Annotated in this window: 51 protein-coding genes, 1 tRNA gene and 2 rRNA genes (2 of these 54 only partly in view); 31 read left to right on the top strand and 23 right to left on the bottom strand. The window is 62.4% G+C overall.

What is annotated here, in order from left to right:
• The 5 genes from I6L37_RS07275 to I6L37_RS07255 all read left to right on the top strand — a co-directional run.
• Positions 1–692: the 3' portion of a mannitol-1-phosphate 5-dehydrogenase gene (locus I6L37_RS07275; protein WP_042025898.1), read on the top strand. It extends 457 nt beyond the left edge of the window; 692 of the gene's 1,149 nt are visible here — the last part of the coding sequence; its start codon lies beyond the left edge, outside the window; the stop codon is at positions 690–692.
• A gap of 116 nt (positions 693–808) precedes the next feature.
• Positions 809–1,330: an MltR family transcriptional regulator gene (locus tag I6L37_RS07270; RefSeq protein ID WP_042025899.1), complete on the top strand. Its 522-nt coding sequence runs from the start codon at positions 809–811 to the stop codon at positions 1,328–1,330.
• A gap of 171 nt (positions 1,331–1,501) precedes the next feature.
• Positions 1,502–3,289 carry a sodium:proton antiporter gene (locus I6L37_RS07265; protein ID WP_216993640.1) on the top strand — a complete coding sequence of 596 codons (1,788 nt, stop codon included), beginning with the start codon at positions 1,502–1,504 and terminating at the stop codon, positions 3,287–3,289.
• Entirely contained in the window at positions 3,286–3,864 is a 579-nt protein-coding gene (locus I6L37_RS07260) for a DNA-J related domain-containing protein (RefSeq protein ID WP_026457684.1), read from the top strand. Before I6L37_RS07265 ends, I6L37_RS07260 begins: the two co-directional genes overlap by 4 nt.
• 65 nt (positions 3,865–3,929) lie before the next feature.
• Entirely contained in the window at positions 3,930–4,178 is a 249-nt protein-coding gene (locus tag I6L37_RS07255) for a hypothetical protein (protein ID WP_026457683.1), read from the top strand.
• A 43-nt stretch (positions 4,179–4,221) separates the two neighbouring features.
• On the opposite strand, the gene I6L37_RS07250 is transcribed toward I6L37_RS07255, so the two are convergent.
• Both I6L37_RS07250 and zntB read right to left on the bottom strand, forming a co-directional pair.
• On the bottom strand, positions 4,222–4,740 hold the full coding sequence (locus tag I6L37_RS07250) for a mechanosensitive ion channel domain-containing protein (RefSeq protein ID WP_026457682.1): 519 nt from the start codon (positions 4,738–4,740) through the stop codon (positions 4,222–4,224).
• Positions 4,741–4,749: 9 nt separating this feature from the next.
• A complete protein-coding gene (gene zntB, locus I6L37_RS07245) occupies positions 4,750–5,715 on the bottom strand; it encodes a zinc transporter ZntB (protein WP_216993639.1) in 966 nt (321 codons plus the stop codon).
• Between the two features lie 118 nt (positions 5,716–5,833).
• On the opposite strand from zntB, the gene I6L37_RS07240 reads away from it, so the two are divergent.
• The 4 genes from I6L37_RS07240 to I6L37_RS07225 all read left to right on the top strand — a co-directional run bounded on the left by I6L37_RS07240 (position 5,834) and on the right by I6L37_RS07225 (position 7,872).
• Positions 5,834–6,286: a YaiI/YqxD family protein gene (locus I6L37_RS07240; RefSeq protein WP_026458268.1), complete on the top strand. Its 453-nt coding sequence runs from the start codon at positions 5,834–5,836 to the stop codon at positions 6,284–6,286.
• A gap of 120 nt (positions 6,287–6,406) precedes the next feature.
• Positions 6,407–6,676 carry a PepSY domain-containing protein gene (locus tag I6L37_RS07235; protein ID WP_216993638.1) on the top strand — a complete coding sequence of 90 codons (270 nt, stop codon included), beginning with the start codon at positions 6,407–6,409 and terminating at the stop codon, positions 6,674–6,676.
• 46 nt (positions 6,677–6,722) lie between these two features.
• Positions 6,723–7,283 (top strand): cytochrome b/b6 domain-containing protein, encoded by a 561-nt coding sequence (locus tag I6L37_RS07230; protein ID WP_042025905.1) that lies wholly within the window; start codon positions 6,723–6,725, stop codon positions 7,281–7,283.
• A gap of 88 nt (positions 7,284–7,371) precedes the next feature.
• Positions 7,372–7,872: a metal-dependent hydrolase gene (locus I6L37_RS07225; protein WP_216993637.1), complete on the top strand. Its 501-nt coding sequence runs from the start codon at positions 7,372–7,374 to the stop codon at positions 7,870–7,872.
• A 53-nt stretch (positions 7,873–7,925) separates the two neighbouring features.
• Here I6L37_RS07225 and I6L37_RS07220 read toward each other — a convergent pair whose 3' ends face one another.
• Entirely contained in the window at positions 7,926–9,131 is a 1,206-nt protein-coding gene (locus tag I6L37_RS07220; protein WP_216993636.1) for a NupC/NupG family nucleoside CNT transporter, read from the bottom strand.
• A gap of 506 nt (positions 9,132–9,637) precedes the next feature.
• Between I6L37_RS07220 and dbpA the strand changes: the two genes are divergently transcribed.
• Together dbpA and I6L37_RS07210 are read left to right on the top strand one after the other, a co-directional pair.
• The gene (gene dbpA / locus I6L37_RS07215) at positions 9,638–11,017 is read left to right on the top strand and encodes an ATP-dependent RNA helicase DbpA (RefSeq protein ID WP_026456946.1); all 1,380 of its coding nucleotides are present in this window, start codon (positions 9,638–9,640) and stop codon (positions 11,015–11,017) included.
• 74 nt (positions 11,018–11,091) lie between these two features.
• Positions 11,092–11,382 carry a YkgJ family cysteine cluster protein gene (locus I6L37_RS07210; RefSeq protein WP_026456947.1) on the top strand — a complete coding sequence of 97 codons (291 nt, stop codon included), beginning with the start codon at positions 11,092–11,094 and terminating at the stop codon, positions 11,380–11,382.
• Here I6L37_RS07210 and I6L37_RS07205 read toward each other — a convergent pair.
• Positions 11,379–11,771: a hypothetical protein gene (locus I6L37_RS07205; protein WP_216993635.1), complete on the bottom strand. Its 393-nt coding sequence runs from the start codon at positions 11,769–11,771 to the stop codon at positions 11,379–11,381. The genes I6L37_RS07210 and I6L37_RS07205 overlap by 4 nt on opposite strands.
• A 288-nt stretch (positions 11,772–12,059) precedes the next feature.
• Between I6L37_RS07205 and I6L37_RS07200 the strand changes: the two genes are divergently transcribed.
• Positions 12,060–13,457, top strand: a complete 1,398-nt coding sequence (locus I6L37_RS07200) for a PepSY domain-containing protein (protein WP_216993634.1) — start codon at positions 12,060–12,062, stop codon at positions 13,455–13,457.
• Between the two features lie 80 nt (positions 13,458–13,537).
• Here I6L37_RS07200 and I6L37_RS07195 read toward each other — a convergent pair whose 3' ends face one another.
• Entirely contained in the window at positions 13,538–13,756 is a 219-nt protein-coding gene (locus I6L37_RS07195) for a DUF6500 family protein (RefSeq protein ID WP_216993633.1), read from the bottom strand.
• Between the two features lie 105 nt (positions 13,757–13,861).
• Positions 13,862–14,767, bottom strand: coding sequence for a 1,4-dihydroxy-2-naphthoate polyprenyltransferase (locus I6L37_RS07190; protein WP_042072708.1), 906 nt, complete (start codon positions 14,765–14,767; stop codon positions 13,862–13,864).
• Positions 14,768–14,975: 208 nt separating this feature from the next.
• On the opposite strand from I6L37_RS07190, the gene I6L37_RS07185 reads away from it, so the two are divergent.
• From I6L37_RS07185 to I6L37_RS07150, 8 genes are all read left to right on the top strand, one after another.
• Positions 14,976–16,295 carry an isochorismate synthase MenF gene (locus I6L37_RS07185; RefSeq protein ID WP_216993632.1) on the top strand — a complete coding sequence of 440 codons (1,320 nt, stop codon included), beginning with the start codon at positions 14,976–14,978 and terminating at the stop codon, positions 16,293–16,295.
• Positions 16,296–16,329: 34 nt separating this feature from the next.
• On the top strand, positions 16,330–18,075 hold the full coding sequence (menD, locus tag I6L37_RS07180) for a 2-succinyl-5-enolpyruvyl-6-hydroxy-3-cyclohexene-1-carboxylic-acid synthase (RefSeq protein ID WP_216993631.1): 1,746 nt from the start codon (positions 16,330–16,332) through the stop codon (positions 18,073–18,075).
• Complete coding sequence (gene menH, locus I6L37_RS07175; protein WP_216993630.1) at positions 18,035–18,838, top strand: 2-succinyl-6-hydroxy-2,4-cyclohexadiene-1-carboxylate synthase; 804 nt, start codon at positions 18,035–18,037, stop codon at positions 18,836–18,838. Before menD ends, menH begins: the two co-directional genes overlap by 41 nt.
• Positions 18,839–18,937: 99 nt before the next feature.
• A complete protein-coding gene (gene menB / locus I6L37_RS07170) occupies positions 18,938–19,786 on the top strand; it encodes a 1,4-dihydroxy-2-naphthoyl-CoA synthase (RefSeq protein WP_197460131.1) in 849 nt (282 codons plus the stop codon).
• Positions 19,786–20,715 carry an o-succinylbenzoate synthase gene (menC, locus tag I6L37_RS07165; RefSeq protein WP_216993629.1) on the top strand — a complete coding sequence of 310 codons (930 nt, stop codon included), beginning with the start codon at positions 19,786–19,788 and terminating at the stop codon, positions 20,713–20,715. The genes menB and menC overlap by 1 nt, the downstream gene beginning before the upstream one ends.
• Positions 20,708–22,123: an AMP-binding protein gene (locus tag I6L37_RS07160; protein ID WP_216993628.1), complete on the top strand. Its 1,416-nt coding sequence runs from the start codon at positions 20,708–20,710 to the stop codon at positions 22,121–22,123. The genes menC and I6L37_RS07160 overlap by 8 nt, the downstream gene beginning before the upstream one ends.
• 216 nt (positions 22,124–22,339) lie before the next feature.
• On the top strand, positions 22,340–25,090 hold the full coding sequence (locus tag I6L37_RS07155) for a collagenase (protein ID WP_216993627.1): 2,751 nt from the start codon (positions 22,340–22,342) through the stop codon (positions 25,088–25,090).
• A 171-nt stretch (positions 25,091–25,261) separates the two neighbouring features.
• The gene (locus I6L37_RS07150) at positions 25,262–26,116 is read left to right on the top strand and encodes a vancomycin high temperature exclusion protein (RefSeq protein ID WP_216993626.1); all 855 of its coding nucleotides are present in this window, start codon (positions 25,262–25,264) and stop codon (positions 26,114–26,116) included.
• 59 nt (positions 26,117–26,175) lie between these two features.
• Here the strand turns inward: I6L37_RS07150 and I6L37_RS07145 are convergent, their stop codons facing one another.
• Both I6L37_RS07145 and I6L37_RS07140 read right to left on the bottom strand, forming a co-directional pair.
• Complete coding sequence (locus tag I6L37_RS07145) at positions 26,176–28,224, bottom strand: tRNA(Met) cytidine acetyltransferase TmcA (protein ID WP_216993625.1); 2,049 nt, start codon at positions 28,222–28,224, stop codon at positions 26,176–26,178.
• Positions 28,221–28,535 carry an HlyU family transcriptional regulator gene (locus I6L37_RS07140; protein ID WP_216993624.1) on the bottom strand — a complete coding sequence of 105 codons (315 nt, stop codon included), beginning with the start codon at positions 28,533–28,535 and terminating at the stop codon, positions 28,221–28,223. Before I6L37_RS07140 ends, I6L37_RS07145 begins: the two co-directional genes overlap by 4 nt.
• 137 nt (positions 28,536–28,672) lie before the next feature.
• Between I6L37_RS07140 and I6L37_RS07135 the strand changes: the two genes are divergently transcribed.
• The 3 genes from I6L37_RS07135 (at position 28,673) to I6L37_RS07125 (ending at position 30,113) form a co-directional block, all read left to right on the top strand.
• Positions 28,673–28,879, top strand: coding sequence for a bacterioferritin-associated ferredoxin (locus I6L37_RS07135; protein WP_216993623.1), 207 nt, complete (start codon positions 28,673–28,675; stop codon positions 28,877–28,879).
• Between the two features lie 132 nt (positions 28,880–29,011).
• Positions 29,012–29,488: a bacterioferritin gene (gene bfr / locus I6L37_RS07130; protein WP_042025922.1), complete on the top strand. Its 477-nt coding sequence runs from the start codon at positions 29,012–29,014 to the stop codon at positions 29,486–29,488.
• A 166-nt stretch (positions 29,489–29,654) separates the two neighbouring features.
• Positions 29,655–30,113: a methylglyoxal synthase gene (locus I6L37_RS07125; RefSeq protein WP_216993622.1), complete on the top strand. Its 459-nt coding sequence runs from the start codon at positions 29,655–29,657 to the stop codon at positions 30,111–30,113.
• Positions 30,114–30,180: 67 nt separating this feature from the next.
• On the opposite strand, the gene I6L37_RS07120 is transcribed toward I6L37_RS07125, so the two are convergent.
• Entirely contained in the window at positions 30,181–31,332 is a 1,152-nt protein-coding gene (locus tag I6L37_RS07120) for an iron-containing alcohol dehydrogenase (RefSeq protein WP_216993621.1), read from the bottom strand.
• 161 nt (positions 31,333–31,493) lie between these two features.
• On the bottom strand, positions 31,494–31,946 hold the full coding sequence (locus I6L37_RS07115; RefSeq protein WP_201979830.1) for a hypothetical protein: 453 nt from the start codon (positions 31,944–31,946) through the stop codon (positions 31,494–31,496).
• Positions 31,947–32,397: 451 nt separating this feature from the next.
• Here I6L37_RS07115 and I6L37_RS07110 point away from each other — a divergent pair, with 451 nt between their 5' ends.
• Positions 32,398–33,870 carry a C69 family dipeptidase gene (locus I6L37_RS07110; protein ID WP_216993620.1) on the top strand — a complete coding sequence of 491 codons (1,473 nt, stop codon included), beginning with the start codon at positions 32,398–32,400 and terminating at the stop codon, positions 33,868–33,870.
• Between the two features lie 65 nt (positions 33,871–33,935).
• On the opposite strand, the gene I6L37_RS07105 is transcribed toward I6L37_RS07110, so the two are convergent.
• The 3 genes from I6L37_RS07105 to I6L37_RS07095 are packed head-to-tail and all read right to left on the bottom strand — an operon-like array spanning position 33,936 to position 35,502.
• A complete protein-coding gene (locus I6L37_RS07105; RefSeq protein ID WP_216993619.1) occupies positions 33,936–34,682 on the bottom strand; it encodes an SDR family oxidoreductase in 747 nt (248 codons plus the stop codon).
• Positions 34,683–34,724: 42 nt separating this feature from the next.
• A complete protein-coding gene (locus I6L37_RS07100) occupies positions 34,725–34,970 on the bottom strand; it encodes a DUF3624 domain-containing protein (RefSeq protein ID WP_042025928.1) in 246 nt (81 codons plus the stop codon).
• The gene (locus I6L37_RS07095) at positions 34,957–35,502 is read right to left on the bottom strand and encodes a GNAT family N-acetyltransferase (protein WP_216993618.1); all 546 of its coding nucleotides are present in this window, start codon (positions 35,500–35,502) and stop codon (positions 34,957–34,959) included. Before I6L37_RS07095 ends, I6L37_RS07100 begins: the two co-directional genes overlap by 14 nt.
• Before the next feature lie 185 nt (positions 35,503–35,687).
• Between I6L37_RS07095 and I6L37_RS07090 the strand changes: the two genes are divergently transcribed.
• A complete protein-coding gene (locus I6L37_RS07090; protein ID WP_216993617.1) occupies positions 35,688–37,130 on the top strand; it encodes a RimK family protein in 1,443 nt (480 codons plus the stop codon).
• A 63-nt stretch (positions 37,131–37,193) separates the two neighbouring features.
• On the opposite strand, the gene I6L37_RS07085 is transcribed toward I6L37_RS07090, so the two are convergent.
• Both I6L37_RS07085 and I6L37_RS07080 read right to left on the bottom strand, forming a co-directional pair.
• Entirely contained in the window at positions 37,194–38,822 is a 1,629-nt protein-coding gene (locus I6L37_RS07085; protein WP_216993616.1) for an alpha-amylase family glycosyl hydrolase, read from the bottom strand.
• A gap of 261 nt (positions 38,823–39,083) precedes the next feature.
• The gene (locus tag I6L37_RS07080) at positions 39,084–39,341 is read right to left on the bottom strand and encodes a DUF2442 domain-containing protein (RefSeq protein WP_216993615.1); all 258 of its coding nucleotides are present in this window, start codon (positions 39,339–39,341) and stop codon (positions 39,084–39,086) included.
• Between the two features lie 257 nt (positions 39,342–39,598).
• On the opposite strand from I6L37_RS07080, the gene I6L37_RS07075 reads away from it, so the two are divergent.
• The gene (locus I6L37_RS07075) at positions 39,599–41,563 is read left to right on the top strand and encodes an LTA synthase family protein (RefSeq protein ID WP_216993614.1); all 1,965 of its coding nucleotides are present in this window, start codon (positions 39,599–39,601) and stop codon (positions 41,561–41,563) included.
• A gap of 61 nt (positions 41,564–41,624) precedes the next feature.
• Here the strand turns inward: I6L37_RS07075 and I6L37_RS07070 are convergent, their stop codons facing one another.
• Positions 41,625–42,095 (bottom strand): Lrp/AsnC family transcriptional regulator, encoded by a 471-nt coding sequence (locus I6L37_RS07070; protein ID WP_026456350.1) that lies wholly within the window; start codon positions 42,093–42,095, stop codon positions 41,625–41,627.
• Positions 42,096–42,230: 135 nt separating this feature from the next.
• Here I6L37_RS07070 and I6L37_RS07065 point away from each other — a divergent pair, with 135 nt between their 5' ends.
• On the top strand, positions 42,231–42,746 hold the full coding sequence (locus I6L37_RS07065; RefSeq protein WP_042072699.1) for a cyclin-dependent kinase inhibitor 3 family protein: 516 nt from the start codon (positions 42,231–42,233) through the stop codon (positions 42,744–42,746).
• Here the strand turns inward: I6L37_RS07065 and metA are convergent, their stop codons facing one another.
• Positions 42,747–43,697: a homoserine O-succinyltransferase gene (gene metA, locus I6L37_RS07060; RefSeq protein ID WP_042072700.1), complete on the bottom strand. Its 951-nt coding sequence runs from the start codon at positions 43,695–43,697 to the stop codon at positions 42,747–42,749. It lies immediately after the preceding gene.
• A gap of 144 nt (positions 43,698–43,841) precedes the next feature.
• On the opposite strand from metA, the gene I6L37_RS07055 reads away from it, so the two are divergent.
• The 4 genes from I6L37_RS07055 to yidA all read left to right on the top strand — a co-directional run bounded on the left by I6L37_RS07055 (position 43,842) and on the right by yidA (position 49,136).
• Positions 43,842–45,080 carry an HD-GYP domain-containing protein gene (locus tag I6L37_RS07055; RefSeq protein ID WP_061476312.1) on the top strand — a complete coding sequence of 413 codons (1,239 nt, stop codon included), beginning with the start codon at positions 43,842–43,844 and terminating at the stop codon, positions 45,078–45,080.
• Positions 45,081–45,131: 51 nt separating this feature from the next.
• Entirely contained in the window at positions 45,132–46,295 is a 1,164-nt protein-coding gene (locus tag I6L37_RS07050; protein ID WP_216993613.1) for a CinA family nicotinamide mononucleotide deamidase-related protein, read from the top strand.
• 254 nt (positions 46,296–46,549) lie between these two features.
• A complete protein-coding gene (locus I6L37_RS07045) occupies positions 46,550–48,217 on the top strand; it encodes a DUF342 domain-containing protein (RefSeq protein ID WP_367948780.1) in 1,668 nt (555 codons plus the stop codon).
• Between the two features lie 109 nt (positions 48,218–48,326).
• Positions 48,327–49,136: a sugar-phosphatase gene (gene yidA, locus I6L37_RS07040; protein ID WP_216993612.1), complete on the top strand. Its 810-nt coding sequence runs from the start codon at positions 48,327–48,329 to the stop codon at positions 49,134–49,136.
• Positions 49,137–49,233: 97 nt separating this feature from the next.
• Here the strand turns inward: yidA and I6L37_RS07035 are convergent, their stop codons facing one another.
• The 6 genes from I6L37_RS07035 to I6L37_RS07010 all read right to left on the bottom strand — a co-directional run.
• Positions 49,234–52,269: a transglycosylase domain-containing protein gene (locus I6L37_RS07035; protein ID WP_216993611.1), complete on the bottom strand. Its 3,036-nt coding sequence runs from the start codon at positions 52,267–52,269 to the stop codon at positions 49,234–49,236.
• A gap of 25 nt (positions 52,270–52,294) precedes the next feature.
• A protein-coding gene (locus I6L37_RS07030) for an IS3-like element ISAs22 family transposase (RefSeq protein WP_088821966.1) occupies positions 52,295–53,382 on the bottom strand; the annotation gives its coding sequence in 2 pieces (ribosomal slippage) (positions 52,295–53,130 and positions 53,130–53,382; 1,089 coding nt in all).
• A 341-nt stretch (positions 53,383–53,723) separates the two neighbouring features.
• Positions 53,724–54,041 carry a PTS system regulator TmaR gene (gene tmaR, locus I6L37_RS07025; protein ID WP_026458211.1) on the bottom strand — a complete coding sequence of 106 codons (318 nt, stop codon included), beginning with the start codon at positions 54,039–54,041 and terminating at the stop codon, positions 53,724–53,726.
• Positions 54,042–54,439: 398 nt separating this feature from the next.
• Positions 54,440–54,516: transfer RNA gene (locus I6L37_RS07020), tRNA-Asp, on the bottom strand.
• 97 nt (positions 54,517–54,613) lie between these two features.
• A 5S ribosomal RNA gene (gene rrf, locus I6L37_RS07015) occupies positions 54,614–54,728 on the bottom strand.
• A gap of 108 nt (positions 54,729–54,836) precedes the next feature.
• Positions 54,837–57,049, bottom strand: a 23S ribosomal RNA gene (locus I6L37_RS07010); it runs 676 nt beyond the window's last position.

The following is a 57,049-nucleotide window of genomic DNA, read 5'->3' as shown; positions in this document are numbered from 1 at the left end:
TCGACTCGGCGGTGGATCGCATAGTCCCGCCCACGGCCGCGGCCAACGACGATCCACTGGAGGTAACGGTGGAGAGCTTCAGCGAGTGGATCGTCGACCAGACCCAGTTCAAGGGCGAGCTGCCCCAGGTAGCAGGCATGGAGCCCACCGACAACCTGATGGCCTTTGTCGAGCGCAAGCTGTTCACCCTCAATACCGGCCACATCGTCACCGCCTACCTCGGCAAACTCAGGGGCTATCGCACCGTGCGCGAGGCGATCGAGGATCCGGTGATCCGCAGCAAGGTGCGCCGCGCCATGGAGGAGAGCGGTGCCGTGCTGGTGAAACGCTACGGCTTCGACCCACGTCTGCACGCCGCCTATATCGAAAAGATCCTGGCCCGTTTTGCCAACCCCTATCTGGTGGACGAGATCGACCGGGTTGGCCGTCAGCCGCTGCGCAAGCTGGCGGCAGGGGACAGGCTGGTGAAGCCACTGCTCGGCACCCTGGAGTACGGCCTGCCCAATGATCACCTGCAGGAGGGGATCGCCGCGGCGCTGCACTATCGCAACGCCGATGATCCCCAGGCGGTGGAATTGCAGACCCTGCTGGCGGATCTGGGCCCGGCCAGGGCACTGGCCCGGGTGACCGGGCTGGAGGCCGACAGTGAGATAGTGGGCACCATCGTCGCCCGTTACGAGAGCATGAAGTGATCGGAGGGGCGCTCGCTGTGATCACAAGCCATTGAAGGATCGGCCAATCCGCCCCATATGACAGCAACCGGGAGAGAGGCCTTCTCTCTCCCAAGTCAGCAGGACCCAATGAAGTTATGACCACACACCAGGAAGATGAAGTACTGGAACGACTAAACGAGCAGGATGGCCCCCGCGGCTTCTTTCTCGAAGCCGTCACCATCCTGGAAGAAGCGGTCGACTCCCTGATGCGACAAGCCTTTCGTCAGGAGGAGTACGCCGTCAAATACGCCATCGAACCCTTGCTCAACCAGAGCGGCCCCCTCGGTCAGCTGGAGGTACGGCTCAAGCTCATCTTTGCCCTCGGCCTCATCTCCCTCGAGCGTTATCAAGATCTTGAAGCCTATCTGAAGTTCCGCGATTTTCTGGTGCGCGACCCCAAGGACTACCGATTCTGCGACAAACCGGTTCGTGATCTGCTCGAGCGCCTGCACGGCATCAACTCCGGCAGCATGCTCTCCCAGGAGCCCCCCGCCGACGAAGCGGATTGGCCCTTCTACCAGATGCAACTCAACCGACTCGATCAGATGGTGCGCTCCGCACTGGTGCTGGCGATCGCAGACTGCGTCAACGAGCTCCACAAGGAAAGCCCCATCTAATCAGGCCCTGCGGCCCGAGCCAGGCGACAAGGAGTCGCCCTCCCTTTTTCCGGCACCTTCCATTGCCGTTTTCTCCCTGCCATCGTCGCTGTTCCTCACTCTACGGGGTGTCAATCCGACCATGAACCCCACTACACTAGCTCCAGGTCCATTTCCTGAATCGAGGTCTTCATGATCGCTCTCTCCCTGGCTGGCATCGCTCTGGTCTCAGTGCTGGCCCAATGGCTGGCCTGGTCACTGCGGGTGCCTGCCATCCTGTTTTTGCTGCTGACCGGCCTCACGCTGGGGCCGGTCAGCGGCCTGCTCGACCCGGATGCCCTGCTCGGGGATCTGCTATTCCCGCTGGTATCGCTGTCGGTCGCCATCATCTTGTTCGAGGGGGCGTTGACCCTGCACCTGAAGGAGCTCAAGGGGATCGGCAAGGTGGTACGCAACCTCTGCTCCACCGGCATGCTGGTGAGCTTCGCCGTCATCGGCAGCGCCGGTTACTTCCTGCTGGGACTGGACTGGCGGGTCGCCATGGTGCTCGGCGCCGTGCTGGTGGTAACGGGGCCGACCGTGATCGCCCCCATGCTCAACGTGATCCGCCCCACCCGAGAGGTGGACCGAATCCTGCGTTGGGAGGGGATCGTCATCGACCCCATCGGCGCCCTGTTTGCGGTGCTGGTGTTCGAGGCGGTGCGCCTCGGCAGCCAGGGGGATCTGGTCAGCCACACCCTGCTGGCCCTGGCCAAGACGGTGGGCATAGGCACCCTGACCGGCGTGGCGGCAGGCTGGTTCACCACCCTGCTCATGCGCAAGGACTGGCTGCCGGTCACCTTGCACAAGTTCGGTGTGCTGGCGCTGGTGCTGATCACCTTCACCTTCTCCGACTGGCTCAGCCACGAATCCGGCCTGCTGGCGGTGACCGTGTTCGGCATCTGGCTCGCCAATCAGGAGGGGCTGGATCTGGAAGAGGTGCTGGCCTTCAAGGAGGACCTCGCCGTCATCCTCATCTCCAGCCTGTTCATCCTGCTGGCGGCCCGCCTCGATTTGGCCCAGCTCTGGCAGCTCGGCCCCATGGTGCTGGCGCTGCTGTGCGTGGTGCAATTCATCGCCCGCCCGCTCTGCATCCTGGTCTCGACCTGGGGGTCGGATCTCTCCTGGCGCGCGCGGGCCCTGCTCGGCTGGATCGCACCGCGCGGCATAGTGGCGGCGGCGGTCAGCGCCTCCTTTGCCATCAGCCTGCATGAAGCCGGCATCCCGGATGCGGACAAGCTGGTGCCCCTGGTGTTTGCGGTGATCATCTCCACCGTGGTGCTGCAGAGCCTCACCTCGGCACCGCTGGCGGAGCTGCTCCAGATGCGCCAAAGCGCCCCCAACACCCTGCTCATCATAGGTGCCAACTCGGTGGCGCGGGCCATCGGCAAGGCGCTGGCGGATCAGGGGGTGCCGGTTCAGCTCTGCGACCCTGCCTGGGAGTTCTGCCGCCAGGCGCGCATGAGCAACCTGCCCTGCTACTTCGGCAATCCCCAGTCGGAACATGCCGAGCTGCACCTGCCCCTCACCAGCATCAGCAACGTGCTGGCCCTCTCCCCCAACCGCCACAACAACGCCCTCGGGGTGCTGCATTTTGCCCACCTCTACGGGGAGGAGAGAGTCTACTCCCTGCGCTCCAGCGAACAGCACGGCAAGGCGAACCGGGAGAGCGCCACCTTCCGCGCCCGCCAGAACCTGTTCGGGTCCGAGGTCACCTACGCCCGCCTGAGCAGCCTGCTGAGCCGGGGCGGCCAGATCAAGGGGACCCGCCTGAGCGAGGCGTTCGACTGGGCGCAATATCAGGAGGCCAACCCGGGCGCCATCCCGCTATTCGTGCTGGATGCCAAGGGGGCGCCCCAGATAGTGACGGGACCGGTCAGTCCGGATGCCGGTGAGTTGCTGATCGCCCTGCAACCGCCAAAAGAGGCCGTCTTGCCGTGAGCACCGGCACGCCTTCAGGCAACCCGCTGCTCGCTCCCCTGCTGGCACTGCTGCAACAGGCGAGCGGCAGCTACAAGGTGCACGAATTGCTGGCAGAACTGCGCCGGCAGGGGGACATCCCCACCCTGGCCGAGGATGAGCAACTGCAGCTGTTTCGGGTCAACTTCCTCATCATGAACGCCCTCTACCAGCTGCAGGAGGAGCTTTATGAGGAGGGATGGTGGCTGGTGATCAGCACCCTGGATATCCGGCTGGAGGCTCGTGCTGGCAAGTCGACGGATGAAAAGACAATGGCGCACAACCACTCTCTTCGCGACTACTACTGCGACTGGCAGGTGTTCTGGCAGACCGACCGGGAGGAGGTAGAGGCACTGCTCAACCGCTTCTGGCAGGGCTTGGATGGCGAGGAGAACCGGCGGGAAGCGCTGGCCCTGTTCGGGCTTGCGGCCGATGCGACCCGGGAAACCATTCGCCAGCGCTGGCGGGTACTGGCACTGCGCCACCACCCGGATCGGGGCGGGGATGCAGAGGCCTTCATGCGCATCCGCTGGGCCTGGGAGTGCCTGCGAGGGTGAGCCCTTTGCGGCTCTTTGGTGCCGGACATAAACTGAAGAGGGATATTCCTCCACAGGAGCGCATCATGACCGTCAGTGAACTTCGCAAGCTCTATCAGCAACAGACCCTGCAAGAGGCCGAGATCCTGCACGATATTGCCATTCCCGGCTGGATCATCGAGTTTCGCGGCAAGGATGGCACCCTGTTCGAGCTGACTGACACCCTGGGTTGCCCCATCAGCTTCGGCACGGTCGAACAGGCCCGCGAGCATGTCCACCTGGTGGCGGACTGCCCGGTGCAGGTAGAACACCTCTACCGCTTCTTCGAGCGCTGAGCGCCCCACCACCAGCAAGAAGGCTCCTTAAAGGAGCCTTTTTTCATTCCGGTTGCAGCGGTTCCGGCTCCTTGCCCTCCAGTCGCCTGACCGGTTTTTGCAGGATCAGGTTGGCGGGATAGGTGACCAGATCGCCGTTGTCATCGCGCACCCGCACATAGAAGAGACCTATCTCGGTGATGACGCCGGTGACGGAGTCATCCTTGTCGAGGATGCGGATCCGGTCGCCAATCCGGTAGGGGAAGGCGAAGAAGATGGTGATGCTGGCGGTGATATTGGAGAGGATCGACCACTGGGCCACCATGGCCACCCCCAGCACGGCGAAGAAGGAGGAGGCCAGCACCACCAGCCGGGAGAAGTCGAGCCCCCACACCCCGGCCAGGATCAGCAAGGTGGCGCACCCTTGCAGGAAGTGGAACACATGGGCCACGTAGATGACCCGGTTCTCGCTTACCTGCTTGGTCTGGGCCAGCGCCAGCAGACTCTTGCGAATGATCCGCCGCAGCAGGGCATGGGCCAGCAACAGCAGCAGGGTGAGGCCGATGGATTGCCACATGGTCAGGTTCATGGGTCACCACCAGCGTTTGTGCTTGAGCCAGACCGCCAGCCCGACGGCCAGCGCGGTCAGGGAACCGCAGAAAATCCAGAAGGCGGTCGGGCTGTCAGCCCCCGGGATCCCCCCCAGGTTGATGCCGAACAGGCCGGTCAGGAAACTGGCGGGCAAAAACAGCAGCGCCATCACCGACATCTGGTAGGCGCGGCGGTTGGTCGCCTCCGCCATCAGGTTGTTGATCTCGTCCGCCAGCACGGCGGTACGCGCCACCCCGGCATCGAGATCGTCGAGCCAGCGCCGCAACCGATCGGCGATGTCGAGCAGGCGGCGCCTGTCATCCTCGTCCAGCCAGCTGATCTTCTCGTTGGCCAGGCGCGCTACCAGATCCCGCTGGGGGGAGAGGTAGCGACGGATCATGATGAGCTGCTTGCGGATCAGCGCCAGCCGGCCGTTGGCGGGCAGGTCCCGGGTCAACACCTGCTCCTCCAGATCGAGGATCTGGTCGTGCAACTCCTCGACAAACTCCCCAGCCCGATCGGTCAGAGCATCACACACTTCCACCAGCCAGTCGGCCGGGGTGTCGGCGCCGCCCCCCAGCTTGAGCTGGTTGAACACGTCCTGCTCTGACAGCAGCGGCCGGCGGCGGCTACTGATGATGAGACCCGGGGTGATGAAGATGCGCAGGGCCACCATCTCCTCTGGCCTGTGATCCTTGTTGTGATTGATGCCGCGCAGGATCAGCAGCACCGTCTCCCCCATCCGCACCAGCTTGGGGCGGTTGCTCTGGCCGAGCAGGGATTCGCGCGCCGCATCGCTCAGCAGCGGGGTCTGCAACAGCCAGCGTGCCGCCTCCGGATTGCCGTAATCCAGATGCAACCAGCCGGGTTCCTCCGCCGGCACCTCGCTGCCTGCCGCAAGAGGGGTCATGCCCCCCTTGCCATCCAGGGTCAGGGCATAAATCACATCACTGGGCACCCGATCCATCTCTTCTCCTCGCTGATTCAATCGCTGGGGCCCAGCTTACACCAAAGGCTGCCCCGACTCAGCCCGCCCCTGTGATACCATGCCTGCTCGCGTTTTTTTGACCACAGGAAACCACGCCATGCCGATCTGGGTTGATGCCGATGCCTGCCCCATTCCCATCAAGGAGATCCTCTACCGCGCCGCCCACCGTGCCCAGGTGGTGACCACTCTGGTGGCCAATCAGGGGCTGCGGGTCCCCCCCTCCCCCTTCATCAAGACCCAGCAGGTGGAGAAGGGATTCGACGTGGCGGATCATGTCATCGCCCAGCAGGTACAACCCGGCGATCTGGTGATAACGGGGGACATCCCCCTCGCCTCCTGGGTGATCGAGGCCGGCGGCGAGGCGCTCAATCCCCGCGGCGAGATCTACACCCGCGAGACCATCAAGGCGCGGCTCGGCATGCGCAACTTCATGGAGGAGCTGCGCTCGGCCGGGGTCCAGACCGGCGGCCCGGCCCCCCTCAACGCCGCCGACAAGCAGCGTTTCGCCAACGCCCTCGACAAGTGGCTGATCCGCGGCAAGCTGGGGTGACCCTGGCACTCTGCCCCGCTGCCTGCAAAAAAGCCCTCCGCCCGTTTCGCGCTTAATTCTTTCTTAAGCCTCACGAACTAGCCTTGTGGATGTTTGACTGACATCCACAAGGAGCCCGTGATGAAATTCTCCCCCCTGTTGTTGCTGATCCCCCTGTTCAGTGCCGCCGCCCTGGCCGAACCCCAGTGTACCCAGACCGACAAGGCCAGCTGGCTGAGCGAGGCCGATGCCCAGCCGCAGATCAAGGCGATGGGTTACGAGATCAAGAAGTTCAAGGTCACCGACACCAACTGCTACGAGATCTACGGTTGGGACAAGGAGAAGCGCCGGGTAGAGATCTACTTTGACCCGACCGATCTCAAGAAGGTGAAAGAAGAGATCGACAACTGACGTCCCGACGGGCCGCACCCCGCGGCCCTCTCTATGGAGCCTTGCCATGACCAACTGGACTGAAACCCGGGTCTGGGACCCCGTCATCAGGGTATTTCACTGGCTGACGGTCACCCTCTGTCTGCTCAACTTCTTCGTGCTGGAAGAGGGCAGCCGCAACCACAGATATGTCGGCTATGCCCTGGGTGCCCTGCTGCTGATCCGGCTGTTGTGGGGGCTGGTCGGCTCCTACTATGCCCGCTTCGGCCAGTGGTGGCCCACCCCGGCCAGGGTGCGCGCCTATTTGCGCCAGCTGCTGCAAGGGCGCCATCCCTATTACCTCGGGCACAATCCGGTTGGCGCCCTGATGATCTGGCTGCTGCTGCTGTCGCTGCTCGGCACTATCGTCACCGGCTGGCTCACTACCTGGGATGCTTTCTGGGGCGAGGATTGGCTGGAGGAGCTGCACGGCGTCATCGCCAACACCCTGATGGCGGCGGTGGGCGTCCATGCCGCCGTGGTGATCCTGACCGATCGCCTCACCCGCAGCGATCTGCTGCGGGCCATGGTGCTTGGCAAAAAACGGGTGCCCCTTCACGTCCAGGTGGAAGATCCGCGCAACGAGTGACCGGGCCTGCCTGCCGGCCCCGGTTTTTTGCTGCAATCCCCGGTGACACTGGTAAGATGCGCCGCCGTTTCTCCACGCCGTGACAACCATGACCGCCCAAGGGCACCTGCTGTTTTCCGTTACCTGCACCCTGCTCGCCCACAAATTCCAGCTCACCCCGGCCCTGGCCGATGCCAGCCTGTGGCACGCCATTCCCGCGGCACTGGCCAGCGCCCTGCTGCCGGATCTCGATCACCCCAAATCTGTGCTGGGACAGCGGCTGCCGTGGATCTCGAAACCGCTATCCCGGCTGTTCGGTCATCGCGGCTTCACCCACAGTCTGCTGGCGGTGGCTGTTGCCATCTGGGGGCTGAACCAGAGCCTGCTCCCCGATACCCTGCCGGTTGGTGTCAAGGATGCCCTGATCGTCGGCTATCTCAGCCATCTGCTGGGGGACTGGCTCACCCCGGCCGGTATTCCGCTGCTGTGGCCCGGCAAGCGGCGCTACCGGTTGCCGGGCTGGCCCCTTAAAAGTGGCGGCGCCCTCGAGACCGGTTTTTGCACCCTCACCCTGCTGGTGGCGGGTTGGTGGTGCGGCTGGCGCCTATGAAAAAGCCCCCGGCCGAAAAGCCGGGGGCCTGACAATCGCAAGGCAGCGAATGATCAGATCATGATGCCTGCGATCACGGCGGAGAGCAAGCTCACCAGGGTGGAGCCGTAGACCAGCTTGAGGCCGAAGCGGGAGACCATGTTGCCCTTCTCTTCGTTCAGCGCTTTCACCGCACCGGCGATGATGCCGATGGAGCTGAAGTTGGCGAACGAGACCATGAAGATGGAGAGGATGCCGACGGTGCGTGGCGAGAGATCGGCGGCGATCTTGCCCAGATCCATCATGGCCACGAACTCGTTGGTCACCAGCTTGGTCGCCATGATGGAGCCCGCCTGCAGCGCTTCACTGCCCGGGATGCCCAGGATCCAGGCGATGGGGTAAAAGATGTAGCCCATGACGTGCTGGAAGTTGACGCCAAACGCCATCTCGAACAGGTAGTTGATGAGGGCGATCAGGGCGATGAAGCCCACCAGCATGGCCCCGACGATGACCGCCACGGTGAAACCGGCCATGATGTACTCCCCCAGCATCTCGAAGAAGTTCTCCTTCTTCGGGGTGTGGTGCTCGTCCCCCTCGGCCAGCGCCTTGGCGTCGGTCACCGTGTTGTCCGGCTCGTAGGGGTTGATGAGGGACAACACCACGAAGGTGCTGAACATGTTGAGCACCAGAGCGGCCACCACGTAACGCGGCTCGATCAGCTGCATGTAGGCGCCGACGATGGACATGGAGACGGTGGACATGGCGGTCGCCGCCAGGGTGTACATCTGCTTCTCGTTGAGGTGCGGCAGTATCTTCTTGAGCGCGATGAAGTTTTCAGACTGGCCAACAATCATGGCGCTAATGGCGTTGAAGGATTCCAGCTTGCCCATGCCGTTGATTTTGGCCAGCACGGTACCGATGCCGCGAATGACCAGCGGCAGCAGACGGATGTACTGCAGGATGCCGATCAGCACGGAGATGAAAACGATGGGCATCAGCACCATCAGGAAGAAGGAGAAAGCCCCCTCGTTGACCAGGCCGCCAAACACGAAGTCGGTTCCCTGTTTGGCAAACTCCATCAGCTTGGTGAAGCCGGCAGCAAAGCCTCCTACCACTGCCAGACCCACTTCCGAGTTCAGCATGAACCAGGCCAGCGCCAGCTCGACCACCAGCAGCTGGATGATGTAGCGCACCTTGATCTGTTTCCTGTTGTGGCGGTTGACCAGCAGCGAGAGCGCAAGGACCATCACGAGTCCGAGCACGAAGTGAAGATATTCCATACCTGTAGCACCTGGGTGAATTGTAATTTTCGACCGGCGCCATCATAGAGATTCGTATATTTAAAAATCAGAGAATCATCACACTCCCACTCAATAAGCGGGAGCTTGCTATGGTAAAAACGTTTTTAAATTAATCTCTAATAAACCATTTTTAACGCTTTGAGTAAAAAACATCAAAATTGAACAAATTCAATGCGATAAATTATTAATCAGATAACATTAATTGACCTTTGATATTTTTAACCCTGTTTAAACAGGCGCCGAAACATTCCTTTATTTAAACAAGACATCAGCAAAACGTTTATCTTATATAACCAAACACCTTTTATTTAATTTCTTCGCAGCTGCCGTTGGCTTGCCATCAAACTCTGGCAGATAAACCAATGACCCCGCCAACAGCCCCTCGGTCAACCGTTCAAATTTCCGCCACATCGGACGCCGCATTCTGGTATGATGCGCCCCCTTGCGCGCCGCGCACCCCGTTTTCCGTGAAATAGAGTCCTTTTGTGAACAACAGCGAATTTAGCAGCCTGAACCTCCCCTCCGCCCTGCAAGAGAACCTCGCCAGCCTGGGTTATCTGCAGATGACCCCGATCCAGGCCCAGAGCCTGCCTCTGGTGCTCGATGGCAAAGACTTGATCGCCAAGGCAAAAACCGGCAGCGGCAAAACCGCTGCCTTCGGTCTCGGCCTGCTGGCCAGCCTCGACGTCAACCGGCTCGAGGTGCAGGCACTGGTGCTCTGCCCGACCCGCGAACTGGCGGATCAGGTGGCCACCGAGATCCGCCGCCTGGCCCGCACCCTGCCAAACGTCAAGCTGGTGACCCTGTGCGGCGGCACCCCGACCGCACCGCAGTCGGCCACCCTGGGCTTTGGTGCCCACATCGCCGTCGGCACCCCGGGCCGGGTGCTCAAGCATCTGGAACAGGGCACCCTCGATCTGGATTGCCTCAAGACGCTGGTGCTGGACGAGGCGGATCGCATGCTGGACATGGGCTTTGGCGAAGACATCAACCGGGTCATCGGTTATGCGCCGCGGGATCGCCAGACCCTGCTCTTCTCCGCCACCTATCCGGAGGGGATCGCCCAGATGAGTCGTGGCGTGCAGCGCAACCCGGTCGAGGTGAGCGTGGAGTCCCTGCATCAGGAGAGCGCCATCGAACAGAAGCTCTATGAAGTGCCGGCCGGCCAGCGTCTCGACGCCCTCACCTGGCTGCTGAGCCACTATCAACCGGCCTCCTGCGTGGTGTTCTGCAACACCAAGCGAGCCTGTAACGATGTGGCCGACCACCTGGCCGCCAAGGGCTTCTCGGCCTTGGCGCTGAACGGCGATCTGGAGCAGCGCGAACGGGATCAGGTGCTGGTGCGCTTTGCCAACGGCAGCGCAACCATACTGGTGGCCACCGACGTGGCGGCCCGTGGCCTCGACATCAAGGAGCTGGGCGCCGTCATCAACTATGAGCTCACCTATGACCCCGAGGTGCATGTGCACCGCATCGGTCGCACCGGTCGCGCCGGTCAGCAGGGTCTGGCCCTGAGCCTCTATCAGCCGAACGAAGCGCAGCGCGTCAACCTCATCGAGGAGTACCAGCAGGCACCGCTGCCACAGGGCGATCTCGATGCCATCGGCCGCACTATCAAGCCGCTTGCGCCCCAGATGGTGACTCTATCCATCGACGCGGGTCGCAAGACCAAGGTGCGGGCCGGGGATATCCTGGGCGCCCTGACCGGCGAGGGTGGCATTGCCGGGGCAGATGTGGGCAAGATCCAGATCGCCGAGCAGTACTCCTACGTCGCGGTCAAGCAGAGCGTGGCCAAGGCGGCGCTCAAGCGGCTGCAGGAAGGCAAGATCAAGGGACGCAGCTACCGCGCCCGCAAACTGGGCTAAGCCCGACGAGCACAGGCGCCGGCATGGCGCCTGTTTCATTTTCACCAAGGTCGCAAGACGACAAGACAGAGACCATGACCCGGACAACTGAGCCACAGATAAGCTGCCAGAACTGCGAAGCCTGCTGCTGCCGCCTGGAAGTAATGCTGCTGACCGACACAGGGGTGCCGGACCGCTACATCGAAGAGCGGGAGGGCGAAGTGCCCGTGATGCAGCGCTTGGACGATGGCTGGTGCGCGGCGCTCGATCGCAACACCATGATGTGCCGCATCTACGATGTGCGCCCCCTGATCTGCCGCGAATTCGAGATGGGCGAACCCGACTGCATCGACGAACGGGACAAGTGGTTTATCAAACTCGGTTAAGAAGGTGAGCGGGCCAGCTGCACCTCGAGCCAGGTGATGGCCGCCTGCTCGCACTCGCAGTAATGCACCGCCTTGAAGGGCACACCGGCGAAGACCTGATCGGCCAGATAACGCTTGAAGCCTCCCGACAACACCACCGCCAGATACTGGCAACCGCTGCCGGCGCACCAGTCAAACTGGCGATGAAAGCGGTGCAGCACTTCGGGGCCGGCCGCCTCGAACTCGGTGATAACCTCAACTATGCCCCAGGGGCCGCCTTGCAGTTCCGCCAGCGCATCGCGGAAGCGGGCCTCGTAGGCCATGGCGCCCGCCAGATTGAAGGCACCACTCGGGCGGCAGATCAGCATCTGCCCCCTGCGTTCCATTGCAAACTTGCCGTGCGGCTGCATTCCGTTCCTCCCTGACCGGCGCCACTCCAGTGGCTGTTGCTATAAGATAATGATTTACATCAAAAAATCTACAGCATCGAAAACACCATCCGGTTCCCATACTGCCACAGCCCCCATGGCGCCCCCTTGCTTCCACTCATTATGATCTTTATCAACAATCTCTTTTCATTTCATCCAAGGGTCCGACCAGAGATGTGGCATTGCCGTTAACAAAACGTTGCTGTTATCATCCGCGGCCATAAAACACTCCACCAGCAGGAATGTTGGTCATCGACATAAGGACACGAGATGAAAAACAGGGATGCCCATTACTACCAACGGATCTGGCGCTGGCACTTTTATGCCGGCCTGTTTGTCGCCCCCTTCCTGATCCTGCTCTCCCTGACCGGCATCATCTATCTGTTCAAGCCTCAGCTCGACAACCTGATGTACCCCGAGCTGATGAAGGTGACCCCGACGGCCCAGACCCTAAGCGCCGATGAGCTGCTGACCAGGGCGATGGCTGCCATGCCGGATGCCAGCCTGCGCAAATACCTGCCGCCGGCAAGCCCGGATGCCAGCGCCCAGCTCATCGTCATGCAACAGGGCCAGGAGCTGACCCTGTTCATGGATCCCGCCAGCGGCGACCTGCTCGGCACCATGGACAACAAGTGGAACCTTCAGGCGGTGGCGCGCGCCCTGCACGCCGATCTGCTGCTTGGCACCACGGGTGATAGGCTGATCGAGCTGGCCGCTGGCTGGGGGCTGGTGCTGCTCATCAGCGGCCTCTATCTCTGGTGGCCACGCAAGGGACCGGGCATGGGCGGCATCCTCTGGCCCAGAATGCACCAGCGTGGCCGCCTCTGGTGGCGTGACCTGCACGCCGTGGTCGGCTTCTGGGGTGCCGGCTTCCTGCTGCTGTTGCTGCTGAGCGGCATGACCTGGACCGGTTTCTGGGGCGATCAGTTTGCCAATGTGTGGAACCGCTTCCCCGCCGCCATGTGGAACCAGGTGCCCAAATCGGCCCCCCTTGCCCGCAGCCTCAACCAGGCGCATGAGCAGACAGTGCCCTGGGCGGTGGAAAATACCCCCATGCCGGACTCCCGGATGGCGGAAGAGGGCCATGATCACGGCGCCATGGACCATGGCAGTACCCACGACGGCGTGGTGATGGCCAGCCGGCGCATCCCGCTGCAACAGGTGGTGGAGATTGCCCGCGAGCGCGGGGTCAGCCCGGGTTACAGCATCACGCCGCCGGCGGGGGATAGCGGTGTCTTCACCATCGCCCTGTTTGCCGACGACCCGCGCAACGATGCCACCCTGCACATCGATCAATACAGCGGCAAGGTGCTGGCCGACGTGCGCTGGCAGGATTACGGCCCGGTGGCCAAGACGGTGGAGACCGGCGTCATGCTGCACATGGGCAAGCTCTATGGCTGGCCTCACCAGCTCGCCATGCTGCTCATCTGCCTGATGGTGCTGGCCAGCGCGGTGAGCGGCCTGTGGATCTGGTGGTGCCGTCGCCCGCAGGGCCGCCTGGCAGCCCCTCCGCTGCCCGCCAGCCTCCCCCCCATGCGTGGCGCCATCGCCCTGCTGATCCTCCTCGGCATCTGCTTCCCGCTGGTGGGCGCCTCCATGGTCGCCATCTGGCTGCTGGACAGCCTGATCTTCTCCCGCCGCGCACCAAAACTGGCGGAGATAGGCTAGGCCCCACTCTCACGACCGAATGACAACGCCATTCAATAGCAAGGGCTCCCGATGGGGAGCCCTTGCTGCTTCAATTCGGCCTATTTCATCGCCTCGACCAGCCGGAGGATCTTGCTGGCCTTTTCGAAGTGATCGAGCCTGTGGGTCTGGATCCACCAGGTCGCCGCCTCCATCAACAACTCGGGATCCTCATTCTTGTTGGCGAAGAAGGCATAGAAGGAGAGCCCGACTGCCTCCCCCTTTTGTACAATTTTCTGCTGGCAGACCTGGATGATTTTCTCTCTGAGTGAGTCGCGCATGGCGGCTTTCCCTGCTTGGTGGGTGGCATGCAAGGCAGCATACCTCAGCCAGCAAAAAGGGCCCCCGTCCGGGAGCCCTTTTTCATTGCCAAAACGGGTCGCGACTCAGGAGAGCGCCAGCCCGATGGAGAGCAACAGGCTGTAGAGGAAGGCGCTGATGGCGGTCTTCTTGAGGGCGCCTGTCAGCACCTCGCCATCGAAACTCTCTCGCAGTGTCCTGGCCGCATCGGTCAGTGGCTTCATGGCCGGCAGGAAGATCCAGGGCCAGAAGCTGGCAGGCTGGGTCAGGATGAAGAGCACGGTCGCCAGCACGGCAGATCCCAGCAGCACCCAGTGATAGGCGATGGCGCGATTGCGACCGAGGCGCACCGCCAGGGTGATCTTGCCGCTGGCGGCATCGGTTTCGATGTCGCGCACGTTGTTGATGTTGAGCACGGCGGTAGCCAGCAGGCCACAGGCGGCCGCGGGCAGCAGCAGATCCCACTGCAGGGTCTTGGTAAAGAGGTAGTAGGAGCCGAGCACCCCCAGCAGGCCGAAGAAGAGGAACACCGAGATATCGCCGAAACCGCGATAACCGTAAGGAGTCTTGCCCACCGTGTAGGTCACCGCAGCGACGATGGCCGCCCCACCCAGCACCACGAACGCCAGGATCTGCAGCCACTGGCCGCCGAAGGCGCAGCCCAGCAGCAACAGGCCGCTCGCCACCGCCGCCAGCGCGGTCAGCGCCATCGCCACGCACATCTGCTTGCGGGTGATGAGGCCGGATACCACGGCCCGCTGGGGACCGATCCGCTCGCCATTGTCGGCACCGGAGACCGCATCGCCGTAGTCGTTGGCCAGATTGGAGAGGATCTGCAGCAGGATGGCGGTCAGCAGGGAGAGCGCCATGATGGTGCCGTCGAAGGCGCCGCGGCTGGCAGCCAGCCCGGAACCCAGGAGAATGGACGAGCAGGCGAGCGGCAATGTTCGCAAACGAGCCGCCAGCAACCATGTAGATAAGGTATTTGTCATATTGTGATGGCCAAACAATCGGATATTGATCGTGTTAAGGGTTATCGAACCGGATTTGGGTATACTGGGCCCCGGAAGTGAAGCTCCCTCGGGCGATTTACATGGACGAATGGGCAGATAATATATAGGAAATCATCGCCCTTTGGCATAAACCTACGGCATCCTGCTACGGGATCGGTCGTTACTACCCGGTTCAGACACTACATCCATGTTGGCTCAGACCCATATCAAGCAACAACTGGACGCCCTGCGTCACAACAACGTCAGCGGCTTCGTACGACTGCGCGTAGGGATCGAGGTTCGATCCTTCCTGGGCTGGCTCGCGGCGCAGACTCTCTACCCCCGCATCTATTGGCACGCCCGTGGCCAGGATCGCCCCGAGTATGTTGCCCTGGGCGCCATCCACGAGCTGACCGAGCCCGATGCCATCCGCCAGGTCTGCACCAACACCAGCCAGTATCATGACGACAGCCCCCGCTACTATGGCGGCGTGGCGTTCGATCCGGCCCAGCCGGGTTGGCAAGGGTTTGGCGCCTGCCGCTTCGTGCTGCCCCGCATCGAGCTGGTGCGCCGCGGCGAGTGTGTCAGCCTCTGCCTCAACCTCTGGCTGACCAAAGAGAACCTCGAGTCCGAGCTGGCCGCCGCCGAAGCCGCCCTCGACGCCCTGCAGCCGGAGGCGCCCCTGGCCCAGCTGCAAAAGCAGCGCTGGCAGCGTCAGGATTGCCCTGAGCCGGCCCAGTGGCAACGCCTGGTGGAGCAAGTCACCTCCCCCGCATTTCAGGCCCACACCCCCAAGGTGGTGCTCTCCCGCGAGAGCGTGCTGACCAGCCATCGGGGCGGCGAGGATGTCTGCCCCTGGGTCATGCTCAACCAGTGGATCGGCCATGCCCAGGACTGCTTCCACTTCGGCTTCCAGTTTTCCCCCGAGCAGGCCTTTATCGCCTGCTCCCCCGAGCGCCTTTACCGACGCGAGGATCGCCACCTCTTTAGCGAGGCGCTGGCAGGTACCATCCGCCGTTCCGGCGACGAAGCGACCGATGCCGCCCTGGCCGCCGAGCTGCTGGCCGACAGCAAGAACCGGCTGGAGAATCGGCTGGTGCATGCCGATATCCTGAGCCGCTTGGCCCAGCTGGCCCACGACGCCACCCTGACCGAGCCACGCATCCTGAAGCTGCGCCTGCTGCAGCACCTCAAGTGCGACATCGAGGCCGAGCTCAAGCCCGGTGTCTGTGACTGGCAGTTGCTCGAAGCCCTGCACCCGACCCCTGCGGTGGGTGGCGCCCCGCGCGAAGCGGCGCTGGCCTTCATCCGCGAAAACGAACCCTACGAGCGCGGCTGGTATGCCGGGGCCTGCGGCATGCTGAGCCGGGAGACTTCGGAGTTTGCCGTCGCCATTCGCAGCGCCCGCATCCAGCCTGGCAGCGTCACCCTGTTTGCCGGCGCCGGCATAGTGGCGGGTTCCGAGCCCGCCGCCGAGTGGGCCGAGCTCGACAACAAGATCGCCAATGTGCTCTCCCTGCTGGGATAGCCGTTCATCCTCTTTCCAACCCGCGAGAGCGCTTATGTCCGCCAGTGAAGTGTTTGCGAGCACCGTCTTTCCCACTCAGCACGCCACCTTCAACCATGTCTGGTCCTCCCTGCTGCTGGAGGAGCTTTATCGCCTCGGGGTGCGCGATATCGCGCTGGCCCCGGGTTCGCGCAGCGCCCCGCTCACCATGGCCGCCGCCGCCCACTCCGGGTTTCGCCGCCATCTGCATTTCGACGAGCGGGGCCTGGGCTTCATGGCGCTGGGACTGGCCAAGGGCAGCAACCGGCCGGTAGCTGTGATCATGACGTCGGGCACCGCGGTCGCCAACCTCTGGCCCGCGGTGGCCGAGGCCCAGCTCACCGGCGCGTCGCTCATCATTCTCTCCGCCGACCGCCCCCACGAGCTCATCGACAACGGCGCCAACCAGGCCATCGACCAGCAGGGGATCTTCGGCCACTACCCCGTTTTTCAGCAGAGTCTGCCAAGCCCCACTCCTACCATCCCCGCCGCCTTCGTACTGAGCTCGGTGGATCAGGCGCTGGCGCAGCAGGCGCGCACGCCGGGGGTGGTACACATCAACTGCATGTATCCCGAGCCCCTCTACCCCGGCGACCAGTATCAGGATTTTGCCGCCTATCTCGCCCCCCTCGGCGACTGGCTCACTTCGGGTCGCCCCTGGAGCCCCTGGCAGCTGGGTGAGCAGAGCTGCCCACCCCAGCCCGACTGGAGCGAGATGCAAGGCAGGCGCGGCGTCATCGTCGCCGGGCGGATCACCTACCCCGACCAGGCACAGGCGGTGGTAGAGCTGGCCGAGCGCCTCGGTTGGCCCCTGCTGGCGGATATCCAGAGCCAGATCCGCTTCGATGCTCGCAACCTCATCCACATGGATTTGGCGCTCAACGATCCCGGCTTCGTCGCCGAACTGGGGCGCGCCGAGGTCTTGCTGCAATTTGGCGCCCGTCTGGTCTCCAAGCGCCTCGGCCAGTTTATCAAGAGCCACCCTTGGCTGGATTACTGGCTGGTGGATCCACAGCCGGCCCGGCTCGACCCCGACTACCGGCTGCGCAACCGCCTGCTGTGCAGCGCCAGCGCCTTCGTGGCGACTCATCCGGTCGCAGCCACGGCGACTCCCTGGCACCGGCTGGACGCCCTGCAACAGAAGGCGAGTCGACAGATCGTCGCCGCCTGCGAGCGCTTCTCCGAATTGGGGGTATGCCATCGCCTCAATCGACTGATCCGCGGTCAGCTGTTTGTCGGCAACAGCATGCCGGCCCGGCTGATGGATATGCTGGGCATTCCAGGCCAGGGACCGAGCCGGGTGATGACCAACCGCGGCGCCTCCGGCATCGATGGCCTCATTGCCACCGCCTACGGCTTCGCGCAATCGGTCGAGCAGGGCAGCGCCGAGCCCACCACCCTGCTGCTCGGGGATCTCAGCGCCCTGCACGATCTCAACAGCCTGGCCCTGCTTGGCAAGGCCAGCCGACCGCTGGTGGTGATCCTGCTCAACAACGATGGCGGCAGCATCTTTCGCATGCTGCCGGTGCCCACCGAAGGGGAGCTGCTGGAGAGCTACTACCGGCTGCCCCATGGCCTGTGCTTCGAGCATGCCGCCGCCATGTTCGGCCTCGCCTATCGTGCGCCGGACAGCCTGGCCGAGTTCGAGCAGGCCTATACCGAGGCGCTTGGTGACGGCGTCACCCTGATCGAGATCCGGGTGCCGAGCGAGCAGGTGGCCGATGATCTCAAGGCGCTGGGGGCCGCCATCCGTGGCGCCTGAACAGCCCCAACGGCCGCACACCCTGGTGCTGCTGCACGGCCTGCTGGGGGATGCCGCTGACTGGCAGCCGGTGATCGATCGCCTGCCCGCCATCCGCTGCGTGGCCCTCGACCTGCCGGGCCACGGCCGCAACCACGCGGTGCGGGTGAACGGCTTTGACGAGGCCCATCGCTGGCTCTGTGACGAGCTGGCCGCGCGAAATATCGAGCACTATCTGCTGGCGGGCTATTCCCTCGGCGGACGCCTCGCCTTCTATCACGCCAGCCGCTCCCCGAATGGTTTGCAGGCCCTGCTGCTGGAGAACTGCCATCCCGGTCTGCCTGCTGCCGAGCGGGCCGCCCGCATCGCCCACGACGAGGGGTGGGCACAACGCTTCGAGCGCGAGCCGCTTGCCGACGTGTTGGCGGACTGGTACCGGCAGGGGGTCTTTGCCGATCTGGACGAAACGGCCCGTGCCCGCCAGATCGCCCGTCGCCTCGGCAACCGGGGTGGCGCCATCGCCACCATGCTGCGCGCCACCTCGCTGGGGCAACAGCCCGATCTCGCCCCCTGGCTGGCAAAGGCCGAATTGCCGGTCACCTATGTGAGCGGCAAGCGGGATCAGAAATTCCACCACCTGGCTTGCCAGCTGGCGAGTCAGCATCGCAAAATCAACCACTTGGTACTGGATGGCGGCCACAACCTGCACGCCAGCCAGCCCGAGATCTTTGCCCGGTTCCTTGCGAAGTGGGTCAACCAACCAGAAGAGAAGAGTCATGATTGAAGCAATGACGGAAGCGGAACTGTACGCACCTGTCCAGCAGGCCGTGATTGCTCCATTTTCGCTCGAACAGACTAGAAGGAAAAAACCATGATTGAGGCAATGACGGAAGCGGAACTGTACGCACCTGTCGAGTGGCGCGATTGCTCCGCCGGTTACGAGGACATCCTCTATCACAAGTCCGGCGATGGCATTGCCAAGATCACCATCAACCGCCCCCAGGTACGCAACGCCTTCCGCCCCCGCACCGTGAAAGAGATGCTGCAGGCGCTGGCTGATGCCCGCTATGACGATCAGGTCGGCACCATCATCCTGACCGGCTTCGGCGAGAAGGCCTTCTGCGCCGGTGGCGACCAGAAGATCCGCGGCGACTACGGTGGCTACCGCGACGACGAGGGGACTCATCACCTCAACGTGCTCGACTTCCAGCGCGACATCCGCACCTGCCCGAAACCCGTGGTGGCCATGGTGGCCGGCTACGCCGTCGGCGGCGGCCATGTGCTGCACATGATGTGTGATCTGACCATCGCTGCGGACAACGCCATGTTCGGCCAGACCGGTCCGAAAGTGGGCTCCTTCGACGGCGGCTGGGGTGCCTCCTATATGGCGCGCATCGTCGGCCAGAAGAAAGCTCGCGAGATCTGGTTCCTGTGCCGTCTGTATGACGCCAAGCAGGCCCTCGACATGGGACTGGTCAATACCGTGGTACCGGTCGCCGAGCTGGAGCGTGAAACCGTGCGCTGGTGCCGCGAGATGCTGCAACATAGCCCGATGGCTTTGCGCTGCCTGAAAGCCGCGCTGAACGCCGACTGCGATGGCCAGGCGGGCTTGCAGGAGCTGGCGGGCAATGCCACCATGCTGTTCTACATGACCGAAGAGGGTCAGGAAGGGCGCAATGCCTTCAACGAAAAGCGCCGCCCCGACTTCTCCAAATACAAGCGGAACCCCTGATGACACTCGCCCTCTATCGCTACCGACTGCCTTTTACCCAGCCCCTGACCTTTCACGGCAAGGTGGAGGTGGCGCGCGAGGGCTTGCTGGTCCGCATTGACGACGGCTGGGGGGAGATAGCCCCCCTGCCCGGTTTCTCCAAAGAGACCCTGGCCGAGGCACACGCCGAGGCCATCGCCTGTCTGGAACAACTGGCCGCGGGGCAACCCATAGCCCCGCGCCTGCCTTCGGTGCAATTTGGCTTTGACTGTGCTCGCCGGGTCTGGCCCGCACAGACGGCCCCCCTGCCCGAACCCTATCCCCTTATTCAGGGCTCCCCCCAGGAGTTGCTGAAACACTGGAAAGAGTGGCTCCATCGCACTCCCAACAAAGCCAAGCTCAAGGTGGCCCGCTATCCCATGCGGGACGAGCTGGCACTGATCCGGCTGCTGTGCGACCGCATTCCGACCCTCAAGCTGGTGCTGGATGCCAACCAGGGCTGGACCCGCGAGGAGGCCTGGACCTTCTGCGGCCATCTGGACCCGAACCGGATCGAGTATCTGGAAGACCCCTGTGCCGATTTCGCCGACATCGCTTTTGTCGCCAACCGCACCGGCATGCCGGTGGCGCTGGACGAGCTGCTGGCCCAGGGCAAGCCATGGGAGCCCATCCCGCAGCTGCGCGCCCTGGTGCTCAAGCCCATGCTGCTCGGCTCGCTGGCCCACTGCGAGGCGCTGATCAACCGCGCCCGCGAGCTGCGGCTCAAGGTGATCATCTCCTCCTGCTTCGAATCCGGCCTTGGCCTGAACCAACTGTTCCACCTCGCCGGAGAGTGGGCCCCGGAGCAGGCCCCCGGGCTGGATACCCGTCGCTGGATGGCGGCGGATCTGTTAAACGAAGCCGGGGAGCCGGACACCGGCGCCCTGGAGACCCTGTTTTACCGTGACTGATTTCCCCGCTCCAATCCAGGAGACTTGCCCGGTACGCCACTGGGCCAGGCTCGCCCCCCATCGCATCGCCATCCACGCCGACACCCCGCTGAGCTACCGGACGCTCGATCTGCGCCTCAACAGCCTGTGCGACCAGCTCGCCCGGGCCGGGCTCACCCGCGGGGATCATCTGGCCGCCGTGGTGCGCGGCGCGCTGGAGGATGTGCTGCTGGCCTGGGCCTGCGTGCGCAGCGGTATCGTGTTCTGTCCGCTCAACCCCGCCTTTCCGCTCACCCGACAAGTCGAACTGGCCGGCCGCCTCGACGCCCGGGCCTTCTGGTCAGCGGGCGACATGCCGAGCGGTGACTGGCAGGCGCTGCGGCTCGATTTCAGCCGCGAGCTGGCAACAGGTTATGATGAGTGGCCGCTTGAGCCAACCCAGCTCAACAACATGATCCTCACCTCGGGCTCCAGCGGCACACCGAAAGCCGTGGTGCACCGGCTGGCCAACCATCTGGCCTCGGCACGGGGCTCCGCAGCCCTCATCCCCCTCGACGAAGAGTGTGGCTGGCTGCTCTCCCTGCCGCTGTTTCATGTCGGCGGCTACGCCATCCTGTTTCGGGTCTTTCTGGCGGGAGCCGCCCTGGTGCTGGACGATCGCAGCCGCCCCCTCGAGGCGCGGCTCGAGCGCCAGCCCATCACCCACCTGTCCCTGGTGCCGACCCAGCTCTGGCGCCTGCTGGCCCGGGGCTTCGATCCTGCGCGCACCCGTCTGCGCGAGCTGCTGCTCGGCGGCGCCGCCATCCCGCAGCCGCTGGTCGAACGCCTCACCGCCATGGGGCTCACCCCCAAGGTGAGTTACGGCCTCTCCGAGATGGGCAGCCAGGTCTGTACCGCCCTGCCCACCCGGGCGGGGATGGTGGGCCGCCCGCTGCCGGGGCGGGAGTTGTGCATCAAGGGACAGGAGATCTGCGTGCGCGGTGCCACCCTGTTTGCCGGTTACTACCGTGATGGCGCGCTGGAGCTGCCCCTCGACGAAGAGGGCTGGTTTCACACCCGGGACAAGGGGCACCTCACCCCGAACGGCGAGCTGGTGGTGGAGGGACGACTCGACAACCTCTTCATCTCGGGCGGGGAGAACATCCAGCCCGAAACCATAGAGCAGCGGCTGGTGGATCACCCCGCCATCGCCCAGGCACTGGTGGTGCCGGTGCCGAACGATGAGTGGGGGCAGCGCCCCGCTGCCTTTATCGACTGGCACGGAGAACCCGTTCCCCATGCCGAACTGACCGCCTGGATCAGGGCCTCCCTGCCCGGCTTTATGGTGCCGGATCACTGGCTGCCCTGGCCCGATCTCGGCGGCAACCTGAAGCCCTCCCGTCAGCATCTGGCCCACGCAGCCCGGAACCACGTGGGAGACAGGATATAAAATGTGATATATGTCACATTCCATGTTTTTACTCATCGTTCAAAAAAGCCGCATGTGAGTCTTTACTTTCAATCAAGCCCCGTCCGAGTCACAAACTGGCGTCTGATATAAATTTTATCTATTTTTCAGTGTGTTAATTTACAGTTGATATCCTTTTGGGGCCTAGTAGATTGCCCTCCCTTCACCACGTAGACAATAAAAAACGAAGGGATAACAATGACTCGTTCAGGCTCAAGGTGGTGGCTGCTGGCCACCCCGCTGCTTGTTGCCGCCCAGGCACAGGCCGACTACTCCCCCACCGACTGGCAAGACTACCGGCTGACCGGTGAATCAAACCGCCAGCTCGCCCCCCGCGTCACCGAGGTGACCTACGAACTCAAGGCACGCGACGCAGGTGCCCCCTATCAGCAACTCAGGGTCTATCGTCGCTTCGACTGGCAGGGAAACGATCTCGCCTCGCTGGCTGAAAATCACTGCAGCGAGCCCAAATTGCGGGTCGAGGCGGGCTGGCAAATCCGCTATCTCAGCTGCGAGCAGCGGGTGCCGGCCGGCAAGGCGGTGCCCGCCACCAGCTACGACTACGGCTATGGCCTCAAGGAGGGGCGCTGGGAACAGCTGGCCGGTACGCCGACCGCCTCCCGCACGGATCGCTTCCCCCTGCCCGACCCCGTCTTGCTGGGTCATACCGAGCAGGAGCTGGATCGCTGCGAACTGAACGCCCAAGGGCGCTGCGCCGAGCCCGAGTGGCACTATCAGCCGCAGGATTGGCAACAGTTGGAAGTGAAGGAGGAGACCCCGAGTGAGCGGGATGGCCGACTGGAGCAGGTATTCTTCCGCTTGCAGCCCGTCCCCGGCAGCCTGGCGGCCAGCCAGGTCAGCGAGCTGCACGTCTGGCGCAGCTATCGCTGGCAACTGGAGCAGGCCGCCGCCATCCAGCAGGAGTGTGACGAGCCCATGGAGCGCCAGGAGGGGGAGAACACCGTTCGCTACCGCCTCTGCCGCCAGGTCATTCCGGCCGGCAGCGAGGTGATGGTGACCCTGAAAGACACTGGCTATCAGAACCCGGTCAGCGGCCGTGAGTGGCAACCCCTGCCGGAGACCGACGAGTGGCAGGAGAGCCGGGTGATACAGCGCCCCATCGTACTGGCCAGCAAGGAGGAGCTACTGGCGTGCCACCGCCCCAGCGGCCGTCCCTGCGGCGAGCCGGATCAGCCCGACACGACGCTGCTGGATGCCGACGCGGCGCAGCTGGTCACCGATGTCAGCGGCCAGAACAGTCCCGCCTGGCAGGCCGATTATGGCCACGACGACGCCAAGCTGATGGCGGTGGTGCGCGGCATGCGCGCCCTGCTGGCCGCCAACCAGCCGACCCACCCGGCCATGGACAAGCTGCTCTACTATGTGCGCGCCCACAACTACCATGATGGTGTGCGCCGGGAGAGCGATCAGGTAGCCCGGGAACTCGCGGCCGTGATGATGGCGCTGCTCGATCACCCCCTGCTGCTCACCGCCGAACCGCAGGATCAGGCCGGTACCGTGCTGGAGGCCTGGAGCGTCGCCGCCCAGGGACAGCTGGAGCAAAGCGCGTTTCGCCAGAGCGCCGGCCCCATGCTGTCCCAGCTCAACCGGGCACTCGCCTACGCGGCGCAGCATGCCGCCTTGATCAACGGCCACAAGCCCTGGGCTGACGGCATCTTCGAGCTGCTCAACCTGATCGACCAGAGCGCCAACGCCGGCCAGCAGGCCGATTTCAGCGCCACCTTCATGGCACAGGAGCCCTCCCTGCGCCAGAGCCTGCGCCAGCTCGGCATGAGCGAGCTGTCACTCTGGAAGCAGCGTGACGGGTCGCGGGATCTGTTTGTCTTCAACAACATCCTCGACGCCCACAGCCGCCTCTACCGGATGATGAGCTACAGCCAACCGGACGAGGCGGCCCGCTATCGCCAACTGCTGGACCGCGATGTCATCGCCATCATGCGCCACCACGGCCTGATCCCGGGCGGCCCCCACCCGGCTTCGTTGCTGGAGGATGTCTCCCTGACCCTCTCCAGCTACTACCTAACCTACACGGATCGCACCAGCGAGGCTTGCATCAGCGGTGACTTCGCCGGCCTCTGCACCCCCATCCGGATGGAGGACATACTGCCATTCGAACACACCTGCTCACCCACCCTGCGCCTGCGGGCCCAGGATCTGACCCTGGCCCAGGCCGAGGAGATCTGCCGCGAGCTGGGGGCGGAGGAGCAGCAGTTCCACCAGCAGATGGAGACAGGCTGGCAACCGGTGGCCGACGATCACAACGAGACCCTCGAGCTGGTGATCTTCGATTCCTCCGCCGACTGGAATCGCTACGGCGGCGCCCTGTTCGGGGTCTCCACCGACAATGGCGGCATCTATATCGAAGGGGATCCGGCTCGTCCGGGCAACCAAGCCCGCTTCTTCGCCTACGAGGCGGAGTGGAAGCGCCCCGCCTTCCAGGTGTGGAACCTGCGCCACGAATACGTCCACTATCTGGATGCCCGCTTCAACCAGTACGGCAGCTTCGGCCAGTACCCTCTCAACCGCACCACCTGGTGGGCGGAGGGGCTGGCGGAGTACATCGCCCACGGCCAGTGCTTCGCCCGCGGTCTGGACAATGTGGCTGGCCGCCCCGCCGACCGGCAGCCGACCCTGGGGGAGATCCTCCACCTCGATTACGATCAGGGCGGCGACATGGTCTACTCCTGGTCCTATACCGTTCACCGCTTCCTGAACGACACCGGTCGCAACGCCAGTTGGCTGGCCCTGGCGCAGGCCCTGCGCAACCCGGATCGCCAGCAGGCCTTGAGTGACTTCGAGGGGGAGATGGATCGACTGATCGCCAGCGACAGTGCCGCTTATCAGACCTGGCTGAACAGGGAACTGCTGCCCTGGTGGCAGGCCAACAAGGAGTCCGACGCCTGCAAGGGGAATGACTCCGCGCACTGATTCATTTGATACACAAGGGGACAGCCATGGCTGCCCCCTTTTTTATCCTCTCCCGCTGCGACAAGCCCTGCCCCAGCCAGACAGCCCCTTGCTATCAAGTCTGACGCCCGCCCCCGAGTTGTAATAGAATGCCGAAAACCACTTCAACTTCAGACCCGAATCGCACCGCGCATGAAGAAGTTTGCCAAGATCCTCCTCGCCTCCCTGCTGTTGCTGCTGGCGCTGATTGCCTCGCTGCTGGCCTATGGCGAGTGGATCGTCTCCGACACCCGCCAATACACCTATGACGAGGTGAGCGAGGTGCCATACAACCCGGTAGCCGTGGTGCTGGGCACCTCCAAATACCTTGCAGGTGGCGGCCCCAACCACTACTTCAAGTACCGCATCAAGGCCGCGGCCGAGCTCTACAACAACGCCAAGGTGGATTACATCCTGGTCTCCGGCGACAACGCCACCTTGCAATACAACGAACCGCGCCAGATGCGCCGCGCCCTGATCAAGGCGGGCATCCCGGCAGCTGCCATCTACATGGACTTCGCCGGATTCCGCACGCTGGATTCCGTGGTACGGGCCAAGGAGGTGTTCGGCCAGGAGCGCTTCACCGTGGTTTCCCAGGGCTTTCACAATGAGCGAGCCATCTTCATCGCCCACCACTTCGGCATCAACGCCATCGGCTTCAACGCCGAAGATCCCAGCGCCTATCAGGGGATCCGCACCCGGATCCGGGAGGTGTTTGCCAGGGTGATGGGGCTGCTCGACCTCTACGTGCTGGACAAGGGACCCAAGTTTCTGGGCGACCCGGTTCCCATCGGTCTGCCCGTCCCCTGCGAGCCCCTGAGCACCCTGGGTACCCGGCATCCCTGCATCAAGCAGCCCAAACCGGCGGTCACACCACCGGTGAAGCAGCAAGAATCCGAACCAGCCGTTACGCCACCGGAGAAACCGCAAGAAACCGAGCCGGCCGTCGCGCCACCGGTAGAGCAGCAAGCGCCTGAGTCTGCGACCAGCGCCGCCATGGCCACCTGATATGACAAACGACCCGCCAATTGGCGGGTCGTTTTCGTTGAAGGGGATGTTGCCAACGGTTACAGCAGACTGGCCAGCAGGGCACGCAGCGCCTTGATGAGCGCAGGCTTGCCCGCCAGTTGCAGCCGGCCGGCCAGGCGGGTCCAGTCTGCATATTGCCAGATGGTGGCGATCAGCAGATGGCGCTCGTCGGCCGTTAGCGGCGCGAGCCGGTCAATATTGCCCGCCAGCCAGCGCTGCAGGCTGGGTTGGCACAGCTCGAACGGCTTGTGATGGTGGGCAAAACAGGCCAGCTCATCGCACACGAACGCATCCTGCTCACCCGAGACAGGCTCACAGTCCTGCACACACAGCCACACCAGCTCGGGGTCCAGCGCTTTCAGCTCCCCCGCCAACAGGGTCGGCAACTGGGCCACGAAACGCCGTCGCCACAGGGCCAGCTCGGGCTCATGCTCCGCCTTGAGTGCCTTGAGCAGCAGAGCGGCGTGGCTGCCGCTGGCGGTATCCCGCTGCAGCCCGATGCGCAGCGCCACCAGCCCCGCCTTGCGCCAGAACGGCAGCAGATCGGCGCTGGCCGAGAAGGCGGAGCCGAGGTAGTCGAGACCCGCCTGGCGGTAGTGAACCTCCAGTTGGCCAAGCAAGTGCGAGCCGAGACCATGGCGATGCAGCTCGGGGTGGATGGCGATGCGCATCACCCTGGCGTAGCTGCGCTCCCCAGCCGTCTTGCACCCCGCGTGGGCCAGCAATGACTGGGGCAACAGATGACCGCGCGGTCGCCGCCGGCCGGCCCAGATCGCCTCCGCCAGCTCGGGTTCTATCTGGCCCTCCCGCGCTACCAAAGCCACCCCGAGCAGGCTCTGCGCCTCTTCCAGCAGGTGGATGTCGAGGCTTGGGCTCTCCAGCAGGGCTCTGAGATCACTTGGCGTGGTCTGGTAGTGGGCCAGCACCAGCAGACCGAATACCTGGTTGAGCAGCGTTTCGTCCTTTGCCAACACGCCTTGTGCGATCATCCGCCAGCGCGGGTGGGTCGGCGGCAAGGGAGCTGCCACCTCGGCGTTGAGGCCGAGCAGGCGAAACACCAGCGGCTCCAGCGGATCCCTGGCACTCCAGCGGATCGGCGAGGCCAGGTGAATTTCCTGCCAATCCGGCGTCTCCCTGTCCAGCACCCGCTTGAAGCGCAGATGAAAGCCACGCCCCGTCCCCTCGTAACCGTGCTCCGTGGTGGCGAAGACGATGCGGCTGTGTCGGGCCAGCATGGCCTCCAGCAGAGGGGTCGGGATGGCGGCAGCTTCGTCCACCAGCAGCAGATCGGGCTGCAGCCCTTCCTGTACCAGCCGATCCGGCGAGCAATACGCAAGGCCCGCCAGCTTCTCCACCGTGGTGCCAAGCCCGCAGGCTGCGTGGTCAAGCAGGGTGGCGACCGTCCCCTGGGAGGGGGCCGTCACCACTATCTGCAGGTCGGGCTGGTCACGCAGCAATTCGGCGGCGGCGATCCCCAACAGGCTGCTCTTGCCACGGCCACGGTCGGCGCTCAGCACCAACGGACGACGACGATGGCCGTGCAGCACCTTGTGGATGGCGGGCAGGGCAAGGGCCTGATCGTCGCTCAAGGGGCGATCGGGCCCCAGCGGCTGCCAGGGCACGCCGTCGACCGGGGGCAGCAAAGAGAGCGCCGGATCCCCTTCCAGCAACCGCACCAGCCGGGCGATAAAGCCGTGCCCCGCCTGCGCGGCCTCTTCGGGCCGGGCCACCAGCCGCACCCGATCCGGGTCCGGGTAGCCGGGCCATTGCGCCCTCGGCGGAGTCAGCAACAGCAGCAGACCGCCAGCGCGCAGGGTACCTGCCAACGCCCCGAAGGCGTCGGGGTGAAAGCCGCTGAAGGCGTTGAGCACCAGGGTGTCGCACTCCTGCCCGAGTCGCTGCAACGCCTTGGCTGCCGGCAGGGGGTTATGACAGGCAGGCCCCTCCCCGAGCCAAAAGACAGCCTCGCCGAGCAGGGCATCGGCACGGGCAATGCAGTCGGCCTGCTCCCCTTCCAGCCAGATCAGCCGCCGCTCACCGGTACGGGCCAGGCATTGGCGCAGGGCGTCTGCCTCTGATGGAGTCATGATGCGGTGCTATCGCCCGGTTTGACCCTGGGTTCGAACATGCGATCCCCCATCTGGTCGATGAAGGTGTGGGCCTTCTGCACCATGAAGCGCTCAGCATCGGCCGGGTTGGCAAACAGATCGGAGCGGATGAAGCGGTGAGTCAGCAGGGTGCCGTCCACTTCTTTGGTGATGCGCCCAGCCAACCGGTACTGGCCCCCCTCCGCCATGGGCTCGGGGTAGATAAGATAACCGGCGTATTCGGTGGGCGTGACCTCGGCGGCTTGCGGTGACTGGCTCCCGAACAGGGCGCCGAGCAGTTTCTTGAGCATGATGATCCCCCTCTGTGACAGGGCATTGTCCCCAAGGGGTGGATGAGTGGCAAGCGGGGCAACTTATTACCAATGGTTATTTGCATCACGAACCATTCTCATTTAGATTTCTCTCATTGCAGCATGAGGTAATCACTATGTATGTCTGTTTGTGCCGTGGCATCACAGATACCCAGATCCGCAAGGCGGTACAGGCAGGCAGCGGCGAGTTTCGCCAGCTCAAGCAGGAGCTGGAAGTCGGCGCCCAGTGTGGCAAGTGTGTGCGCATGACCATGGAGATCATCGCCACCGAGCTCGACAAGCTGGCGCAGGAACAGCCCCCGCTCTACTACGAAGTGGCCTGATCCGGCCATCTGTCGGCTTTGCCGACCCATCCCTCCCGTCAGACGAGCAGGCTCGTCTGACCTTCTTTTGTCACTTTTCTCGACTAAGCTCTAACGATCGAGGCCGCAGGCACGAACCAAGGAGCACTGTCGATGAAAGGAGATCCCAAGATCATTGCCCACCTCAACAAGGTGCTGGCCAATGAGCTGATTGCCATCAACCAATACTTCCTCCACGCCCGCATCTACGATGACTGGGGCCTCAAGGCGCTCGGGCACAAGGAGTATCACGAGTCCATCGATGAGATGAAACATGCCGACGAATTGGTCAAGCGGATCCTGTTTCTGGAAGGGCTGCCCAACCTGCAGGATCTGGGCAAGCTGCGCATCGGTGAGACGGTGGAGGAGATGCTGCGCTGCGACCTGTCGCTGGAGCTGGACGCCATCCCCGATCTCAGGGTGGCCATCGCCTACGCCGAGTCGGTGCAGGACTACGTCAGCCGCGACCTGTTCCAGGACATACTGGAAGATGAAGAGGAACATGTGGACTGGCTGGAGACCCAGCTCGATCTCATCGATCGCATCGGCCTGGAGAACTACCAGCAATCCCAGCTGCATCACGACTCCTGAAGGTGCACCATGCATGCCACCCGACACCCGCTACGGCGGGTGTCTTCGTTTGCCGGCCCGCAAAACTGTCCGCCAGGATCACAGTTAGCGCGACCGGTACAGCAAGCGCCACGGCTTTCGTTTAGGATACGCCTCTCTTCTCATCACATGATTACGGACATTTTCCATGGAACAGATCGCACGCGAGATGGCCCCTCACAAGCGGGTCGCCCTGGTGGCTCACGACAACATGAAGACCGCCCTGCTGAACTGGGTGATGCGCCGCAAGGAGGAGCTCAAGCTCCACCACCTCTATGCCACCGGCACCACGGGCACCATGCTCGGCAAAAATGCCCAGTTACCCATCACCTGCCTCTTTTCCGGCCCCATGGGCGGTGACCAGCAGCTAGGCGCCCTGATCGCCGAGGGCAAGATAGACGTGCTGATCTTCTTCTGGGATCCCCTCAATGCGGTGCCCCACGATCCGGACGTGAAGGCCCTGCTGCGCCTGGCGGCGGTGTGGAACATCCCGGTGGCCACCAACGAGGCGACCGCCGACTTCATCATGGACAGCCCCCACATGCAGCAAAAATTCAACGTGCAGATCCCCGATTACGCTGGCTATCTCAAGGCCAGAACCGAGTAATCGAATCTCGGGATGCAACAAGGGCCGCATGATGCGGCCCTTGTCGTTGTGCACTTGCCTGACGGGCTCACAGCGCCCGAACCAGGATCCGCGCCACCACGTCCGTGTCTATGTCCTGCTGTTCCCCCAGGGCGGTGCGCCCCACCCGTTTGAGGTTGGAGCAGATGGCGGGGATGCAGCTCTCGCCGAGATCGTAAGCGGCCAGCCTGGTCGGCAGCCCCATCTGCTGGAAGAACTGCTCGGTGCGGATGATCGCCTCCTCGATGCGCAGCGCCTTGTCTTCCCGGGTCGAGTGCCACACCCGCTCGGCAAACTGGGCCAGTTTCTCCTGCTTCTGGGCCGCCCGCTCCCGCAGCAGCGAGGGCAGCACCACCGCCAGACTCTGGCCATGATCCAGCCCGTAGAGCGCCGTCAGCTGGTGGCCGATGGCGTGGCTCGCCCAATCCTGCGGCACCCCGCAGCCGATCAGGCCATTGAGCGCCAGACTGGCGGCCCACATCAGGTTGGCGCGTACCTGATAGTTGGTGGGCTCCGCCAGCGCCCTGGGGCCATTGTCCACCAGCACCTGCAGCAGGGCCTCCGCCAGCCGGTCCTGCACCTCGCCCCCAACCGGGAAGGTGAGGTACTGCTCGGTGACGTGGACGAAGGCATCCACCACCCCGTTGCCGGTCTGGCGGGCAGGCAGGCTGTAGGTGGTGGCGGGATCGAGCACCGCAAATTGCGGCTGCACCAGTGGGCTTCTGAAGGAAATCTTGGCATCCCCCCGACTCACCACGGCGGTCGGATTGCTCTCGGAGCCGGTGGCCGGCAGGGTCAGTACGCAGCCCAGGGGCAACGCCTTGGCGACGTCCGCCTGATTGGCGCAGATATCCCAGGGGTCATCCCCTTCGTAGCAGGCCGCCGCGGCAACAAACTTGGTGCCATCCACCACTGAGCCGCCCCCGACCGCCAGCAGAAAGTCGATGCGCTCGCGCTTGACCAGCTCGACCGCCTCCATCAGACGCTCGTATCTGGGATTGGCACTGATGCCGGAAAACTCCTGCCACTCCATACCGGCCAAGGCCTGGCGGATCTGCTCATAGACGCCGTTTTGCCGGATGCTGCCGCCCCCGTAGAGCACCAGCAGACGGCTACCCGGCGGGATCAGCGTCGGCAGGCTGGCGATCTGCCCCTCACCGAAACAGATGCGGGTCGGATTGGCATATTGGAAGTTGTACACGGCGGACTCCTAGGCTTGAACGATGCCGGAACATTGTGCGCCTGCAGGGAAGTGAGGTCAAAACGGGGGGCAGTATCTTGCCCGCCGGTGGCCGATGCTGGCCGAAGCTGGCAAGGCTGGCGGGCATCCGGCAAGGCTGGCGGGCATCCGGCAACACAAACTCAGGCCGTTGTGGCAGTCTCGCTCTTGCTCGTCTTGCCGGTCAGACGATCCATGGCCTCCTTGAGCATCGCCTCCTGCTGCTCCTTGAGCGTCTTGCTCTGCTGCTCCCGCTCCTCGGCGGTCAGGGTCTTGTCGCCGGCGATCGTCTGCAGTTGCTCTTCCAGCTCGTTGTACTTCTTGCGATCAAATCCCAGCGCCTTGTCCACCAGCTGTTGCATCACGGCCCCCTTGTCGGAGCTCATGTCCAGCGCGGGAGGCAGCTTGCTGTTCTTCGCCAGGTGCTCATAGGTCAGCACCTGCTGGGCCTGACCGGTGATCCGCTGGGAGGAGAGGCTGACCAGCTCTTCCCAGCCGCCCCCCTGACCACCCGCCCCGGCACTGCTGAGGGTGGCAAGGGCGCGGGAGTTGGAGGCGCTCTGGGCAAGCTGCTGGCTGTAGGGTTTGATATCCATAAAAAGGGCTCCAGTCTGCATGACGGGTGGGCTGATTCGGTGACGTGAGGCGTCAGGCCTCACCATTGTCAATAAAACCAGCAAGTTACAGGCCAACTTGGCAAACGGGCCCACAAGCCTGCCGACATGGGGAATGCACCGGATGGCAGGCTCAGCGGCGTCAGAATCATGACTCCTCAGCCCCCTGGTTTTCCCCTCGGGATCCGCCATCCGCTGGCAGCGGTGTCAAAAATCGGGGATTGGCGCCAAGATCACAAAACAAATGACCACAACGAAATACAATCCTTAGCGCAGAATATGACCTGCAAGCAGTGTTATGGATGAAATGTTTGCATATTGATAAATTTACAGACCTATTCACCGGCACCTGCCTGTGCCGCCTCTGGCCTGCGGCAACAGCTATCCATCCCACCGCCTGACTTTTACCCACCACAATGACTCGGGCAACTCTATGAAAAAACACTCTCTGACCCTGCTCTCCGCCACTCTGTTCACCCTGCTTGGCACCAGTGCCGATGCCTGCACCGGCCTTATCGTCGGCAAGGGCGCCAGCACGGATGGCAGCGTGATGATCGCCAGAAACGAAGACTTCGGCATCAACAACTGGAACAAGTACCTCGCCTTCCATCCCGCCAAGCAGAACGAGGAGAAGGTCTGGCGACTGGGCAACGGGCTGGAAGTACCCATGCCCAAGGCCTTCCTGGCCTACTCCTCGATCCATGACTGGGATGCCGTCACCCTGGATCCCGCTGGCAAGTATTACGAGGAGCGCGGTATCAACGAGTTCAACGTCGCCATCTCGGCCACCACCAGTGCCGAGGTCAACGAACGAGCCAAGAAGGCCGATCCGCTGATCGAGAAGGGGGTCATCGAGGCCATCATCCCCACCCTGATCCTGCCCCAGGCCAGGAGCGCGAAGGAGGGGGTCAAACTGCTCGGCGACTATGTGGAGAAATATGGTGCCGGTGAGGGCAACAGCCTCTATCTGGCGGATGTGAACGAGGCCTGGTTGATGGAGATAGGATCGGGCCACCACTGGATCGCGGTGCGGGTGCCGGATGACAGCTATGCCATGGTGGCCAACGGCCTGCGCATCCACGGCGTCAATCTGGACAGCCCGGATGTGCTGCACTCGCCCAAGCTGCTGGAGTTCGTGCAACAGCACAAGCTGCTGGACAAGGCCGACCCGGTATCGTTCAACTTCGCCAAGGCGTTCGGCGTGGTGGCCGACCCCTACAACGTGGATCGGGAGTGGCTCGGCCAGCAGATGCTGACTGCCTCTCACAAGCAGCCGACCCGCCAGGAGCAGTACCCGCTCTTCATGAAACCCGATGCCCCCATCGCCGTGGCCGATGTGGCCAGGGTGCTGAGCGCCACCTATGAGGGGACGCCGCTGGCCGGCAAGGCAGAGCGGCCGATCCGCATCGATCGTCAGCTCGAATCCCACGTCATCCAGCTGCGCAAGGAGATGCCCAGGGAGTTCCAGGGGTTGATTTGGCAAAGCTACGGCGTGCTCGCGGAATCCGTGATGGTGCCGCTCTACAACACGCTGCAATCCTATCCCCTGCCCTATCGCACTGGCAGCGACACCTATTCCGATGACTCCGCCTACTGGCAGTTCCGCAGCCTGACTGCACTGGCCGGCACCAATCCTGACAAGTACCTGCCGCTGTTGCGGGGCGTCTGGCAGAAAGAGAGCAGCAAACTCTACAAGGAGGTGGCGCTGCTCGATCAGACGCTGAAACAGGCCTACAGCAAAGACAAGGCCACGGCGGTCGAACTGGCCTCCGACTACTCCTACGGCCAGCTGGAGCAGACCTACCAGATGGCGAAGGATCTTCGCTACAAGCTGATGACGGATCTCACCAAAAGCACGGAGAAGAAGTATTCGGAAGAGGAGTTCAAGAAGATCATGAGCCTGTAAGAGGCTCACCAAAGCAAGGAGGCACCCGAGGGTGCCTCCTTTCATTTGCTCGACGCCACCGTGATTTAGCGACGGCTGATATGGAGCGGGCCCGAGGTCTGGGCCACCGGCATGATCTCGATCCGGTTGATGTTGACGTGAGGGGGCTGCTGGCTGACCCAGAGCACGGTATTGGCGATGTCCTCCGGCTGGATTGCCTCGACCCCCTGATAGACGGTGGCCGCCTTGGCATCGTCACCGTGAAAGCGCACGTTGGAGAACTCGGTACCGCCGCACAGGCCGGGCTCCACATTGGTGACCCGGATGGCGGTGCCCGCCAGATCGGCGCGCAGGTTCAGGCTGAACTGCTTCACGAACGCCTTGGTGGCGCCGTAGACGTTGCCGCCCGGATAAGGATAGGTGCCGGCGATGGAACCGATGTTGATGACGTGACCGCGATTGCGCTCGACCATGCCCGGCAGCAGCAGCCGGGTCAACAGGGTGAGGCCGCTGATGTTGGTGGCAATCATCTGCTCCCAGTCTTCAAGGTGTGCCTTGTGGGCAGGCTCCAGCCCCAGGGCCAGTCCGGCGTTGTTGACCAGCAGATCCACCTCACACCAAGCGGCAGGCAGCCCCTCGATGGCGGCCTTGGTCGCGGCCTTGTCCTGCACGTCGAACACCAGCGGCATAAAGTCTGGCCCCAGTTCGTCCACCAGTGCCGCCAGGCGCTCGCCGCGGCGGCCAGTGCCGATCACCCGGTAGCCCGACTGCACCAGCAGGCGGCTGATGGCCGCCCCGAATCCGGACGACGCGCCCGTTACCATTGCTATCATCTGAACCTCCATTGTTATCTGTCTTCTTGAACCCATTCGATATCATTCATCATCCAGCTCGCGGCCCGTCCCCTTGCGCCAGAGAAACACCAGCAGGTGCAACGCAAACAGGCCCGATCCCGCGAGGGCAAACAGCAGGCTGGTGAGGGCATTGACCGAGCTGTCGGCGCCAAACCACCACCAGGCCAGCCAGCCGGCGAGGCCGATGGCAAAGGTCTGGGCGGCGCACACGGGGCAGCGTCCCAGCTTGGCCTTGATGGCGGTGGCCAGGCAGTTATCGCAGCTCATCCCGGCGCTCCTGACCCTTTCCTTCGGCGGTGGGTGCCGCCTCACTCTGGTGTCCTCGTGTGCGGCTGCTCGCACCCTCTTCCCTCAACGGCAATACCAGCCGCAGGGCATGCTGGCCATGGCCATAGTAATCCGGCAACCTCTGCTGCAACCTGAATCCGAGTCCCTGATAGAGGGCCAGCGCGGCCTCGTTGCTCTCGCCGACCTCGAGCCGGATGGCCCCCCAGCCGGCCTCCCGCCCCTCGCGGATCACCTGCTCCAGCAGACGGCGGGCCCAGCCGAGACGACGCACCGTCCAGCGGATGGCCAAGGTCTGCACCACCAGTCGATCCCAGCCCTTGTGCTCCAGCAGGCTGAGATACCCCATCAGTTGCTCCTTCTCATCCAGCAGCAGCAGGGTACGCCCCCTGGCCCGGGTGAGCAGATAGTGCCAGCGGCTGCGGCCGAAGGCGATTTCGGGGGGGAAGCAGTAACGCTCCAGCTTAACGATGGCGCCCACATCATCGGTTCGGGCCGCTCGTACGGTCAACACGGGGAGTCCTTGTTCGGTTATTTATCTTCAGCACCAAAAATGCGACTTGTATCACAAGTTACCAAGGCAGATATTAGGCACTGTAACCTCTTGTTTCCCCTCGCGCCATTGTCGTGCTTGTCGGTGCATCGAAGCCCACTGGGGATCCTGCCGTTTCAGGCAGTCCTTTCTGTGGAGCCGAAAATATGAGTACCTATGTCATCGTCGAAGAGCTGGGCGACTGGCCCTGCCATGCCGACTATCTGCTGACCGCCCGCACCTACCTGCAACACGGTGTGCCCACCACCGGCGGTCGCCCCCGCATCATCAACCTCTGTCGCAATCTGGATCACCTGAGCGCGGGTTATTACTGCTCTTTGCTGGCCCAGGCCCGCGGTCACCACTGCCTGCCCGGCCTGCAGGCCATCAGCGTGCTGCAACCCCAGCAACCGCCGGCCAAACTGTGGCGCAAGCTGCAGGGGTGGCTGGCCCAGCAGAGCGAGGACAGGATCCGGGTGCGCGCCATCTTCGGCCAGAGCGAACAGAGCGAACTGGCGGGGCTGGCTCGCTATTACTACGGCCTGAGCCAGCTGCCGCTGCAGGAGTTGACCCTCAAGCGCGGCCGCCACGGCTGGTCGGTGCGCCAGCAGCAGAGCCTCTCCCCGCTGGAGCTGAGCCAAAGCGAAAAGGCCCTGATGCTGCACCACGCCCAGGCGCTGGTGGGGACCGGCGACGAGGAGCAGGCGGCCCCCCTCTATCAGCTCGCCATCCTGGTCGACCCCGCCGACGGCCGCGCCAGCAGCGATGCACTGGCACTGACGCGCTTCATAGAGGCCGCCGCCGCCCAGGGGATCCAGGCCGAGATCCTGGCGCCCTCCGCCATCGAACGGCTGCCGGAGTTCGATACCCTCTGGCTGCGTGCCGAAACGGCGGTCGGCCACTACACCTTCGAGTTTGCCCGCCGCGCCGAGCAGCTCAAGATGCCGGTGATCGACAGCTCCCGGGCCATCCTCGCCTGCAGCAACAAGCTCTACCTCTACGAGCTGATGGTGCGCAGCGGCGTGCCCATGCCCCCCACCATGGTGGTGACCCGCCGCGGCCGCCACCATGTGGACGAGCTGGTGCAGCGGCTCGGCTTGCCACTGATGGTAAAAGTGCCCGATGGCGCCCAGGGGCGGGATCTGGCGATGGCCAGCGACGAGCAGCAACTTGCTCGCCTCTTGGACGAAGGCTTGGGGCGCTCAGCTCTACTGCTGGTGCAAAGCCGGATCCCCGCCGAGTTCGACTGGCGCATCGGCTTTCTCGACGGCTCACCGCTGTTTGCCTGCCGCCGCTATCGCCCCGAGCCCGGCAACCGCATCCGCCGCCGCAAGCATCCCCTCGACATGAGCCGGATCGAGGCGCTGCCACTCACCGAGGTACCGGAGCGAGTGCTGCAGACCGCTCGCCGCGCCGTCCACCAGCTTGGCAACGGTCTGTTCGGGGTGGATCTGCGCCAGCAGGGGCGCGATTGCGTGCTGCTGGAGATCATCGACAACCCCTGGATCAGGGGAGACATCGAAGACAAGGAGGCAACCGATCTCTATGAACGCCTCGCCCGCGCCTTTCGCCAGCGGTTGGAGAACCGGGGCCAGAGCGCCGCCGCCTGAGCAAATGCCAAGGGCTCCATCATGGGGCCCTGTCGTTATTGCGCTGTCATCATTGCTGCCGTGTTATTGCAAAAACAGGAAACGCCCAGTCAGGGGCAGCAGTTCCACCGTCACACTGCCGCCGCCCAGAGCCAGGCTCTCGCCGCTCTGCAGATCCACCAGGGCGCTGCCGCTGCGCAACTTGCCGGTTGGCAGGTTGTAACTGAGAGGCGTGGTAGAGACGTTGAGCAAGTAGACAATCTGTTCAGTCGCCGTCTGCTTGATGTCGCCGTAGACGCTCCCCTCGGCCACCAGCTTGACCCGCTCCCCCTGATAAAGGGCGGGGTGGGCGGCGCGCAGGGCCAGCAGATCGCTGAGCCACTGCTTGAGTTCAGCCTGATCACCGCTCGGCACGAAACCGGTGACACCGGGCACCTTGCCGTCGCTGCGGGCCACGTGATCGTCACAGAGCCCCCGGGCCGCACAATCCGTGGTCACCTGGTTGGCAAAACCGGGTACCTCGTCGCCAAACTCCTCGCCGTAGTAGAGGGTGATAGGGCCGGAGCGGGCCGCCAGGAAGCTGAAGGCCGCCTTGTGGCGCTGCCAGTAGTCCGCCGGGTTGAAGTTGCCGCGCTTCAGCAGATCGCCGAAGCGCACCAGATCGTGATTGCCCAGCATCAGATTCGGCATGGCGTGGTCCGGGTAGTTCTCCACCTTGTTCCAGCTGGCGTCGAGCACACTGGCCCCCTGGCCGCCCTTGCCGGACTCCTCCACCGCCAGCGCCTGTACCAGGCCGTAGCGCAGCGGGAAATCGAACGCCGAGGAGAGCGCCGGGTTGTCGCCCGGCCCATACGCCTGGGCCCGGATCTCGTCGGCCCCCTTCCACACCTCCCCCACCATGTAACCCAGGGTGCCCCACTGCTGGCCAGCCGCCTTGCGCACCGCGCTGGCCCGATCCACCTCGCTGCGAATGGCACGCCAGTCGTCAAGATCGAGCTGATAAGCCTGATCGAGGCGCCAACCGTCGATGCCGTACTGCTCGACCCAGTAGCGGGCCACCTCCTTGAAGTAGGCCAGACTCTCGGGCTGGCTGTAATCCACCAGCTGGCCCGGGTAGCCGGCGCCGCCACTCTTGAGGGCGGGCAGGCGCCCCTCGGGGGAGGGCTTGCTCACCCCCACCTTGCCCACGTGGCCGAACACCCCGTCGAGGAAGACATAGAGACCGCGCTGGTGCGCCCCATCCACCAGCTTCTTGAGCAGGGCGTTGCTGCCGAAGTGGGGGTCCACGTTGAAGAAGTCGCAGGCGAAATAGCCGGTGGCGTCCAGCCTGTCGTCCCCGCCCTGACCGGCGCAGGAGTCGAACACCGGGGTGAGCCAGATGGCGTTGACGTTGAGGCTCTTGATGTGGTCCAGGCTGTCGATGATCCCCTGCAGATCACCGTTGTGCTGGGAGGGGCCGTAGCCGACGCCGTAGTTGGCGCTGCCGTCGCCGTCGACGAAAGACTCCACCATCACCTGATAGATGCGCAGGTTGCAGGCTGGCTGATCATCCCCGTAACAGGCACGACTGGCCGTGGCCACGGGAGGATGGGCAATCGGAGGATTGACGACCGGTGTGCCAGCCTCTCCGCCCGCCGTGCCGCTGCCACCACAGGCAGAAAGTAACAGGGCGGCTCCGATGAGGCCGCCATGACGCAACGTTCCCTGTTTCATTGTTATGTTCCCGCTGTGAGCGCAAGTGCCTGATGCACCTGTTTTCAGCCATGATAGTGGCCCCCGGCGATGTCTGTCTGTGACTGAAAACGTTATCTGGCTCAGTGGGTTAGCCAGACTTATCTCGGGAGTCGTCCATGGGGCGCACGCAACGCAAGGCTCGCCATGCTCTCGAAAACAGGGTGAAAGTGACCGGGGCGAAACCGTCACTCGCGATGACCGGCATAATGACGCTCGGACAAAGAGCAAGTGCAAAGCCTGTTAGCTGAAGGCTGCCCGCTCGTCGATGGGCATGATCAGGTGGTAGACCTCGTGGGCCGACAGGGTGCAACCGGCTGGCCACTCCAGCTGGTGGTGGCGGTTGATGAAGACACGGGCAACACGCCGCTCCGAATCCAGAGTCGCAAACAGGGGCTGGGTGCACCAGGGAGTGAGATCCAGCGCCCCCGTGGTGCCGTCGGAGAGCACGACAAACAGGCGCCATCCCTGCAAATATTCCACATCGATAAAGACCGGCATCCCTTCGGCTCCGATTGAGAAATTTTCGCCATTATAAGAAGGGATATACCGCCCATTCGCGCCACAGCTCACATTTCATACAGCAGGATATGCTGTCCACCAGAGGCGATCAAACTCACAATTTTGCATAAGAGGCATGAGGATGACCTCTTTTCTCAAACCGGGATGCAACCTTCCGGCGCCCCCCCTGTCATATTGCCACAACAAATAAAAAAACGTCTGCGGACAGACGTTTACAGGCTCATTCAGGAACAATTATGACAAACCTCAAGCAACGGCTGGGGCCATTCTGGCCCTTTGCCGTTTTCTGTGCGCTCGCCCTTTTTTCGCTCACCCTTGGCAGAATTGCCCTCGGTCTCTGGCAGCTGGAGCGGGTCGATGCCGTCGCCGGTTGGCAGGAAATGCTGCTGCAGGGGCTGAGAGTCGACTTCGCCACCCTCTGCTGGGTCTGGGGCGTTCCCGCCATGCTGACCCTGCTGCTGGCAGGCCCTCATGCCATCGGCAGGATCTGGCTGCAACTGATGCGGGTCTGGCTGACTCTGGGACTCTGGCTGATGCTCTTTCTCGAGATCTCCACCCCCTCCTTCATCAGCGAATACGGGGTGCGCCCCAATCGCCTCTATGTGGAGTACCTCATCTATCCGAAGGAGGTGTTCGCCATGCTGTGGGCGGGTCGCAAGGGAGAGCTGCTGCTGACTCTGGTGCTCAGCGGCGCCGTGCTGACGGGCAGCTGGTGGCTCAGCGGTCGACTGATGCGCGGCATCAGCTTCCCGCGCTGGTATCTGCGTCCGGCGTTTGCCCTGTTGATCCTGGCCATCGGTTTTCTCGGTGCCCGCTCCAGCCTGGGGCACCGCGCCCTCAATCCGGCCATGGTGGCCTTTGCCGATGATCCCCTGGTCAACTCCCTGACCGTCAACTCCGCCTACTCCCTCTTCTTCGCCATCAAGCAGATGGGGGCCGAGGAGGATGCCAGCCAGTTTTACGGCGAGCTGCCACGCCAGCGGATCCTGGAGCTGGTGCGCCAGGAAAGCGGCCGCGGCCCCCACGAATTCAGCTCCGACAGCCTGCCCAGCCAGACCTTCAACGAAGCCAGTTATGGCGGCCAGCCGAAGAATCTGGTGATCCTGCTGCAGGAGAGCCTGGGAGCCCAGTTTGTCGGCTCCCTCGGCGGGCGGCCACTCACCCCCAATATCGATGCCCTGTCACAGGAGGGGTGGGCCTTCGAGCAGCTCTATGCCACAGGTACCCGCTCGGTGCGCGGTATCGAGGCGGTGCTGACCGGCTTCACGCCAACCCCCGCCCAGGCGGTGGTCAAGCTGGGCAAGAGCCAGACCAACTTCTTCACCATCGCGGATCTGCTCAAACAGCGCGGTTACGACACCAGCTTCATCTACGGCGGCGAGAGTCATTTCGACAATATGCGCAGCTTCTTTCTCGGCAATGGCTTCACCACCATCGTCGAGCAGAAGGACTTCGACAATCCGGTATTCAAGGGCTCCTGGGGCGCATCGGACGAAGATCTGATGGCCAAGGCCGACGAGACCTTCCGGGCACTGCACAAGGAGGGCAAACCCTTCTTCAGCCTGGTGTTCAGCTCAAGCAACCACGATCCGTTCGAGTTTCCGGACAATCGCATCGCCCTCTATGAACAGCCCAAGCAGACCCGCAACAACGCGGCCAAGTATGCAGATTACGCCATCGGCGAATTCTTCAAGAAGGCGAAGCAGTCCGACTACTGGAAAGACACCCTGTTTCTGGTCATCGCCGATCACGACAGCCGGATCAGCGGCGCCGGCCTGGTGCCCATTCCCCGCTTCCACATTCCCGGGGTCATCCTGGGGGATGGCATAGCGCCGAAGAAGGACAAGCGGATCGTCAGCCAAATCGACATGGCGCCGACCCTGCTCTCCCTGATGGGGATAAGCGCCGACTACCCCATGCTCGGCAAGGATCTGACCCGCATGCCCGCCGACTGGCCGGGGCGAGCCATCATGCAGTACGACAAGAACTTCGCCCTGATGCGTGGCAAGGATGTGGTGATCCTGCAGCCGGAGCGGGCGGCGGAAGGATTCGTCTATGACGCCGCCAGCGAGAAGCTGACCCCGGCTGTGCAGCCGGAGGCGATGAAGGAGACCGCCCTCGGGCTGGTGCTCTGGGGCAGCATGGCCTATCAGCAGGGGCTCTACCGAACGGCGCCGGATCAGCGTACCGCCGCCAACTGAGCGATCACCGCCCACAAAAAGACCGCCAGCCGGCGGTTTTTTTGTGCCTTGAAAACGGAGATCAGGCCTGGGGAAAGCAGGGCAGGGAGCGGCTGAACTTGTGCTCGAACACCAGGGAGGTCTCGAGATGCACTACCTCTTCGCGGGAGGTGAAGTGATCGAACACGAAGTTGCGCAGGTGCTCGGTATCGGCGACACAGAGGTGCACCAGAAAGTCGTCCTTGCCCCCCATGTGGAACAGGCTGATCACCTCCGGCAGCGCCAGGATGGCATCGCGGAAGGCATCGATGATCTGGCGGCTGTGGCGGGCCAGCTGCAGAGAGACCATGGCCTGGATGTGGCCACCGAGAGCCTGGTAGTCCACTTCGCAGTGTGCCCCCTTGAGGACATCGTCTTGCTGCAGCTTGCGCACCCGCTCCAGGCAGGTGGAGGGGGCCACGCCCACCAAGGCAGCCAGATCCTTGTTGGTCATGCCCGCATCGCGAAACAGATGGGCCAGGATATCCAAGTCCAGTTGATCCAGGTTTCTCATCTTAACTCCTTGAACCGCTAAATTTTTTAGACTCTGCCCGTAAACCCGGGCAAACACAACGACCGTTGACATCGCGCCCGGCCCACCTATGCTTGGCGCCATTCACCGGGCCTGCCCCATTCATGAGGATCCGCCATGCACCCGTCTCATCCCTTCTGGAGCCTGGAGGTTCCCCGCGTCGATGGCCAGTTGCTGCTGACCCCCTGTCCGGGCACCCAGCAGGTTGCGCTGACCCAGGCCCTCGAGCAGCTGAGGCTGGCCGGCGCTCATGGGGTCGTGACCATGATGACGGGAGCCGAGCTGATCAGCCACGGCCTGGGCAACCTGGGGGCACAGGTCGAGCGTGAAGGCATGCGCTGGTTCCATCTGCCCATCGAGGATGACAAGGCCCCCGACACGGCATTCGAGCAGGCCTGGCTGCAGACGCTGCCGCAGCTGCGCGAGCTGCTTGGCGATGGCAAGCACCTGGTCATTCACTGCAAGGGCGGCAGCGGCCGCACCGGTCTGGTGGCCGCCGCCCTGCTGATTTCCCTGGGTCAATCCCAAGAAGAGGCCATGGCAGCCATCAGGGCCCGCAGACCCAAGGCGTTTGCCCTGGCCTGCCATCGCCACTGGCTGGATGCCCTGACCCTCAGGCTGGCTGGCGGTTGATCACTGGTTGCCGCCCTTCTCGTAGGTAAACACCTTGCCGATATCTTCCACCCGATAGCTGGTGAGCTGGTAGACGTAGTAGTTGAGCCAGTTGGCAAACAGCAGGTGACCATGGCTGCGCCAGCTGGCCCTCGGGGGTTGGCTAGGATCATTGTTCGGGTAGTAGTTGACCGGAATGGCGGGATCGAGCCCGGCTGCCAGATCCCGCTGATACTCCCCATCCAGGGTCAGGGCGTCGTATTCGGGATGGCCGGTGACAAACACCTGGCGACAATCCTTGGTCGCCGCCAGATAGACCCCCGCCTCCTCTGATTCGGCAAAGATCTGCAGATCGGTGTGGGCACGGATGAGGTCGCCATCAAACGCCGCATAACGGGAGTGAGGGGCGACAAACTCGTCGTCGAAGCCGCGCAGCAGCGGCTCGTGCTCGTCGAGGCGATGGTGGCGATAGACGCCGGAGAGCTTGTCGCCATGGGTCTGTTTTTCCATGCCATAGAGGGCTTTCAGCGCCGCCTGCACCGCCCAGCAGAGAAACAGGGTGGAGGTGACGTGTTGATGGGACCACTCGATGATCTCGACGATGCGCGGCCAGTAGACCACCTCCTCGAACTCCACCAGCCCGAGCGGCGCCCCCGTGATGATCATGCCGTCATAGTTGTTGCCACGCACCTGTTCGAAGTCGTGATAGAAGTTCTCCAGATGCGCCCGGGGCGTGTTCTTCGACTCCCGATCGTCGATGCGCAGCAGATCCACATCCACCTGCAGCGGCGAGTTGGAGAGCATCCGCATCAGCTGGATCTCGGTTTCGATCTTCTTGGGCATCAGGTTGAGGATCAATACCCGCAGCGGGCGGATATTCTGGGTGACGGCCCGGGACTCCGTCATCACGAAGATGTTCTCCTGCCCCAGCACCTCGGCGGCGGGTAACTGATCCGGAATCTTGATCGGCATGCTTACTCCCTGTACTGCATCGGTAAATATGTCTGGACATCCAGAAGCCTATAATAAAGCACCTGACCTGTCATCAGATACCTTTTGTATTCGATCCCGCGTTTGACTAGCATACGGCTCAGTGTGTCTCTCGCAGCCTGGACAATGACTGGTATCAAGATCTCCGTAGACCGACTGCAGGTCGGCAATTTCGTCTCTCTGCCACTGGGTTGGCGCGAACACCCCTTCCTGTTTTCCAGCTTCAAGCTCAAGAATGAAGAGGAGATCGAGCTCATTCGCCGGCTTGGCCTCAAGCTGGTGACCATCATCCCCGACAAGAGCGACGCGCCGCCCAAGCCGTTGAACCAGGTTCAGGCACAAGCGAGCGAAGGGCCGGACACAGCCCTGCGCCAGATCCAGATGCAACAGGAGAAGCTGCGCCGCATCGAACAGTTGCAGCAATACAGACGCAACCTGCAGCAGTGCGAGAAACAGTTCCAGCAATCCCTGGCGCAAGTGCGCAACGTGATGAGCAAGATCCAGTCCCGCCCCCTCAACGCCATCGGCGAGGCGCAGGAGCTAGTCAACGCCATGACGGATCAGCTGCTGGCGGTAGACGAGATGGTGCTGCACCTGGTCTCAGACAGCGAGGATGGTAACAACCTCTACTTCCACTCCCTCAACGTCAGCGTGCTCAGCATGCTGCTGGCCAGGGAGTGCGGCATGGACGCCGGGCAGATCCGCCAGATCGGCATGGGAGCCCTGTTCCACGACATTGGCAAGCTGAAGATCCCGAGCCAGATCCTGCGCAAGACCGAGCCCCTCACCAAGCCGGAAAAAAACCTGATGGCCCAGCATCCGCGCTACGGGCTGGAACTGCTCAATCTGGCCAAGGACTTCCCTGCCGAGGCGAAGGGCATCGTGCTGCACCATCACGAATACCTGGATGGCAGCGGGCCGGAAGGGCTCAAGGGGGGGCAGCTCGATTCCCTCACCCAGATGGTGTCGCTGATCAACGAGTATGACAATCTCTGCCATATCCAGGCCAAGGTGCCCTACTCGGCCCTGAGCGGCCTCTACAAGCAGCGCAAGGCACAGTTCAATCCGGAATACCTCGGCATGCTGATCCGGCTGATGGGGATCTACCCGCCAGGCAGCGTGGTGCAGCTCTCCAACGGCCAGGTCGGCCTGGTGATGTCGGTGAACACCTCCCGTCTGCTTTACCCCTCGGTACTGGTGTATGACCCGCGCATTCCGCGCCAGGAGGCGGCCATCATCGACCTGCAGCAGGTCGAGCTGACCATCGCCAAGGTGATCCATCCCAAGCGCTTGCCCCCTGCCGTCTTCGAGTACCTCAATCCGCGTACCCGGATAAGCTACTACTTCGAACACAACAAACCCTGATAGCCAGCCATGGCTCACGACCCGTTTACCCCCAGCCCCGAGGAGCCCACCATGCGCATCGAAATCATCAGCACCGGAGACGAGATAGTGACGGGACTGGTGGTGGATACCAACGCCGCCTGGCTCAGCGCCCTGCTGCTGGAACAAGGCTGGCAGGTGCGCCGCCGCATCACGGTCGGGGACAACCTCGCCGATCTGAAAACCGCACTGCTGGAGAGCGCGAGCCGCGCCGATGTGGTGCTGGTATGCGGGGGCCTGGGTCCCACCGCCGATGATCTCACCGCCCAGGCGGCCGCCGAAGCTTTCGGGCAACCTCTGACCCTGTTCCCTGAGTGGCTCGCCAGCATTGAGGCCCGCTACGCCAGCCGGGGCCGGATCATGCCACAGAGCAACACCAAGCAGGCCTGGCTGCCGCAAGGGTGCGAGCTCCTCGACAATCCGGTCGGTACCGCCTGTGGCTTTGTGGTCAGCCATGCCAGCAACCACAGCCAGAGCCGGCTCTTCTTCACCCCGGGCGTGCCGTTCGAGTTCAAGCTGATGGTGCGCGAGCAGATTTTGCCGCGTCTCAAATCCCTGGCAGGTGAGCAGACGGACACCGAACTGCGCCGTTTCTACACCTTCGGCATCTCGGAATCCGCCCTCAGCGACAAGCTGGATGCGGCCCCCTGGCCAGCCGGCATCGAGCTCGGTTATCGCTCCTCCATGCCCCTCATCGAACTCAAACTCATTGGCCACGGTGCCAGCACAGCAGACATGGATGGCACCGAGGTGCGCCTGCTCAAGGAGATCCAACCCTGGCTGGTGGGCCGCGGTAACGAGGAGCCCGCCCGGCAGATCCTGGCGCTGCTGGGGGAGCGATCACTCACCCTGCAGGAGGGGGAGAGCCGGGGTGCATTGCTCGCCCTCTGTCATGACCACCCCGCGCTGGAAGCCGGTTTCAGCCACACCCTGAGCGACGATCTCGCGCAGCTGACAGGTTCCGCCAGCGGGCTGAGCCTCACCATAGGTCGGGCTGGCCCGGACGGGGTACCGCTGCTGCTCTGCGCCGATGGTCATCGGGTTGGCCAGATGCTGAAGGCAAGCCATCCGGATCAGGAGAGCCTTCGCAAGATCCTCGCCTTCGCCGCTCTCGATATGCTGCGCCGTCACCTGCAAGGGCTGCCCGAACTGGGTGACTATCTGACCATGGTCCGAACGGCGCAACTTCGCTCATAGGCATTGCCTATCCCCCACCCGCCAACGCCGTCAGCGGCACTGGCCACGGGCGATGCCGTCCCCTTGCCCAGGGGGCGGATACGCGCGCCATCCACGTCCGAAATTCTTCAGCCTGCATCACTCATTCGCACTTAATGCATTGACCAAACAGAAGAAATCTCTGGATACTGCCGGCACATATCGAATAATCCATCATTGAATGGTTGGTAAATGATCAGCGGGACCCAACCCCCCTGAGTCGGCAAGGAGAGCGAGTGTTACGCAAAGAGTGGCTGCTGCTATCAAGCGACATGGAACAGGTCTGCCTGCGTATCGCCGTCGGCCTTACCAAACCGGTCACCGAGCAGGATGTGCAGAGCCTGCTGCTCGCCTCCAACTGTCGCCGCTACCAACCGCTCACCGAGGGGATCAAGCAGGCCATCGCCCTGCTCAATACCCTGCTGGCGGATCCGGCGGCCCCTGTCTCTACCACCCCCATCCCCATCGCCCAGCGGCACGATGCCAGGGTGACCATTCTGGTGGAGAAAGACCGGATGAAGGGCATTGCCCAGATCACCGCCGACTGGGGTGGCAAGCACCTGACGCTGGAGCAGCTGCAGGAGGTGATCGCCCAGAGCGAGATCAAGCAGGGGGTGAGCGAGCCCTTGCTCATGGAGGCCATCCAGTCCGCCAAGGAGGCCAGCCCGGGCAGCCTGCTCAAACTGGTCGTGGCCCGCGGCGAGCCAGCTGTCAATGGTCAGGACACCCGCTATGAACGACTGGTGGAGACGCCGGCCGAACGCATCCTCAAGCCCCAGGAGCGGGCGCACGGCAAGGTCGACCTTCGGGATCTCGGCTCCATCGTCACCGTCAAGGCGGGTACCCAGCTGATGCGCCGCCACCCGGCAACCGCGGGGATCCCGGGATTTACCGTGACCGGGCAGGAGCTGCCCGCCAAACATGGCAAGGATTCTCCCATAATGGCGGGAGAAGGCACCTTCCTCTCCCAGGAGGATCCCGATCTGCTGATCGCCAGCCGCGCCGGGCTACCCTGCCGCGAGAAGTCCGGCATGAAGGTGGATGAGGTGCTCAGCGTCAAGCAGGTGGATGCCCGCCACGGCCATATCACCTTCGAAGGGGGGCTGATCGTCAGCGGCGATATCAACCCGGGCATGAAGGTGTCCGTCAGCGGCGACATCGTCGTCGGCGGCTTTATCGAGGGGGGATTGATTGAAGCCGGTGGCAGCATCACGGTGCGCCACGGCATCATAGGGCGACGCAACGAGCAGGGGGAGTACCTCTGCCAGCTCAATGCCCAGGGGGAGATCCACGCCAGCTACGCCCAGTACACCCAGCTGGCGGCAGGCGGCAATATCCATATCCAGAGCCAGCTCAGCCACTGCTACAGCCGTAGCGGCCAGGATATCAGGGTCGGTGACAGCGCCATGCGCAAAGGCAATCTGCTGGGGGGCCTCAGCATCGCCAATCGTCTCATCATCTCCCCCGTACTGGGCGCTTCGGCAGGCAACCAGACCCGGCTGCAGATCCTCGGGGGCTACTTCATCCACAAGGAGCAGGAGCAGCAGCTCAAGCAACGCCAGCAAGCCGGACAGCAGCAGCTGGACAAGCTCAAGGAGCTGGTGATGCGACTGGTGCAACTGCCGAGCGACAAGCGCAACCCGGAGACACTGCGCAAGCTCAAACCCATCCGCGACCAGCTGCTGGCCGAGCAGAATCAGCTCAGCGACCAGCTGGCCGCCAATCACGAAGAGTTGCAAAAACTGATGGCCGAGATGGATATCATCGCCACCCAGCACCTCTTCCCCGGTGTGGAGGTGGAGATGGCCCACCACCACAACCGGGTCGATATCGAGCACGGCCCCATCCACTTCTGCATCCGCGAGGATCAATTGCTGATGAACCCCTACGAGGGGCGCAAGTAATCCATCCCGCGCCACAGCTGTGCCAGCCGTGATCCCGCCGCCGATTTTCGCTACACTCGCCACTTCCTTGGCCCCATAGGGCGGGCCACCCAGACTCAGGTAGTGAGAGATGTACAAGCTGATCGCATTGGATATGGATGGCACCCTGCTCAACCCGCAGGGCCAGATCACCCCCCGCACCCATGACGCCATCCGGGCCGCCCGCGCCAAGGGGGTCACTGTGGTGCTGGCCTCCGGTCGCCCGCTGGAGGGCATGAGCCGCTATCTGGCGGAGCTTGGCCTCACCGGGCAGGATGATTACGTCATCTGCTACAACGGCGCCCTGGTGCAACAGGTCGCCGATCAGCGCATCATCCGCAGCCAGCTGCTGACCGGGGCCGACGCCAGTGCCATCGCCAGGCTGGCCAACGAGCTGGAGGTCAACATCCACGGCTTCTCGGTGACCCGGGGGCTCATCAGCCCCAAGGTGAGCACCTACACCGAACACGAGTCCCGCCTCATCGGCATGCCCATCAATCTGCTGGATTTCGCTACCCTGCCCAGCGATGAACAGATCATGAAGGTGATGATGATCGACGAGCCGCCCCAGCTGGCCCGCGCCATCGAGCGCCTGCCAGGCGAACTCCATGAGCGCTATACAGTGGTGCAGAGCGCTCCCTTCTTCCTCGAGTTCATGAACAAGCAGAGCAACAAGGGGACCGGAGTCGCTGCGCTGGCCGAACATCTGGGACTGACGGCGGAGCAGGTGATCACAGTGGGGGATGCGGGCAACGATCGCCACATGATCGAATATGCCGGCCTTGGCGTGGCCATGGGCAATGCTACCGACGAGATCAAGGCGCTGGCACAGCACATCACCGCGCGCAACGATGAAGATGGCGTCGCCCGGGTGATCGAGCAGTTCGTCCTGAACGCCTGATGTCCCTGCTTGCCTCATCGCCTGAGAGGCACAACGCAACGGGGGAGGCCAGCTGGCCTCCCCCGTTTGTTATGTCGCTATGCCAATCCCGTCTGACTCAGCGGTCTGCAAGGCACTGGGTGTGTGAGCCAGGCTGCAGGTAGGGCATCAGCAAGGGGGCCATCCCCTTGAGCACCTGCACAGGCAGCGCCGAGGTAAAGCGGAACTTGTCGGACTGGCTGCCCGGCACATAGGCGGTCAGGGTGCCGAAATGATCGTCTCCCAGATAGAAGACAAAAGTGGCAGTTCGGTTGCGGGCCAGCGAGCTGGTCACGTTGCCATAACGCCCCACCGTCTCGATCCGGTTGTCCCCCGTCCCCGTCTTGCCTCCCATCGGCAGCACTGTGCCATCGGGCAGGGCGAAGGCCCCGGCGATACGCCGTGCCGTGCCCCCTTCCACTACCTTCGACAACGCATTGCGCAGGGCCGCCGCCACCTCGGCAGGCAACACCCGGGTCCCCTCGCTCTGGGCCGGTGTGAACTCGGTTTCGAACGGCGTGTCCTTGGCAAACGAGAGATGCTCGATGCGCAGGGTTGGTGCCCGGATGCCTCCGTTCTGGATAATCCCCATCAGCTCTGCCAGCGCGGCAGGCCTGTCCCCCGAGCTGCCCAGCGCGGTCGCAAGCGACGGCACCAGATGATCGAAGGGATAGCCCAGCTTGGCCCAGCGTTGATGGATATCGAGGAAGGCCTCGACTTCCAGCATGGTGCGGATCCGCGTATCACGGGCGCTGCGGTGGCGAGTCTTGAACAACCAGCTGTAGACCTCCTGACGCTCGTCGCGGCTGGCAGCCACGGCATCGGCGAAGGTCGCCTTGTCAAACTCCTTGAGGTAGGCGAGCAACCACAGCTCCAGCGGGTGAACCCTGGCGATATAGCCTTGATCCGGTAGCGAATACTTGCCCGGGCCATAGCTGACATAGAGCTGGTTGATGCGCTTGTCGCTGAGCTTCTCCCGCGGCAGTCGCTTGGCCAGGAAGGCGGCAAACGTGGCCTCGTCGGCATTGGGCAACAGGTAGCGGTGCACCGCTGCCAGTCGCACTGCACTGGGCTTCAGACCGTCGAGGAAGGTATCCAGCTGCTCATCCGGGGTCTTGCCGCGGTATTTGCGCCAGAAGCGCAGCAGATAAGTCTGCCCCTCCTTGTCGGCGAACTTGGCCAGATACTCCTGACGACGGGGATCCTTGTCATCCTTGAGCAACTGGGCGCGATTCCCCTCCTTGTAGAGGCTGTAGCGCACGATATCGCGCATCAGGCGGACAAACGGCAGGTTGATGGATTCGCGCAGTGCATCGCGGATAGGCGGGATCCGGCCGTTGTCCTCCTTGCGGAAGTTGTTGAAGGTGTGCATGCCGCCACCGGTAAAGAAACCCTCATAGGGGCTGGCGGAGTATTTGCGATCCAGCGCCGCCTCCAGCATCACCGGCAGGCTCTTGTCCTTGGCCGTCATCAGGTAGGAGATGGCCCAGCGGCTGAGATTGTCCTGGGAGGCGTCAGCCAGCTTGCGCAGGCTGGCGGTGGGCATGCCGGCATAGCTGTCGTGCAGCTCGGCCACTATCTCCAGATAGGTGGTCAACACCCGCAGCTTGGCGGTAGAGCCCAGCTCCAGCTTGGAGCCTTCATTGATATCAAACGGCTGATCCGTGTTGTCGGTCTGTACCCGTACTTTGAACCCTTCCGGAGACTTCTCGAACAGAGTGAAGCTGTAGCGCACATCCCCCGTCTTCTCCGGCGACAGCAGACGCTCGCCAAACAGCCCGACCTCGGCCGCAAATGCCGGATCGGCGAGCTGGTGCAGATAACGGGACACTTCGGTCTGCAGCGGCATGTTGAGGCTGGTATCGGCGGTCAGATCCATCCGATCCAGATCATAGAGCTGCACCCCGAGCTGACGGCTCAAGCGGGTACGGGCCACCTGCAATCCCTTGTTGTTATTGACCTTGGTGACCGCCGGTGACTGCAGGAAGTCACGGAAACTGATCTTGGCCTTGAGCGCGGCCTCCATCAGCGGCGGGGTGATCATCCCCTCCTGCACGAAGAGACGCAGATAACTGTCGGTGAGTTCGGCAAGTGCCTCGCGCCCCTGCGCCAGATAGTAGGAAGGACGACGGTGAGCGATCATCAGCGAAACCACCTGGCGCAGGGCCAGTCCCTGATCGGCCAGGGAGGCATCCTGGTTGCGCGACGGATCCAGCAGCCGGTTGACCTCGTCGACATCGGCACCGAACCAGACCCAGAGCCCATCCCCCAGGCCATGCACCTCGCCATAGCCGGGCGCCGCCGAGAGCGGTACCGAATTGAGGTAGGCCCAGGCAACCAGCTTGCGCGCTTCCAGAGTCTCCGGCCCCAGCCGGTAGGCCCGCACACTGGCGGAAGCCATCTGGCGGATCTTCTCGGTAGGGGAAATAGTCAGGCCATCCGGGGAGTGGCGATACTTCTCGACCTGGGTCGCGAGCGTGCTGCCACCGGCCGACTGATCCTGCATGTCCAGCGCCTTGCCGACCTGGGAGAGCGCCGCCTTGGCAAAACGTGGCCAATCCACCGCCGGGTTGGCCAGCGGCTCCTTGGTGCTCAGCAGATCACGGTTTTCGATAAACAACAGTGACTGGATGATCAGTGGCGGGATCGAGGCAAAATCCGGGTAGTGGTGGGTCGGATACTTGAACTGATAGAAAGGCTCGGCGCGGCAATCGTGGAGCGTCAGCCCGGCCTGCACCTTTTCGGTATAGGGGACGAAGAAGCCACGGCTGGCATAGTCATACAGTGCATCGGAGAAATGCACCTGCTGACTGACCTGATAACCGCGCTGCAACAGGCGCTCCTGCATCATCGGCAGCAACACATAACCCAGCCGCTTGTCGAATGGACCGTCGTCAGGAAAGGCAATCTGCTTGCTCGGCCCAGGCTCGACCTGATAGGTGAGGGTGGCGGCATAGCGCGAGATCTCCCGGGACTGCAGCTTCGAGGTTTTCATCTCGTAGCCGATCAGGGCTATCGCCGCTCCCAGGCATGATAAAAAGAGGAAACAGAATAGCCAGCGCCACCAGGAACGACGCTTGCGTTTCGGATGCGCGTCCGAGGGTAATCCCCCCATTTTTTGGAGCACTCAAAAGTAGAGGTCATGCGGCCTGTGCCAAGCGCTGTTTCGGCGTGTAGCCGCCCAGCGCCATATTGGGCCGCTCATGGTTATAAACCCACAGCCAGTTCGTGGCAAATTCCTGTAACTCATTCAGTGACTCAAACAGGTAATGGCCCAACCAGTCGTAACGCACAGTGCGGTTAAATCGCTCTATGTAGGCATTCTGCTGCGGGTTGCCTGGCTGGATATACCTCAGCGCAATCCTCTTCTGCTGCGCCCATTGCTTGAGCTCTTCGCTGATGTATTCCGGACCATTATCACAGCGGATTGCGGCTGGTTTGCCCCGCCACTCGATAACCTGCTCCAGCACCCGTTTGACTCGCGAGGCAGGCAAGGAAAAATCCACCTCGATGCACAGTGCTTCGCGATTGAAGTCATCGATCACATTAAACAACCGCACCGAACGACCATCGCTGAGCTGGTCATGCATAAAGTCCATCGACCAACAGTGATTCGGTTGGTCAGGGACTGCCAACGGCTCCGGCTTGGCCCGCACTAGCCGCTTCTTGGGTTTTATCCGCAGATTGAGCTCTAGCGCCCGATAGATCCGGTAGACCCGCTTGTGGTTCCAGCCAAAGCCTTTGACGTTACGCAGGTACAGGAAGCACAGTCCGAAACCCCAGTTGCGCTGGTTGGCGGTGAGGCGCAGCAGCCAGTCGGCAATTTCCTGGTTTTCATCAGCCAGCACGGGCTGATAACGGTAGCAACCCTCGCTCACCTTGAACACCTGGCAAGCCAGACGGATAGAAATGGCGTAATGAGCCACAGCCTTGGTCGCCATCTCCCTGCGGGCAGATGGCGTCACCACTTTTTTGCCATCGCCTCGGAGATGATCTCAGCCTTTAGGCGCTCCTCGGCATACATCTTCTTAAGGCGACGATTTTCCTCTTCCAGCTCTTTGAGGCGCGCCATGAGAGAGGCATCCATGCCACCGAATTTGGAGCGCCACTTGTAGAAGGTGGCGGAGCTGATGCCATGCTCACGGCAGAGCTCAGGGACGGGTGAACCAGACTCGGCCTGCTTGAGGATGGCGATGATCTGTGCATCGCTAAAGCGTGATGTTTTCATGTAGAACCTCCTGCGTTCAAGATACGAGAAAATTCTACTTATGAGCACCTCAGTTTTTCGGGGGGATTACCCGAGGTCGGTATGGATGATTCTTGAGATGCCACTTGTGTCAAATCCGTCTGCTTTGATGCGCCCATATCAGCCCCACCATGGTTGCGCAATTTATTGTGTTACTCTCAAGCTTAGTCTTTTCAAGTCAATGGCTTGAAACTATTAACCGCTTTGGAATGATGGTAACAGGGCAATTCTAAAAAGGGGAGTCGATTGTTGCAGGAGTTGCAGAGATCCGAGCTGATAGCAAAACACCGGCCAATGGCCGGTGTTTTTCAATTCAATCGTGCTTACTTGTGAGAGCTCATGCTCTTGAGCTTGGTGCTCAGATCCTTGCGCTCCTTGGAAAGCTCGGCATTTTTGATGATGTGATCATCAACACGCTCTTCATAGTCGGCGCGCATGTTGGCGATGATGGCCTGTACCTCGTCGATACTCATGCCCGGCTTGATGTAATCGCTCAGGTTGTCGAGCAGCAGCACACGCTTCTGGTTGTCACGGATCTTCTTTTCGTTATCCGCAATTTCACGCTTGAGTTTGTTCTGGCGACGGGACATACGCACATATTCCAGTACATCGCTAAAGGTGGACTTGTTTACTTGTTCCATATCGATACCACTGACGTAAGGTTGATAAAAACTGGCCAAGTTACGCCTGGTTTCCGACAAGAGAGCGCGGAGCAGGCAAACTCAAGATGTCCTTACTCTACCGAGTTATAAGCGAGATACAACCCTAATCACGCGCCACGGACCTAGATCGGCCAAAAGTAAACCAGCCACAAGAGCCGCTTTCCGCCCCTCCGGCATCCTTAAAAAAGATGATAAAACGAGCAACTGGAGACTATTTGAGGCCAAACTGCAGATTATACGAGCTCATCAGGAATCGTTATCTATCGTCGAACTGCCCATAAAAAGGCGAAAGAATACGCAGAAAACAAAAAGCCTTCCCTATCGGGCAAACCTTAAAACGAAAAAAAGCCCAGTCTGTCGACTGGGCTTCTTGTTAGTGGCGGAGCGGACGGGACTCGAACCCGCGACCCCCGGCGTGACAGGCCGGTATTCTAACCGACTGAACTACCGCTCCGCATTCGGTTAGCTTTCGCTAAATCATTTGCTGCTTATTCTGAGGTGTCATCCTCGCAGCCAGTAACGTGATTTTGCACATCACTGTTTAATTGGGTGCCTGGCAGTGTCCTACTCTCGCATGGCGAATGCCACACTACCATCGGCGCTACCGCGTTTCACTTCTGAGTTCGGCATGGGATCAGGTGGTTCCACGGCGCTATGGCCGCCAGGCAAATTCTTCAATCTGAGAAAGCTGACGTGAATAACGACTTGGTCGCTATCACTGAATTCATAGTTCGTTCATTCGCTACAAGGCCCAGAACACTTCTTGGGTGTTGTATGGTTAAGCCTCACGGGTAATTAGTATGGGTTAGCTCAACACGTCGCCGCGCTTACACACCCCACCTATCAACGTTGTGGTCTCCAACGGCCCTTTAGGACCCTCAAGGGGTCAGGGATGACTCATCTCAGGGCTCGCTTCCCGCTTAGATGCTTTCAGCGGTTATCGATTCCGAACTTAGCTACCGGGCAGTGCCACTGGCGTGACAACCCGAACACCAGAGGTTCGTTCACTCCGGTCCTCTCGTACTAGGAGCAACTCCCTTCAATCATCCAACGCCCACGGCAGATAGGGACCGAACTGTCTCACGACGTTCTGAACCCAGCTCGCGTACCACTTTAAATGGCGAACAGCCATACCCTTGGGACCGACTTCAGCCCCAGGATGTGATGAGCCGACATCGAGGTGCCAAACACCGCCGTCGATATGAACTCTTGGGCGGTATCAGCCTGTTATCCCCGGAGTACCTTTTATCCGTTGAGCGATGGCCCTTCCATTCAGAACCACCGGATCACTATGACCTACTTTCGTACCTGCTCGACCTGTCCGTCTCGCAGTTAAGCTGGCTTATGCCATTGCACTAACCTCCTGATGTCCGACCAGGATTAGCCAACCTTCGTGCTCCTCCGTTACTCTTTGGGAGGAGACCGCCCCAGTCAAACTACCCACCAGGCACTGTCCGCGATCCCGATTCAGGGGCCTGCGTTAGAACATCAAACATACAAGGGTGGTATTTCAAGGACGGCTCCAGCGCAACTGGCGTCACGCCTTCAAAGCCTCCCACCTATCCTACACATGTAGGTTCAATGTTCAGTGCCAAGCTGTAGTAAAGGTTCACGGGGTCTTTCCGTCTAGCCGCGGGTACACCGCATCTTCACGGCGAATTCGATTTCACTGAGTCTCGGGTGGAGACAGCATGGCCATGGTTACACCATTCGTGCAGGTCGGAACTTACCCGACAAGGAATTTCGCTACCTTAGGACCGTTATAGTTACGGCCGCCGTTTACCGGGGCTTCGATCAAGAGCTTCGCTTGCGCTAACCCCATCAATTAACCTTCCGGCACCGGGCAGGTGTCACACCCTATACGTCCACTTTCGTGTTTGCAGAGTGCTGTGTTTTTGATAAACAGTCCCAGCCATCTGGTCACTGCGACTCCCGTCAGCTCCATCCGCAAGGGACTTCACCAACAAGAGCGTACCTTCTCCCGAAGTTACGGTACTATTTTGCCTAGTTCCTTCACCCGAGTTCTCTCAAGCGCCTTGGTATTCTCTACCCGACCACCTGTGTCGGTTTGGGGTACGATGACTTGTAATCTGAAGCTTAGAGGCTTTTCCTGGAAGCAGGGCATCAATGGCTTCCGCACCGTAGTGCGTTCGTCTCGTGTCTCAGCGTTGCACCTCCGGATTTACCTAAAGGTACCACCTACGCACTTTCACCAGGACAACCGTCGCCTGGCCCACCTAGCCTTCTCCGTCCCCCCATCGCAATTACAAGTCGTGCAGGAATATTAACCTGCTTCCCATCGATTACGCCTTTCGGCCTCACCTTAGGGGTCGACTCACCCTGCCCCGATTAACGTTGGACAGGAACCCTTGGTCTTCCGGCGAGGAGGCTTTTCACCCCCTTTATCGTTACTTACGTCAGCATTCGCACTTCTGATATCTCCAGCATGCCTCTCGACACACCTTCGCAGACTTACAGAACGCTCCCCTACCACTCACGCTTAGCGTGAATCCGCGGCTTCGGTGCCTGGTTTGAGCCCCGTTACATCTTCCGCGCAGGCCGACTCGACTAGTGAGCTATTACGCTTTCTTTAAATGATGGCTGCTTCTAAGCCAACATCCTAGCTGTCTGAGCCTTCCCACATCGTTTCCCACTTAACCAGAACTTTGGGACCTTAGCCGGCGGTCTGGGTTGTTTCCCTCTTCACGACGGACGTTAGCACCCGCCGTGTGTCTCCCGGATATTACTTACTGGTATTCGGAGTTTGCATGGGGTTGGTAAGTCGGGATGACCCCCTAGCCCAAACAGTGCTCTACCCCCAGTAGTATTCGTCCGAGGCGCTACCTAAATAGCTTTCGGGGAGAACCAGCTATCTCCGAGTTTGATTGGCCTTTCACCCCCAGCCACAGGTCATCCCCTAACTTTGCAACGTTAGTGGGTTCGGTCCTCCAGTTGATGTTACTCAACCTTCAACCTGCCCATGGCTA

The organism is Aeromonas sp. FDAARGOS 1407 (genome assembly GCF_019048725.1).
GTDB lineage: Bacteria > Pseudomonadota > Gammaproteobacteria > Enterobacterales > Aeromonadaceae > Aeromonas > Aeromonas enteropelogenes.
This window is presented reverse-complemented; position numbering and strand designations above follow the sequence as displayed.

Coding starts and splice junctions, on each gene's coding strand:
- I6L37_RS07270 (WP_042025899.1), top strand. CDS start 809: ATGACCACACACCAGGAAGATGAAGTACTGGAACGACTAAACGAGCAG.
- I6L37_RS07265 (WP_216993640.1), top strand. CDS start 1,502: ATGATCGCTCTCTCCCTGGCTGGCATCGCTCTGGTCTCAGTGCTGGCC.
- I6L37_RS07255 (WP_026457683.1), top strand. CDS start 3,930: ATGACCGTCAGTGAACTTCGCAAGCTCTATCAGCAACAGACCCTGCAA.
- zntB (WP_216993639.1), bottom strand. CDS start 5,715: ATGGATCGGGTGCCCAGTGATGTGATTTATGCCCTGACCCTGGATGGC.
- I6L37_RS07240 (WP_026458268.1), top strand. CDS start 5,834: ATGCCGATCTGGGTTGATGCCGATGCCTGCCCCATTCCCATCAAGGAG.
- I6L37_RS07235 (WP_216993638.1), top strand. CDS start 6,407: ATGAAATTCTCCCCCCTGTTGTTGCTGATCCCCCTGTTCAGTGCCGCC.
- I6L37_RS07230 (WP_042025905.1), top strand. CDS start 6,723: ATGACCAACTGGACTGAAACCCGGGTCTGGGACCCCGTCATCAGGGTA.
- I6L37_RS07225 (WP_216993637.1), top strand. CDS start 7,372: ATGACCGCCCAAGGGCACCTGCTGTTTTCCGTTACCTGCACCCTGCTC.
- I6L37_RS07220 (WP_216993636.1), bottom strand. CDS start 9,131: ATGGAATATCTTCACTTCGTGCTCGGACTCGTGATGGTCCTTGCGCTC.
- I6L37_RS07210 (WP_026456947.1), top strand. CDS start 11,092: ATGACCCGGACAACTGAGCCACAGATAAGCTGCCAGAACTGCGAAGCC.
- I6L37_RS07205 (WP_216993635.1), bottom strand. CDS start 11,771: ATGCAGCCGCACGGCAAGTTTGCAATGGAACGCAGGGGGCAGATGCTG.
- I6L37_RS07200 (WP_216993634.1), top strand. CDS start 12,060: ATGAAAAACAGGGATGCCCATTACTACCAACGGATCTGGCGCTGGCAC.
- I6L37_RS07195 (WP_216993633.1), bottom strand. CDS start 13,756: ATGCGCGACTCACTCAGAGAGAAAATCATCCAGGTCTGCCAGCAGAAA.
- I6L37_RS07190 (WP_042072708.1), bottom strand. CDS start 14,767: ATGACAAATACCTTATCTACATGGTTGCTGGCGGCTCGTTTGCGAACA.
- I6L37_RS07185 (WP_216993632.1), top strand. CDS start 14,976: ATGTTGGCTCAGACCCATATCAAGCAACAACTGGACGCCCTGCGTCAC.
- menD (WP_216993631.1), top strand. CDS start 16,330: ATGTCCGCCAGTGAAGTGTTTGCGAGCACCGTCTTTCCCACTCAGCAC.
- menH (WP_216993630.1), top strand. CDS start 18,035: ATGATCTCAAGGCGCTGGGGGCCGCCATCCGTGGCGCCTGAACAGCCC.
- menB (WP_197460131.1), top strand. CDS start 18,938: ATGACGGAAGCGGAACTGTACGCACCTGTCGAGTGGCGCGATTGCTCC.
- menC (WP_216993629.1), top strand. CDS start 19,786: ATGACACTCGCCCTCTATCGCTACCGACTGCCTTTTACCCAGCCCCTG.
- I6L37_RS07155 (WP_216993627.1), top strand. CDS start 22,340: ATGACTCGTTCAGGCTCAAGGTGGTGGCTGCTGGCCACCCCGCTGCTT.
- I6L37_RS07150 (WP_216993626.1), top strand. CDS start 25,262: ATGAAGAAGTTTGCCAAGATCCTCCTCGCCTCCCTGCTGTTGCTGCTG.
- I6L37_RS07145 (WP_216993625.1), bottom strand. CDS start 28,224: ATGACTCCATCAGAGGCAGACGCCCTGCGCCAATGCCTGGCCCGTACC.
- I6L37_RS07140 (WP_216993624.1), bottom strand. CDS start 28,535: ATGCTCAAGAAACTGCTCGGCGCCCTGTTCGGGAGCCAGTCACCGCAA.
- I6L37_RS07135 (WP_216993623.1), top strand. CDS start 28,673: ATGTATGTCTGTTTGTGCCGTGGCATCACAGATACCCAGATCCGCAAG.
- bfr (WP_042025922.1), top strand. CDS start 29,012: ATGAAAGGAGATCCCAAGATCATTGCCCACCTCAACAAGGTGCTGGCC.
- I6L37_RS07125 (WP_216993622.1), top strand. CDS start 29,655: ATGGAACAGATCGCACGCGAGATGGCCCCTCACAAGCGGGTCGCCCTG.
- I6L37_RS07115 (WP_201979830.1), bottom strand. CDS start 31,946: ATGGATATCAAACCCTACAGCCAGCAGCTTGCCCAGAGCGCCTCCAAC.
- I6L37_RS07110 (WP_216993620.1), top strand. CDS start 32,398: ATGAAAAAACACTCTCTGACCCTGCTCTCCGCCACTCTGTTCACCCTG.
- I6L37_RS07105 (WP_216993619.1), bottom strand. CDS start 34,682: ATGATAGCAATGGTAACGGGCGCGTCGTCCGGATTCGGGGCGGCCATC.
- I6L37_RS07100 (WP_042025928.1), bottom strand. CDS start 34,970: ATGAGCTGCGATAACTGCCTGGCCACCGCCATCAAGGCCAAGCTGGGA.
- I6L37_RS07090 (WP_216993617.1), top strand. CDS start 35,688: ATGAGTACCTATGTCATCGTCGAAGAGCTGGGCGACTGGCCCTGCCAT.
- I6L37_RS07085 (WP_216993616.1), bottom strand. CDS start 38,822: ATGAAACAGGGAACGTTGCGTCATGGCGGCCTCATCGGAGCCGCCCTG.
- I6L37_RS07080 (WP_216993615.1), bottom strand. CDS start 39,341: ATGCCGGTCTTTATCGATGTGGAATATTTGCAGGGATGGCGCCTGTTT.
- I6L37_RS07075 (WP_216993614.1), top strand. CDS start 39,599: ATGACAAACCTCAAGCAACGGCTGGGGCCATTCTGGCCCTTTGCCGTT.
- I6L37_RS07070 (WP_026456350.1), bottom strand. CDS start 42,095: ATGAGAAACCTGGATCAACTGGACTTGGATATCCTGGCCCATCTGTTT.
- I6L37_RS07065 (WP_042072699.1), top strand. CDS start 42,231: ATGCACCCGTCTCATCCCTTCTGGAGCCTGGAGGTTCCCCGCGTCGAT.
- metA (WP_042072700.1), bottom strand. CDS start 43,697: ATGCCGATCAAGATTCCGGATCAGTTACCCGCCGCCGAGGTGCTGGGG.
- I6L37_RS07055 (WP_061476312.1), top strand. CDS start 43,842: ATGACTGGTATCAAGATCTCCGTAGACCGACTGCAGGTCGGCAATTTC.
- I6L37_RS07050 (WP_216993613.1), top strand. CDS start 45,132: ATGCGCATCGAAATCATCAGCACCGGAGACGAGATAGTGACGGGACTG.
- yidA (WP_216993612.1), top strand. CDS start 48,327: ATGTACAAGCTGATCGCATTGGATATGGATGGCACCCTGCTCAACCCG.
- I6L37_RS07035 (WP_216993611.1), bottom strand. CDS start 52,269: ATGGGGGGATTACCCTCGGACGCGCATCCGAAACGCAAGCGTCGTTCC.
- tmaR (WP_026458211.1), bottom strand. CDS start 54,041: ATGGAACAAGTAAACAAGTCCACCTTTAGCGATGTACTGGAATATGTG.